The sequence below is a fragment of the Sphingomonas sp. 22R3R2A-7 genome (assembly GCF_036856055.1).
Classification (GTDB): domain Bacteria; phylum Pseudomonadota; class Alphaproteobacteria; order Sphingomonadales; family Sphingomonadaceae; genus Sphingomonas.
Genome location: NZ_JASPFR010000003.1, coordinates 1 through 45,653, shown reverse-complemented (window position 1 = coordinate 45,653; position 45,653 = coordinate 1). Strand labels below are relative to the sequence as shown.

Annotated in this window: 32 protein-coding genes and 2 pseudogenes; 22 read left to right on the top strand and 12 right to left on the bottom strand. The window is 58.4% G+C overall.

The features are described 5' to 3' along the window. The first annotated feature begins 540 nt into the window (after positions 1 to 540). The gene (locus QP165_RS19860) at positions 541 to 1,422 is read left to right on the top strand and encodes a replication initiator protein A (protein WP_056025556.1); all 882 of its coding nucleotides are present in this window, start codon (positions 541 to 543) and stop codon (positions 1,420 to 1,422) included. A 712-nt stretch (positions 1,423 to 2,134) separates the two neighbouring features. Beyond that, the gene (locus QP165_RS19855; protein WP_333997110.1) at positions 2,135 to 2,860 is read left to right on the top strand and encodes a helix-turn-helix domain-containing protein; all 726 of its coding nucleotides are present in this window, start codon (positions 2,135 to 2,137) and stop codon (positions 2,858 to 2,860) included. 343 nt (positions 2,861 to 3,203) lie between these two features. Here the strand turns inward: QP165_RS19855 and QP165_RS19850 are convergent, their stop codons facing one another. Next, positions 3,204 to 3,518 carry a ribbon-helix-helix domain-containing protein gene (locus QP165_RS19850; RefSeq protein WP_056025550.1) on the bottom strand — a complete coding sequence of 105 codons (315 nt, stop codon included), beginning with the start codon at positions 3,516 to 3,518 and terminating at the stop codon, positions 3,204 to 3,206. Next, positions 3,515 to 4,199: pseudogene (gene parA / locus QP165_RS19845) on the bottom strand (ParA family partition ATPase). The gene QP165_RS19850 and the pseudogene parA overlap by 4 nt, the downstream one beginning before the upstream one ends. A gap of 620 nt (positions 4,200 to 4,819) precedes the next feature. Here parA and QP165_RS19840 point away from each other — a divergent pair. Then, positions 4,820 to 5,386: a hypothetical protein gene (locus tag QP165_RS19840; protein WP_333997109.1), complete on the top strand. Its 567-nt coding sequence runs from the start codon at positions 4,820 to 4,822 to the stop codon at positions 5,384 to 5,386. 240 nt (positions 5,387 to 5,626) lie between these two features. Here QP165_RS19840 and QP165_RS19835 read toward each other — a convergent pair whose 3' ends face one another. Beyond that, positions 5,627 to 6,709, bottom strand: a complete 1,083-nt coding sequence (locus QP165_RS19835) for an HAD family hydrolase (protein WP_333997108.1) — start codon at positions 6,707 to 6,709, stop codon at positions 5,627 to 5,629. A gap of 119 nt (positions 6,710 to 6,828) precedes the next feature. Here QP165_RS19835 and QP165_RS19830 point away from each other — a divergent pair, with 119 nt between their 5' ends. From QP165_RS19830 to QP165_RS19820, 3 genes are all read left to right on the top strand, one after another. Next, positions 6,829 to 7,287: a hypothetical protein gene (locus QP165_RS19830; protein WP_333997107.1), complete on the top strand. Its 459-nt coding sequence runs from the start codon at positions 6,829 to 6,831 to the stop codon at positions 7,285 to 7,287. Between the two features lie 517 nt (positions 7,288 to 7,804). Next, positions 7,805 to 8,188: a hypothetical protein gene (locus tag QP165_RS19825; protein ID WP_333997106.1), complete on the top strand. Its 384-nt coding sequence runs from the start codon at positions 7,805 to 7,807 to the stop codon at positions 8,186 to 8,188. Positions 8,189 to 8,323: 135 nt separating this feature from the next. After that, positions 8,324 to 8,794 (top strand): hypothetical protein, encoded by a 471-nt coding sequence (locus QP165_RS19820; protein WP_333997105.1) that lies wholly within the window; start codon positions 8,324 to 8,326, stop codon positions 8,792 to 8,794. A 228-nt stretch (positions 8,795 to 9,022) separates the two neighbouring features. Here QP165_RS19820 and QP165_RS19815 read toward each other — a convergent pair whose 3' ends face one another. Continuing rightward, on the bottom strand, positions 9,023 to 10,141 hold the full coding sequence (locus QP165_RS19815; RefSeq protein ID WP_333997104.1) for a Fic family protein: 1,119 nt from the start codon (positions 10,139 to 10,141) through the stop codon (positions 9,023 to 9,025). A 355-nt stretch (positions 10,142 to 10,496) separates the two neighbouring features. Between QP165_RS19815 and QP165_RS19810 the strand changes: the two genes are divergently transcribed. Then, positions 10,497 to 10,694, top strand: coding sequence for a hypothetical protein (locus QP165_RS19810; protein ID WP_333997103.1), 198 nt, complete (start codon positions 10,497 to 10,499; stop codon positions 10,692 to 10,694). A gap of 405 nt (positions 10,695 to 11,099) precedes the next feature. Here the strand turns inward: QP165_RS19810 and QP165_RS19805 are convergent, their stop codons facing one another. Beyond that, the gene (locus tag QP165_RS19805; protein WP_333997102.1) at positions 11,100 to 17,975 is read right to left on the bottom strand and encodes an autotransporter outer membrane beta-barrel domain-containing protein; all 6,876 of its coding nucleotides are present in this window, start codon (positions 17,973 to 17,975) and stop codon (positions 11,100 to 11,102) included. Positions 17,976 to 18,571: 596 nt separating this feature from the next. Here QP165_RS19805 and QP165_RS19800 point away from each other — a divergent pair. Next, a complete protein-coding gene (locus QP165_RS19800; protein WP_333997101.1) occupies positions 18,572 to 18,928 on the top strand; it encodes a hypothetical protein in 357 nt (118 codons plus the stop codon). A gap of 193 nt (positions 18,929 to 19,121) precedes the next feature. Here QP165_RS19800 and QP165_RS19795 read toward each other — a convergent pair whose 3' ends face one another. From QP165_RS19795 to rfbB, 6 genes and pseudogenes are all read right to left on the bottom strand, one after another. Then, positions 19,122 to 19,958: a 2OG-Fe(II) oxygenase gene (locus tag QP165_RS19795; RefSeq protein WP_333997100.1), complete on the bottom strand. Its 837-nt coding sequence runs from the start codon at positions 19,956 to 19,958 to the stop codon at positions 19,122 to 19,124. 172 nt (positions 19,959 to 20,130) lie between these two features. Continuing rightward, positions 20,131 to 21,381 carry a glycosyltransferase family 4 protein gene (locus tag QP165_RS19790; protein ID WP_333997099.1) on the bottom strand — a complete coding sequence of 417 codons (1,251 nt, stop codon included), beginning with the start codon at positions 21,379 to 21,381 and terminating at the stop codon, positions 20,131 to 20,133. Further along, positions 21,378 to 22,664: an O-antigen translocase gene (locus QP165_RS19785; protein WP_333997111.1), complete on the bottom strand. Its 1,287-nt coding sequence runs from the start codon at positions 22,662 to 22,664 to the stop codon at positions 21,378 to 21,380. Before QP165_RS19785 ends, QP165_RS19790 begins: the two co-directional genes overlap by 4 nt. Next, positions 22,664 to 23,794 carry a dTDP-4-amino-4,6-dideoxygalactose transaminase gene (gene rffA / locus QP165_RS19780; RefSeq protein WP_333997098.1) on the bottom strand — a complete coding sequence of 377 codons (1,131 nt, stop codon included), beginning with the start codon at positions 23,792 to 23,794 and terminating at the stop codon, positions 22,664 to 22,666. The genes QP165_RS19785 and rffA overlap by 1 nt, the downstream gene beginning before the upstream one ends. A 74-nt stretch (positions 23,795 to 23,868) precedes the next feature. After that, a pseudogene (rfbA, locus tag QP165_RS19775) lies at positions 23,869 to 24,734 on the bottom strand (glucose-1-phosphate thymidylyltransferase RfbA). Further along, entirely contained in the window at positions 24,727 to 25,851 is a 1,125-nt protein-coding gene (gene rfbB / locus QP165_RS19770; RefSeq protein ID WP_333997097.1) for a dTDP-glucose 4,6-dehydratase, read from the bottom strand. The pseudogene rfbA and the gene rfbB overlap by 8 nt, the downstream one beginning before the upstream one ends. Between rfbB and QP165_RS19765 the strand changes: the two genes are divergently transcribed. Beyond that, the gene (locus QP165_RS19765) at positions 25,850 to 26,668 is read left to right on the top strand and encodes a GNAT family N-acetyltransferase (RefSeq protein ID WP_333997096.1); all 819 of its coding nucleotides are present in this window, start codon (positions 25,850 to 25,852) and stop codon (positions 26,666 to 26,668) included. The two genes, rfbB and QP165_RS19765, sit on opposite strands and share 2 nt — an antisense overlap. Positions 26,669 to 26,736: 68 nt before the next feature. Here QP165_RS19765 and QP165_RS19760 read toward each other — a convergent pair whose 3' ends face one another. Next, a complete protein-coding gene (locus QP165_RS19760; RefSeq protein ID WP_333997095.1) occupies positions 26,737 to 28,455 on the bottom strand; it encodes a glycosyl hydrolase family 28-related protein in 1,719 nt (572 codons plus the stop codon). A 502-nt stretch (positions 28,456 to 28,957) separates the two neighbouring features. Here QP165_RS19760 and QP165_RS19755 point away from each other — a divergent pair. The 13 genes from QP165_RS19755 to QP165_RS19695 form a co-directional block, all read left to right on the top strand. Then, positions 28,958 to 29,821, top strand: a complete 864-nt coding sequence (locus QP165_RS19755; protein ID WP_333997094.1) for a dTDP-4-dehydrorhamnose reductase family protein — start codon at positions 28,958 to 28,960, stop codon at positions 29,819 to 29,821. Between the two features lie 19 nt (positions 29,822 to 29,840). Continuing rightward, entirely contained in the window at positions 29,841 to 30,869 is a 1,029-nt protein-coding gene (locus tag QP165_RS19750; protein ID WP_333997093.1) for a polysaccharide biosynthesis protein, read from the top strand. Further along, a complete protein-coding gene (wecB, locus tag QP165_RS19745; protein ID WP_333997092.1) occupies positions 30,866 to 32,038 on the top strand; it encodes a non-hydrolyzing UDP-N-acetylglucosamine 2-epimerase in 1,173 nt (390 codons plus the stop codon). The genes QP165_RS19750 and wecB overlap by 4 nt, the downstream gene beginning before the upstream one ends. Beyond that, positions 32,035 to 33,249, top strand: a complete 1,215-nt coding sequence (locus QP165_RS19740) for a hybrid nucleoside-diphosphate sugar epimerase/sugar transferase (protein WP_333997091.1) — start codon at positions 32,035 to 32,037, stop codon at positions 33,247 to 33,249. Before wecB ends, QP165_RS19740 begins: the two co-directional genes overlap by 4 nt. A 61-nt stretch (positions 33,250 to 33,310) precedes the next feature. Next, on the top strand, positions 33,311 to 34,555 hold the full coding sequence (locus QP165_RS19735) for a glycosyltransferase family 4 protein (protein WP_333997090.1): 1,245 nt from the start codon (positions 33,311 to 33,313) through the stop codon (positions 34,553 to 34,555). A gap of 192 nt (positions 34,556 to 34,747) precedes the next feature. Further along, positions 34,748 to 35,662 (top strand): hypothetical protein, encoded by a 915-nt coding sequence (locus tag QP165_RS19730; RefSeq protein ID WP_333997089.1) that lies wholly within the window; start codon positions 34,748 to 34,750, stop codon positions 35,660 to 35,662. Positions 35,663 to 35,939: 277 nt separating this feature from the next. After that, a complete protein-coding gene (locus QP165_RS19725) occupies positions 35,940 to 37,904 on the top strand; it encodes a polysaccharide biosynthesis protein (RefSeq protein WP_333997088.1) in 1,965 nt (654 codons plus the stop codon). Positions 37,905 to 37,947: 43 nt separating this feature from the next. After that, entirely contained in the window at positions 37,948 to 39,195 is a 1,248-nt protein-coding gene (locus tag QP165_RS19720; RefSeq protein ID WP_333997087.1) for an O-antigen ligase family protein, read from the top strand. A gap of 173 nt (positions 39,196 to 39,368) precedes the next feature. Continuing rightward, positions 39,369 to 40,079: a polysaccharide biosynthesis/export family protein gene (locus QP165_RS19715; RefSeq protein WP_333997086.1), complete on the top strand. Its 711-nt coding sequence runs from the start codon at positions 39,369 to 39,371 to the stop codon at positions 40,077 to 40,079. Positions 40,080 to 40,093: 14 nt separating this feature from the next. Then, positions 40,094 to 42,307, top strand: a complete 2,214-nt coding sequence (locus tag QP165_RS19710; RefSeq protein WP_333997085.1) for a GumC family protein — start codon at positions 40,094 to 40,096, stop codon at positions 42,305 to 42,307. 36 nt (positions 42,308 to 42,343) lie between these two features. Continuing rightward, entirely contained in the window at positions 42,344 to 43,540 is a 1,197-nt protein-coding gene (locus QP165_RS19705; RefSeq protein ID WP_333997084.1) for a hypothetical protein, read from the top strand. Between the two features lie 634 nt (positions 43,541 to 44,174). After that, positions 44,175 to 44,552, top strand: a complete 378-nt coding sequence (locus QP165_RS19700; RefSeq protein ID WP_333997083.1) for a hypothetical protein — start codon at positions 44,175 to 44,177, stop codon at positions 44,550 to 44,552. Positions 44,553 to 44,646: 94 nt separating this feature from the next. Continuing rightward, positions 44,647 to 45,653 (top strand): site-specific integrase (locus QP165_RS19695; RefSeq protein ID WP_333997082.1); only part of this gene is annotated, 1,007 nt, incomplete at its 3' end.

Below are 45,653 nucleotides of genomic sequence, written 5' to 3'. Positions count from 1 at the left end.
GGATCATGCGGGCCAACGCTTTCTATAGCCTGCTGAATATACAGGATAAAACGCCGTGGGACGATCATCGGACTTCAACGCACAAACAGGCGTCCTCGACACCTCGACACCTCGACACTTTGCAATGTTGGAATGTTGGCGTGCTAGATTCCATTTTTGACCAAAAACGTCTGCAGTAGACCGTAATATCGTTCATCGGTGGACGCAGGTAGCGCTGACATTGTCAGCTCGAACGATCACAAACGGCTGGCGGATTGGAGGCTGACGGGGTTTTCCGTGTAATAGCACGAAGTCTCCTGTCCCGGTCGTACGGCACATGCCACAGCCTAGCGTTTTCCTCGTGAAAGCACGCAGCGCCACACGGACTTCTGAGGTATTGCACAGAAATTGCTGTGCTTTTCGAGGGCCGGCCGTCCGAACGCGTCTAGCCGGAGAATAGCCCAGCTAATGTTCGTGCTATCACACGGAAAACCCCCTTTCCGTTGGACAAGCATGAGGCACCGACACAGGTTGATCGCTGATAAAGGCGAGTTTGGGATCATGAGCGACGTTTCGGTTTTTCAGGGTGACCTGTTTTCAGTGCATAGCCCGCTGTACGGCGATGTGCAGGGCGAGCGGACCGTGGCTGAATTTCCGTTTTTCGCCCTGTCGAAAAAGGCTCATATGACGCCGATGGTCTTTGAATCGGGCGAAGCCCGGATCGAGATCAATCCGAGCAAGACTGGCGTCGCGACGATCTACGACAAGGAAATCCTGCTCTATATCGCCAGTCTGATGGCGGAGCGGGCGGAAAATGGCGAAAAAGCCGACCGGATCATGACGTTTACCGCCAATGATCTTTTCCGCGTTACGGGTACGAACTCGTCGGCACGATCCTATACGTCGCTCAAGGCCTCATTGAACAGGCTGCAAGGTACACAGATTGTCACCAATATTGAAACCGGTGGCGAAGGGTCGGACAGCTCATTCTCCTGGCTGCTCAAGGCTGACATAAAGTACATCAAGACATCGACAGGCGAGCGCCGGGTAAAATGGGTCGAAGTCATGGTGTGCGATTGGCTGTATCGTGCGATCCTGACGGATCAGCGGATCGCTGCATATCATCACGACTTCTTTAAGCTTGGTCCGATTGAACGGCGTCTGTACGAACTTGCCAAGTTCAACTGCAAGGACGACGGGTTCACACTCGATATTGGCGAGCTCGCGGCACGCGTAGGCTGCGCATCGGACCGACGTGGCCTTGAATATTTCAAGAAGCAGCTTCGCGACGTGTCCGAACAGGATAGTCTACCGGAATATACTCTCGACGTGGTCGAAACGAAAATTCCGTCGGGACGCGGTGGTCGGCCGCGGTTGCACACGACGATCGGCTTTCGACCCAAAAGAGAGCCCGAAATCCTTGAAGACGGCACGGACGCGTAATCCGTCTGCCGGCTGGCACCAGGTTTTCCGTGTAATAGCACGAACGCAAACTCGATGCTCGTCGAGCTACCCGGCCAAGCTATCGGACCTCGGCAAGAGTTTTCCGTGTAATAGCACGAACATTTCCCGGGTTTTCCGTGTGAAAGCACGAACCTTGGCGCTTTGCCCTGCCCCCATAAACCGCAAGGATGACTGAATGGCAGTCATCGTTTGTCGAATCCGGTTTGTTGCGGATCCGATGAGCGAGGATGTGGCCGTAACGATCATCGGCAAGGGAGGACAAGTGCCGGCGTTTCTGAGCCGCATCGCGCGCAGCGTCTACGCTGGCGCAGGATGCATATGCCGCTCAGATCGGCACCCTGCCCTATCTTGCCCATGGCATTGGTGACGAAGGAATGGCTGTGAGCGGATAAAAGGAAACCCGGCACAAAGGCCAGGCATCCCAAAAGCACATACTAGGTTCGTGCCGGCAAGCACAAACGATCGCTTCAACAACGATCCCTAAATATGCGCTTTTCAGATTGAATTCAAGGATGCGCGTTTCGTGCCACGGCTGACTTTTGCCTGTTTCCGCCACCCTCAAAAGGGAACGGACGATGGGGACTATAACGATAGGCGATGCCGCGCTTAAGGCGTTCGGCCGGCTGACGCACGAGCGGTCGCCAGGGCGGTCCGGGGGCGATCGGGTGCGCCGCACCGGACGGGCGCGCCTGTGCTGCGCGACAGCCTGGAGGCGGGCAGCTTCGAGGAGGCGTTCTGGATGGTGCCGGCCAAGGGTGAAACCGACCGTTTGCTGCATGTCGCGCGTAAGACCCTCGATGCTGCGCGACGTTTGCGCCGTGATGCGCGATCGGGGGAACGGACGTTGACGGCCGTCGAGCGGGGCATTGCCAAACTGACCGGCAGCGCCGTCCGGGTCTTTGAGGAAATCCTTACGCTGGCGCGGTTGAATCGCGGCCGCGTCTATCCTTCCTACGATTATCTTGCCGAGGCGACGGGGCTTGGTCGTGCAACGGTCGGCCGCGCGCTCGTGATCCTCGAAGCGATCGGTTTTCTGGTGCGTCAGCGACGTTTTAACCGCGTGAAGAGTGAAGGGCCCGGACCGCGCTACGTTCAGACATCAAACGCCTATCGGCCTTTGTTGCCTGGCAGCGTCCGATCCTACCTGCCCCGCTGGATGCGTCCTGCACCGCTGCCGGATGACGTCGTTCAGCATCGCATGGATCATGAGCTGGAAACCGCGGCGATGCTGGATACGCTGTCGTGCCGTGAGCTTGCGCAGATAACCGTGGATGGTCCTTTGGGTAAAATCCTTGCCAAGCTGGGCGCGGCAATCGATCGCACGGAGCGTGAAACTCAAAACGATCCAGAACCGCTTATGGATTCTATAGATACAGGTGACAAAAGTGTTGCCCTAGCCGGGCAACGCTATGCCTGACGACAAACACCGCAACCATACCTGACAATCGCCACGGTATAACACGCGGAAAACCCTGAACGCGCCGACTTTGTCGGCACGAATGCTCCCTGAGGGATCATGCGGATTATGCATCTGAACTCTCGGGCCGCGCCGGTGGCTGAACCGTCGTGATATTTGCAGGATGATCGAGGGATCAACGCATTTTCGAGCGTTGATTGGTGAGCCCGAACAGTAGTCGGGTCGGGAAAAAAGGCTGTCTTATGGCAACCCCCGGATGTGGCTGCGTGTGATTTTCGCGCAATAAGCGCCCATCCCACACCAGCTTGCCGACCGAAATCAAGGTGACGAAAGCGGCCTTCCATCAATCCCCGATAGGGCTTTCCCCGTGCTTGCGTAACACGTCGTTAAAGGCCTCCGCCATCAGCGACTGGAGGCTCCTGCCCTGCCGTCGCGCCAGCGTATGCATGGCGAACGACATTTCGGGTGTGAAGAACCCGGCGATCTGCTTGCGACCCTGGCGGCTGGCGGGACCTGATGCCCCACCCTGCCCCGCCAGCGCTGGGGTCGACGGCTGATTTGTCGTTTGTCCGGCAACCTGTTGTGTCGATTGGAGTGCCACGACCGGCTCGGGCGCAGTGCGATCACGCAGATTTGCAAAAGACGGCTTGCGGCTCATGCTAGTGTTTTTCCTTTCTTCATCATGGCTTTGGAGCCAGATTTCTTCGCTGCGTGTGTCGACAGGTTGAGCTGTCGACACGTCCACTCGTAGATCTGTCGAACATCGTCCGCCGCTTTGCCGTCGGGCTCGAATTCCATGACGGTGCGACCTTCCGCACTGGCGTGGCGAAAGGCGGCACGGTCGGGGATCTGGATCGGGCAGGCCGGCGTACCGAAGCCCTCGACCAGTTCGCCGGCTTCCTGGTACATGCGCGGCGCATTGGGCGAGCCGGCCGTGAACACGACGAAGGCAGGCTTGCGGAGCAACTGCACGAGCTTCGCCGTCGTCTGGATTGCCGACAGATCGAAAGCGCTGGGACGACAGGGGATCAGGACCAGGTCGGCGATCTCGACGGCTGCGCGCGCGGCACTGTCGGCATGAGGCGGCGTATCGATGACGATGAACTCCGCCCCCTGCCCTATTGCCTGCTCGATCTTGGCAGCAAGCCGCGGCGGTGGGCTGTCGATGACTTCCGGGGGCGCATCCTGGCGCCAGCTGGCCCATTGGCTGGCCGTCGCTTGGGGATCGGTGTCGATGACGAGCGCGACACGCCCTGCGTCATGAGCGGCAGCGGCGAGATGGAGCGCCAGCGTCGTCTTGCCGGCCCCCCTTCTGGCTGATGATTGCGATAGTCGGCATGTCGGCTCTCCTACATGTCTACATGGCGACAGTGCAACACCGCTGACGAAGACGATCGCTTTTGTCTTCCTGTATGTCGAGACTTACACACGTGGACGATCATACATGTCGACATTCTAGGTATAGCCTGTCGGACACCATGGTGTTCTCTACATCCGATCGTTTGGGCGCCGCATATGGTGTTGTGCAGGATGCCGATCGTACCCAGTGCGGCAGCCAGGCAAATACGCACCGGGCAGGGTGGTGGCATTAGACGATGGGTTGTGGCGTGGTTCGCTGCTTTACCTGAACGCATCTGCCCGAGCAGACCGAGTGGCCGTCTGCGTGTGCTTTCCGTTGGGCGGTTCGAAGATGGCTGACCCAAAGATCGCCCATGTCGACATGTTGGCCGGCTGTACGTGAGTGGCGATACGACACGAGGTTTGGAGGTTTCGATAGTATGTCCTCAAGCCCGATGCCCTCGACAAATCGTGTCGTCGACACCTCGACACTCCTACGAGGCAGCGTCTCGGAGTGAAACCAGATCAGCGCGTCGACGAACTGACATGTAAACACGTCGACATGACGACATGTTGCACATTCCGCTTTTGTTCGTGTCTGCACTGACTCATATAGTCGCGATGCCGATCCGCCCCCAGAACCGCTGGCTTTACCCGATCGATTGGCAGCAGCTGTCGGCCACGATCCGTTTCGATCGTGCCGGTGCGCGCTGCGAGCGATGTGCGCGGCCGCATCTGCGCTTCGTCGCGCATCTTGGCGACGGGCGATGGTGGGATGCTGATACCGGCTATTGGCGTTCGGACCGTGGTCGACGGATCGCGGTTCGCGAACGGTTGGACATGCTCAGCGTCCGTACGACCTATGTCGTGCTCGCCTGCGCGCATCTCGATCATGATCCGGGCCACAACCTGCCGGGCAATCTCGCCGCATTGTGCCAGCGCTGCCATATGCTCCACGATGCGGCTGAACATCGCTGGCAGCGCTGGTGGAACGTCTTTCGCCTGTGCGCACTGCGTGACCTGTACGAAGATCCTCACCTCACGCGGGAGCGCCTCGCGCATCATCCAGCAGGGAGCAAGGGGCAGGGCGGGCCGTCAAAGTCCGCGATTGCCGGATACGTTACCCCTCGTAACCGGGCGCGGAGGCCATCCACGGTGTACGGTGGGGCAGGTTCGTCCGACGCCTGAACTTAGACGGAGGATAGGCCCAGCGACGGATACGGGTAGTGTGGTAACCAACCCGCCGATGAGAGCCTGATCATCGTCGTCGATCAGGCGCCCGCGGCACACCTGCCAAGGTCGACGCAACCGCTGGCCTCTTCGCCAGCGAAGGAGTCATGAGAGCGTACGTTTTGGAACATCCTCTTACCAGCCTCCTGGGTTGGGCGAGATGTTTGGGCTTCATCAACGGTCGGTACCGCGCGGTCATCACGCATGCTTGCGTGCCGCGATAGTCGCAATCGCGTCCCGCATCAGGGCAGCACGGCTGGTCTCAGGTTGATCTCGCGTGTCGTAATGATCGTCCAGCGCTCGCGTCGCAGCTGCCTTTTCGGCATCCGGAGCATCCGTAAGGATCTGCCGCAACAGACCCGCCCGAACCGCCCACCGCTGGGCATGAAGGTGGTCAAGGTTCGCATCGATACTGCTGCGGACAAGTTCCAGCTCAGTCATTTGCGCGGCTCTCCAGCGATCGGGATAGGCGTCACCCAATTCACGAACGGCGATAAACCGGCGGGCAGGGGACGCACGGCCCTCGCGATCGACCCACCGCGCACGTGATCCGGCCTCGACGGCGCCGACGATATCGTCGCGCCAGGTGTCGCCCACCATCAGCAGTTCACTGGCCTCGCAGCCGAGCTTGGCCGTCATGCCTGCGTAGAACGCCCCGTCAGGTTTGATAGCACCTGCATCGAAGGAGAAGTGCCAGACATCCACCAGGTCGCCCAGGAGGGCCTTTAGCGGGGCCGCGTAGGGCAGGGCGAGGTTGGAGGCGACAGCGACCCTCACTCCCGTCTCACGAACCCGACGCAGGGCATCCAGCGTATCGGGGTAGGGCGCGATCGTCACCAATTCCTCGTCCAGCATCGCCAGCTCGGCGTCTGGGTGCGGTAACCCCAGCGCAGCGGCATAGTCCGCGAGCCCGATCGGCTGGACCATCGGCGAGGGCAGCGCTTGCGTCCGATCACGGGCCTGCCGGATCAGCCGCTCGAACGGATGCCGCTTGCGGCCGATATGCACCAGCGTGCCGAACGCATCGAATGCGACGGCACGGGTGACCGGCGGTGGAGCATAGAGCCGATCGGCAGCAACGAGCAGGCGGGCGTACAGCGCGTCGCTGACGCTGCCGGCGCGGATCATGGCATCGGCGACCACGGCCGCATCCGGATCGGTCGGCTCGCGGAAGATCATGACCGCCTCGTTTCCCCGATCGCGGCCGGCGAGGTCAGCCAGGACGGCAGCGTAGGCGGTTTGCTCGGCCAGTGTGCGGAAACTCGGAAGGGGATCACTCATGGCAGGATCGTCCTGGCTCGATGGGGGAATGATCGTCGAAACGTCCGTCTCTGCTGCAGCCGCTTGTCCGAAGCGTCCCCTTCTGCGACCATAGACCTGCGGTTCGGTCAATCCCGGTCGTGGGGCGTCGTAACCCCGATGATCACAAGTCCGGTCGAGAGCTTCTCGGCCGGGTGGCTGTCACGCATGTCCAAGGCTTGCCCAAAGGTGGCAGCGCCTTGTGCTTGTGCAGGGTTTCCAACGCGCGGCTCTTCAGCCGGGTCGCGCCTCCATTCCAGGCGAGGAGGCATCGCGGTGAGCGATCTGAAACAGAAAATGCGGGAATTACTGGGCGGCTGGGTGAATGCCGACAGCCTGGATCGGCTCCGGGCGACCTTGAGAAGCTGCTGTGTCTGCGCATGACAGAGATCACGCTGAACAGGCCAATTGGCATGAGCTGTTCCAAGGATGTTTATGTCGAATGGATGGCCGAGGAGGCTGAGCAGTTCGTGTTATTGGCGAGAATGTTGATGCTGGAAATGCGTGACGGGTTTTCGGGCCATCAGCGATTGCTGTTGGGGGGATCATTTACGACCTGAACCAGAATCTAGAGAAGTTTATCAACGATACCCTTTTGATAATGGGGGACAGGCAGGAGATAGGCCGGCGTCTCGAAGCCAGCTAGAGCGATGACACTGGGTGCTGTAAGACGGATCGACATTTTGCGTTCGTGTGGCGTCCGACTGGCGTTCGACTGGCGTCCGTTTGGCGTCCAGTGCGTCCGATGTGCGTCCGATGTGCGTCCCTTTTGCGTCCGTCATTCCATTTCGGCACCGTGGACCTGCTGAGCTGCGCTCATCAGGGTAGTTTGAACCCCTTAAAGCTCGGCCAGTCCGTTCTGGGCCTGTCAGAGCTTAATTCACGACCCTTAAATCCGTGATTTCGGGTCGTACACCATACGCACCTTCCGGTGCCGGTAAGTTGTTGATAAACAACGACAGTTAGTCAACGTTTGCGTTTGGGCTGGACCCTGCGCGGACCCTATCAGGGTACAACCGCTTATAAACGTTGTCGTTTATCATGCATGATAGGGTCCGTCCTGTGGTTGGAGGCAATATGGCGCTGTCAGATTCCATCAAGGTCCGGTTGAGGGAGGGGCAGGCGCTTGTTTATGCCGCCCAGGCCGAACAACGGGGGGTCGGTATCGCGGCCTTCATACGTGACCGCCTTGATCAGATCGATCGGGTCGAGGAAGAGCTGGCGAGTATCCGTGCGGCCATGATCGATATGGGCGAGACGCTGGACGAGCTGCGCGATCGGCTCGCTGATTTCGGTAATAGCGCAAGCGCTCAGGTGCAGCCGGAGCCGCCAATACCGAACGCCGTTCAGATCGAAACGCTGATGCTGTTGCGGGCAAGTGCATCGTCTCAGGATATGCGAATTGTCTGGGGCGAGCTTGACCGGCAGGAGATAAAGCCGTGGCGCGGAAAAGTGCGATAACGCCGGCGATTAGCGGATAATCACAAGGCATATAAGCCGGCCACGGCAATGCAGAAACGCAGATTGAAAGGGAGCGGCCAAATGCACCTTGATCGGAAGCGCCATATCTCGCCGGGCCGGCTGATAGGAATGGGTATGGGCATGATCGCCCTGGCTGGACTTTCGGCTCAGGCCGATGCCGCTGTTGCGACCTTGTTGGCCCAGCCCAACCCTACCCAGTCCGCCGCTGTCGATAAGGCGCTCGGTTCCGCGCCGACATCGTTGAAGGCCGACGTGACGGCCGCTCTGCCGACACTGCGCCCGTATATCGTCACGCTGATGTGCGTGCAGGACGACATGGCGACACGTGCCCTGGTCGAAAAATTCGTCGGATCGCGAGGAACTGTCATGTTCAATGGATGGTCGGGTGCCATGTCGCCGGCAAAGCGGATCCAACATCACGACATGGTCGGATGCCTTACCGTCACCCGTATCCAGAACTGGCGGCGGATTGCTGCGAACGAGTTCGCCTTCGACATCCTGTTTACCGCCGACGACAGCGGCGAGAGCTACCTGTGGCAGAACAAGGTCCACAAGGAGCCCGACGGGACGTGGCTGATCGCCTGAGCAGCTAACGGCTTTCCGGGTCCAGGGCGGCCTGGCATTCATGGCGGATGTACCGCTGGGGCCATCACCGTGTCACGCTTGATGACCTGATCGGGTTTGCCTGGTCGGCGCCCATGCGGGAATTGGCCGCGCAAGTGGGCCTATCTAATGTAACCGGACTTGGCGTCGCGTGCACGCAAACAATTTATGCGATGCCAGCCTGCTTGAGCGTGAGCAAGGGCCACTCCATCACGCCGCCCCATCCACAAACAGCGCAACCAGACGCTGGTTGATATAATAGTTGTTCCGCCCGATCCGGTGCTTGGTCAGCAAGCCGCCCTCCGCCAGTTCGTCGAGATATTTCGTCGCGGTCGGGCGCGACACGGTCAGTTCGGTCTGCACGTAATCGATCCGTGTATAAGGGTGGCGGAACAGGTTGTTGAGCAGGTCCTGCGAATAGATCCGGGCGTGGTCGGCGCGCAGGCGCTGCTTGAAATCGGCCATCAGACCGTGGATCGCCTCGATCAGGCGCAGCGTCTCCTGCGCGGTCTCGGCGACGCCGCGCAGCATGTAGAGCAGCCACGGTTCCCAGTCGCCGGTATCGCGCACCGATTGCAGCAGCCGGTAATAGTCCGCCTTGCGGCTGGTGATGAACCGGCTGAGGTACAGGATCGGAATGTCGAGCAGCCCGGTCCGCGTCAGGTACAGCACGTTGATGATCCGCCCGAGCCTTCCGTTGCCGTCGGGGAAGGGGTGGATGCTTTCGAACTGGTGATGGATGATCGCCATCTTGACCAGCGGGTCGAGATCGCTGCGCCCGCGCCCGCCGATCCCGTCCTCCCCAATGGCATCGTCGTTGATGAAGATCTCCAGCGCGTTCATGTGCGCGACGATCGCGTTGGCGTCCTGCGGCGGGATATAGACCATCGCGCCGGTCTGGTCGTTCTTGAGCGCAGTGCCCGGCGTCGCGCGAAACCCGCTGTCGGTGCGCTTGAGCATCTGGAACATGGTAATGATCATCGTGTTGGTCAGTAGCCCGCCCAGCCGCTGCTGTTCGCTAAAGCCGTGGCGCAGCGCATCGGCATAGAGCGCGACTTCCTTTGCCGCCGGGGACGATGGGTTTTCGGGAAAGGCGCGCGCCTGGAACAGTTCGTCCTGCGTGGTGACGATATTCTCGATCTCGGAGCTCGCCTTGGCTTCCTGCATCGCGAGCGTGTCGATCAGGATGCCCTGGTTGGGGATCGACGCGGCGCGGCCCTTCAGCTCGGCGAGGTGCCGGTGCGCCTGCGTGAGCGCGCGGAGCACCGCGGGCGTTTCCTCCAGCCCCGGCGGGGGCAGGGCGGGGATGGTGTAGCTGGGCGTCAGCATGGGGCAGGGGCGTCGATCAACATTCTGCCGAAAAGTTTGCACATAGGGTGCGACGTGTAAAGAAAACCGCGTTTTCTTGGCACGTCGCGCGAACGTGTAAAAGGCGGGCGTCATTGTGCGGCTACCCAGAAGCCGCCAATCCGCTTTCCTCTCCAACCCGGACATTCGTGCTTACTACGCGGCGAGGCACCGACGACGAATAGCGCGACCAGAACACCGCCGGAAAGCGTGAGCGTCTACACACGAGTGAGGAAGGACTTTCGGTGCTCCGTCGCGGAACTTAGAATCTTTGCGACAGGGGGGCGGCGGGCTTTGGGGCCTGCCCCTTGCAGGTCATTGGTGGTACGAGGATCGCATGCTGAAAATACGGATGAAGCGGGATGCGGAGCAGAACGCTGGCGCGATGAAGCGTCTCACGCAGATCGAGACATCAATTATAGAGCTTGGGAACGAGGATCTGCTCGATCTTGCTGACATTTTCAGGGAGAAGTCCGAGGCGGCGATTACGCAGTATGCCTTCGCTGAGATGGCCCGACGCAAAATCAGCTTTTAAGCCATCTTGCGATACGGCCAGCATGACGGCTTGGCCTACTTTCATACATTAAAGCATCATGAGTAAACAGCGCAGATGGAGAATGTCTGTAACTGTATTGGCCAGTTTTCGAACAGCTAATATCGGACGTTGCCGTCCCGCCCCGTGGCCGCTACTTTGGTATTACGCCTCCCACCGGCCATCGCGATGTTGTTCGCTGACGAGGCGATCATCTTATCTTGTTTAGAAGTCCACTCGAGCACCCAACCGCAAGGTGTAGCTTGACCGCGCAGCTTCGCCGGCTATCATTCTATCTCCGGGCATTCGCCTGGGGAAATGTAGCTATGCAGTTGTAGCTAGATTCCGACAGGCAGCGGCACATAAATGGCTACATGTCGACACATCGACATGTAGCCATCCTCTATTTCAGAATCGCAGCCGTACGCCCGTAGCGACGCTCTCGCGGTGGTCGTCCTGGCCGGTCTGCGCTTCGACCGTCGAGAACAGTTCGACGCCGCTCGGCAGGCGGTATGCGACGCCGGCCGATGCCGTACCGGTCACCTTCGCGCGCGGGGCGCCCAGCGCGGTCAGCGTCAGCGGTGCACCGGCATAGCCTGCGATCGCATCGGCGCGCTTGCCTTCGATCCGGGTGCGGGCGCCGAACCCGACATAGGGACGGAACGTGGCGTCGGACGCCTCGCTGCGCGCGAACGTCACGCCGGCATCGGCAAAGCCGGTGACATGGCGATCGCGCGCCACGGTCAGGGCGAACGGTCCGCCGGCCTCGCCCACCCGGTCGCGGGTGGTGCGCAGATAGGTCACGCCGACCTTGGGGGTCAGCGTCCAGTCGTCCGCCATCGCCAGCGCATAGCCGACCGACACGTCGCTCGCCCAGCTGTGCAGGCCGTAGCGCCCGGTTGCACTGCTCGCCCCCGGTAGCGCGCGCGTGGTGCGCGCATCGCCGCCATCATACAGGATCGATGCGCCGATCCGGATATTGCCCGCGGTATAGCGGCCGTGAACGCCTGCGACGACACCATCGGTGCTGGTCGCAGCGCCGAGCGCACTGATCCGCTGGCGGCTGTCGAGATAGCCCGCAAACGCGCCGACCGACCAGTCACGGTTGCCGATGCCGATCCCGCCGAGGAAGCCGTAGCCGCTGCTGCGGGCCTTGGCGGTGCCCGCGTCGCGATCGGCACCGAGCGTGTGCCACTGCGCGATCCCTTGCGCGAAGGTGAAGAGGCCGACATCCTCGCGGTCGGTAGTCGCAAAGCCGGGTCCGCGTGCGACGTCGGTCAGGCTCAGCGTCTGGTCGACGCCCATCTGCGTCGCCGATGCATAGGCTTCGGGCGTCAATTGCGCGAACGCCTGGCTGTTTGACGTGCCGCTCGCGGTCAGCAGCGCGGGCAGGGCGGCGAACAGCGTACTGGTCGCCGGCTGCACTTGGATCGCGGCATTGGCATAGTCGATGCTGCGCGTGACCTGCGGGTTGAACGCGGGATCGCCCAGGAACTGGCCGAGCAGCTGGATCCGGTCGGCACGCTGCACGACAAAACCGAACAGCGACGCCGACTTGTCGATCGTCGTATAGCTACCGTTGATCCCGCCGCTTGCGACGATCAGGTCGTAGGACGTACCCGGCCGTACCGCACCGTCCGCGACGATGCGGAGTGTCGACCCCGACGCGATCGAAAGCCCACCGTTGATCACGAGCTTGTCGGCGACGGTCGGCGTGATCTCGAACAGCGACACCGATCCGCTCGCAAGCGAGACGTTGCCCGTCACGCTCATCGTGCCCGGCGAAGCCCCGGGGCTGAGCGTGCCGGCGACGGCGATGTTGCCGATCACCGACCCGGCCGACCCGAAGGTCGCGCCGGAGCGTACCGCGATCTGCGCCGCACGGATCGTCGATCCCGCCAGGCCGACAAGTCGACCACCCGACATGTCGACACTGCTCAGCGATGCATTACCGGCGATCGTCGCATAGCCTGCGGTCATGCCGTACGCCTCGACATTCGCGATCGACCCGAATGCGACCGGTGCCGCGGCGCTGCCGCCCGATACCAGGATAGTGTCGCTGCCGGCCCCGCCATCGACCGACCCTGCAAACCTGCCTGCGATGGTGAAGCGGTTATCGGCTGCCCCGAACACGACAGGCGCCGTGAGCGACGCCCCCGCTCCAATCGTCAGGTTGGTCGCGGCATTGACGCGCTCATAGGTCTGAGCACCCGTCAGCGTCAGCGTGCCACTGCCTTCGCCGTTCAGGATCTCGAAGTCGCGCAGCATGTCCGCGCCGAGCGTGCGGTCGCCCGCCAGCTCGAGCGTCGCGGTGTCGGTCCCGGCTCCACCCGAGACGGTGCCGAGCAGCGTACCGCCTGCCGTCAGGCGGAAGCCGTCATTGCCCGCACCGAGATCGATCGTGCCGGCAAGCGTGCCGCCCGCCGCGACGACGACGCTCTGCGCACCATCGCCGAAGGTCAGCGCGGTGCCGGCGGTGCCGAGCGTTCCCGTCACGGTCAGCGCGCCGCCTGCAAGCGCGATGCGCTCGAAGCCTGTTGCCGTGCCGGCCAGCGTGACCGGTGCGTTTGCGGTGAAGCGCAACAGGTCGGAGCCCGCGCCGCCCATATAGAGGCCGGTCGCACGCGTCGTGCCGAGCGCCAGTTCGTCGTTGCCGGCGGCGAGCGAGACCATCGCGACATCGCCGTCCACCGACAGCATTTCGGCCGCGTCCGAGCCCGTCACGGTGCCGACGACGAAGCCACCCAGCGAGAGGTTGAGGCCGGTGCCGGCGAGCGCGATCGACTGGAAATTCTGGTCGAGCGTCAGGCCCAGCGTGCCGCTGCCCTCGACGCTCAGACGCTCGAAGTTGCTGCGCTGGCCGATGCCGCTGCGGTTGCCGGCGAGCATGACGGTGTACAGGTCATCGCCGGCGCCGCCATCGACATCGCCTGCCACGCTGCTTCCAGCGCCCTCAACGAAGCGGTCGTTGCCGGCCCCCAGCAGCACGGCGCCGCGGATCGTGCCGGTGTTGACGACGCGGTCGTCGCCAGCGGCCAGGTCGACGCTGCCGGCGATCGTACCCGCATTGGTCAGGGTCTCGTTACCCGCCCCGCCGGTGATCGTCACTGCGCCGGTGCTGGCGAGGACCTGACCGGTGGCGACCGTCACATCGCCGCCCGAGACGCCGATCGTGTCGAAGCGGAAAGTCCCCGAATAGGCGACATTGCCGCTGCCGACCTGCATGAAGCGCTCGAAATTGACGAACTGGTCGCCATTGACCGCGCCACCCGCGGTCGCATCGACGATCAGGCCGTCATTGCCCTCGCCGGCGTCGACGGTGCCGACCAGCACCGCATCCGCGCGCTGGAGGAAGCTGTCGTCGCCCGCGCCGAGCAGGACATTGCCCTCGATCCGGCCGCGGTTCTCGATGCTGTCGTTGCCGTCGCCGAGATCGACCGACCCGAAGATCGCGCCGGTATTGACGATGCGGTCGTCGGCGCGGCCCGAGCTCTGGATCGCACCCGCCAAGCTGGTGCCGGCAAGCGGGTTGCCGTTCGCCAGCACGCTGCCGGTGCCGCCCCGGATCGTGCCGCTATTGGTCAGGTCGAGCGCGGTGCCCGATGTCAGCAGCGCGACCGCGGACGTGCCGGTCGCCTGGATCGTCCCGCTGTTGGCGATCGTCCCGGTTACATTGGTCCCGGTATTGACCAGCAGTCCGACCGCCGGACTGGTGTAGGTGTAGGTCGTGCCGTCCCAATCCTGATAGGTCTGCGTCAGGCCGTTGCCGGTCGCCTCAATCGTCCCGCTATTGGCGATCGCGTAGGTCGAGCTGACGGTCGCGCCGAACCTGTCCTGGATGTACAGCTCCGCAGCAACGCCGCCTTCGCCGCTCGCGGTGACGGTACCGCCATTGGTCAGCGAGACCGCGCTTGCGCCGCTCGAATAGTAATCGCTGCCGGTTGAGATCACTAGCGCGGTCCCAGTGGTGGACGTGATCCTACCGCTATTGGCGACCGCGATTGCGGCCGGGGCCGTCTGGTCGAGAAGTGTGGTGGCCGATACCGCGAGTCCGCCGGTGATCGTCCCGCTGTTCGTGGCGGTGAGAGCGTCGAGGCCATAGCCATCGAGGCTCGCGGCGAAATAGCCGCTGGACGAGGCGATCGCGCCGCTGTTGTCGAAGGACAACGTCCCCGACGAAACGCCTTGGTATACGGCGTTCGACAGAAGCGATTCCGCGCCGATCGTACCGCTGTTGGTGAAGGCGTAGACCAGGCCGTTCACGCCGCCCGAGATCGTCCCCCGGTTTACGAACGCGGCCAGCCCGTTGGTCTGGGCCAATCCGGCCGTGTTGAAGAACGGAAGATAGGTCTGTGCGGCGCCATCGATGGTCGCCTCGTTGACGATCGTGCCGTCGCCCCGAAGGTACAGGTCGCCTGCAACACGGTTCGTCGCGGTCAACGTTACGCGCGTGTCGGTGCCGAGCGCCTCGACGTAATCGGCTTCGAAATTGATCGCCGTCCGCTGGTCGAGCGCGATGCTGTCGCTGGTTTTGCGCGACCAGCCGAAGATATCGGAGCCCTCGCCGCCATCGATAATCCCGCTCACCCCGGTCGTAGCGCCGGTCTGAAGGAACATGTCGGTGCTCGACCCGAAGGTCACGTTCCCGGCAACCGTGCCGCCATCCGCGACGTAGACGGCGCTCGAATAGGCGTAGGGCGACGTCGCCGCGACATCGCCGATGATCGAGCCGCGGTTGACGATCGTCCCGCCGTTCGAGAGGTCGATCGCGGTCAGCCCGCTGATCGTCCCGGTCGTTTCGTTGGTCAGTACGCTGCCATAGCCCAGCGTGACGGCGGTCGCCCTGCGGCTCTCGATCGTGCCGCTGTTGGTGATCTGCATGGGGTTATAATAATAGCTGCCCTGCACGGCGGTACCATCGACCCGGATCGTGCCGCTGTTGGCCAGCGTGGTGAAGCCCGTCACCCCGATTGCGCCGGCACCGGTGCCGGAAACATCCGTGATCGTGCCCGAATTGACGATGTCGCGCGCACCGATGATCGCCGTGCCGCCCCCGGTCAGGGTGATCGTGCCGCTATTGGTGACCGTGTTCCCGCCGCTGATCGCGACTGCCGGATAATAGAGGCCGGCCGCATTGGCGACGGTGATCATGCCGCTATTGGTGACGTCGGCGGTCCCTGCGGCGATCGCCGCCAGCGTCGAATAGAAATTGTTCTGCGTGGTCGTGGTCAGCGCCAGCGTGCCGGCGTTGGTGATCGTCAGCGCCTGTGCCGGCCCCGCGGTGCCCATGGTCAGCTGGTCGACCGTCCGGATCCCGGTATCGATCAGCGTGCGATCGGTCGCCGAGATCGTCCCGTTCAGCGTCACCGACCCGTTGCCGGTCAGCCCGATCGTGGTGGCAAACGGCGTCGCGGCGGTCAGCGTCAGCGCGGCGGCGTTGGTCAGCTCATAGGCGAGACCCTCGAACCCGTTGGTCAGCGCCAGCGCCGCGCTGGCATCGGCATTGACCCGGTAGCGCAGCGTATCATAGCCGGCGCCCGCATCGACCCCGCCGATCGCCCCCGCGAGCGGTCGCGTGCCCGTGCTTGCCAGGTCGACGACGAGCATATCGTCACCGCCACCCAGCCGGATCGCGCCGCTCACCGTGCCACCCGCATCGACGAACACATCGTTGCTGGAATCGAAGCTGAAGGGCGAAACCAGGTTCACGGTACCGGCGATCTGCCCGGCGTTGACGATCGCGACGGACGATCCGGTGCCGCTGACTGCCGCAGTACCGCCCGTGATCGAGCCCGATGCGGCGTTGATCAGCGTGCTGCCGTAGCCAAGCGAAACGCCCGTGATGCCGCCCGTTATGGTGCCCGTGTTGACCAGTCGCCCGCTCGACTGCGAGAGCCCCGTGGTCGCGCCGATGATCGTCCCGTCATTGGTCGATCCGCTGAAACCCCCGCCCGAAATCGTCGCGCCGATACCCCCGGTCGAGCGGATCGTCCCGCTGTTGGCCAGCGTGCCATAGACGACCGCAGCCCCGGTCCCCGTCGCGGTGATCGTGCCGCTGTTGGTCAGCGTCGTATAGGCCTGCACGCCCGACCCGCCATTGGCGGTGATCGTGCCCGAGTTGGTCACCGTCGCGGGCGTGCCCACGGCAAACAGGCCGGTGCCGCTGAGCGATGCGGTGATCGACCCCTGGTTGGTGAAGTCGGGACCGTAAGGCGAGAATGCAGCGACGACGGCCTGCCCGTTCGTCACGAGCGCGGCCTGGTTGACGAGCGCGCCCGTGCCACTGATCGATATACCGGTGCCGGACGTAAAGCCCGCGGCCAGCGTCGCCACCGCATTGTTGCTCAGGTCGAAGCCCAGCAGCTCGAAATTGGTCGGCAGCACCGCGCGGGTGAACACCGCATTGGCATCGACGCCGATCGCCAGCGTATCGCTCCCCGCTCCGCCGTCGATCGTTCCGGTGACCGAAGCGATCCGGCCCGTCGCGGCATCATAGCGCGCGCGGACCGTGTCGTTGCCCGCGCCCAGCAGCAGATCGCCGTTGATCACGCCCCCGCGCGTGTCGATCGTGCTGTTCAGTCCCGACCCGGCGGTCGAGACGACCGACCCGTTGATCGTGCCTGCATTGGTCAGCGACAGCGCACCGCTGGTGCGGATCGCGGTCGTGCTGCCCCCGATCACCGCGTCTGTCGCGTTGCTGACGTAGAGATAGCTGCCGGTACCGCTCAGCGTCGCGGCCGAGCCGCTCGACACGATCCGGCCCGTGTTGACGACGTTCATCCCCGAGAGGGTCGAGGCGAGGGCAGCATTGCCGCCTCCGTCGATCGTCCCGGCGTTGGTGACGTAGGAGATCACGCCGGCGATACCGCCGATCGTCCCGGTCGCGCGGTTGGTGACCGATAGCGAGCCAAAGCCGATCTGGTCCGTGACCACGGCGGGCCCCGCGGTGCCGGTGATCGTGCCGGCATTGTCGATCGAAGCGGAGATATAGCCATTGGTGTTGCTGGCATCGCGCCGGATCAGGATCCCTTGCGCGCCCGTCATCGTACCGCCCGCCGCGACCATCACCGTCGCGCTGGCCGACGGATAGCTGGTCTGGGTGGAACCGGGGACGCAATAGCCGACGGAGGCCCCTGAATATGGATCGCACGGTACTGTGGTGGGGGCAGCGGTAGTGATGAACAGCCCGGCCTTGCCCGTCCCGCCATCAATCAGGCCATTGACCTGGAAAGATGCATTATTAGCCCGACTGATGATCGCAGCAGTACCACTGCCGGGGCGCACGATCGCTCCGCTTGCAATGACGATGCGAGTATTGTCGATTGCGACCGAAAGCCCATCGGCATCAGTACCTGTGCAGGTCGTTGTGCCATTGGTGACCGTGGGATCCGGCGCGCATTGCGCAAATGCCGGGCCCGCTACGAAAAACGTCGCCACGATTGCGCTCGTCTGCAACGCGCACATGCGCACACGCCGCTTCCGCGACGTCATTTCCCCAACCTGCACGAATTCCCCCAATGTTGCGTTAAACTAGGCTTTTGTCAATCATGTGCTGGCATACATGTTTTTAGCAACATAAAATACTTAGGCCTTAAAGAATTTATACGCAACATATAGTATCAGCTATTGCTTAATGACTGCAATATAATGCTACGGAATTGTAAGAGTTGGTTTTCACTTAATTGAAAGACGATTGGGGTGGTGCTCAATGGTAGGAGTTCCGGCTCAGGACTAGCCAACCCTATCAATCTTTATTATATTTGGTCTAAAAATCTTCTCTATAAATTCGTCTTATAATCGCTAATGAATTGCCAGATCGCCTATTTTTACGTCAGCATGCTTTCGTCGATGACAATCATAGGTCAAATAATATATCGTTTATGCGTGATGCCGAATGGCTGGGCATCGGCAAAAATATTGGAACTGCAATGAAGCTGGCAACAATGACGGTCATGATAGCGTTGACCGCATCGGCGGGCTCGGCGCAAACAACTTCAACGCGGGATACTGCTACAGCCTATGGTGCGCGTCTGACGGCTAAAGGGCTTCCTGCGGGGGGAGATCAGCGTCGAACGAGCAACCGAATTACAAACCGGATCGATAACAGGTTGAGCCTGCGCATCGAGCGCTATCGCCCGGACAGCACTGACAATCCCACCGCCGCCTTCCAGGCGACGCAAAATGACAAATCACGCATAGCGTCCATTCCAGTCACGCCACAGCAAGGGGATGAGTAGGTCGTTGCTGTGGCGGTGTTCCGGACAGGAAGCTAAGTTGTCTAGGACAAGATGATGGCGTGTAGTGCGGGCAGACGCAGCGCACGATGATATCTTGAAATCATCGTGCGCTGAGAGGGCATGCGCTGACCCCATCGGCATTGCCAAGTAAAGTTAGGCTACCGCTGACAAAAAATCCGGTTTGCAATCAAAATCAGTCCTCTTGACCGAGCGATCCTTCGTAACCTTTGTCAGTGGACCTTTTAGCGCCAACGGACCGCGCTAATCGTCGGGCGGCGTTATCCACCAAACCTAAAGCACGGCGCACTTTTTGTTCAGGCCGCCCCGTGAAAGAGGTTACATGGTAGTAATCTTTGCCGCTGGGGGAAGCTTCTGAAAAATAATAGTTAGAAACGCAACAGCGAGGCCCGTCAACATTCAATGGGCTAACTGAATGCCAGCTTTCATTGTTTGTTTCCATCAGAACTAATCTATTGAAATCTGAAACTATTGTTACCGGTTTGGTTACGTTATCATCCCACAGTTCAAGATTGCCCCCGTTTTCTTCGGCCCAATCGGGGGCAACGTAATAAAGCAGGTTGATACGACGATATTTTGCCTTCGTCGCTTCATGGCTGTTGTCGATATGCGGGTTTAGAAATTCGCCAAGGAACATCATCGACAAGCCGCCCGCGTAAAGATGGGGATCGGGTTCAAGGTTAGGCATACCAGTCAGATCGGCAATCTTGTCGACGACTGCTGGACTTTGCATCGCGAAGGTAATGTCGGCTAAAATTCGCGGAAGCTCGTCAAAATTTCCAGACGTCCGCTTGTGTTCACGAAAACTGGCCCTTGTGCTAAAGCCATCCGCATCCTTGGGAAAGGCTTGCCGAATTTCAGTGGCTACAGTTTCCGGGAGCAAATTATCGACGGTACAGTAGCGGGTCTTTGTTCCAGGGGAGACTTTGTTCCAATCTTTACGGATCAGCTCGGCGTCGGCGTCCAACCGCGCTAGAATGGTAGCTGTCATCTCCGCTCGGTTCATCAACATTACTTACATCCCTGCCACGGTTACATATCTTTGCACAGCGCCCGGCCGAACCGGTATGCCCGGCCATGTCACATTTCAGCCGGCACGGCTATCCGCCTTGGTAAATAGCATCCCATGCCATCGATCGGGATACATCGAAGCGGATCTTCGGCCAACCTGTTGTCATCACCCGTCAATAAGACTGATTATGGCGTTTTCCAAAGGGTTCCGACCTGCCGCGCCATTCTGAAATCCGCATCGCAACGATTGATAGAACCATCGCCGTTAGACTACGGGCCGACAGCCGTGACGCGATCGGTCGTGCCACCGCGCAGGCAGCGTCTAAGCCGTCGGCAGTCACGGCCATAGAAAAACTCTGTGCCTTGATAGCGCAATCTTCAGCGACCTGCGCCCAATGAATGGGATCAGAGAATAAGCGCTCGACCATAGTGGCGATCGACGCCTTGGGGACGTCGGGCATGTTCTCATTATAAGAATAGCCTCGCGCATCTGACAGATAGCCGTACGTTACCGGGTGTTCTATCGATTCGATTCCGATCAGCGCCGGGCGCTTCGCCGCGGCAGCTTCGATAAGCGAGGTGCCGCTACCCACAAATAAGTCACATGCTGCTACAACTTCACGAAACCGTGAATATTCGAGAGGTCCGTGGAGTGTGACGCGGTCATCGACCTCAAGTGTTTTGGCCAAACTCCTAAGCTTCTCATCCATCGCCCCAACGCCATAGATATCGTACCGGATATCAGGAAATCGGTCCTTCAATGCAGCAACCACACCGATGATATGACGATTGTATGTTTTGTAAGGAAACAGATTTCCGATCGATACGATATGCTGTCCTGGTTGGACCGGCAATGGCGCGGGTTCCTGATCCAGTGTGACGCCGATCGGGAGAAGATGAGAACGCTGGTAGTCGGCACCAGAAAAATGTGTTGAGTAATTGTGCCGCGAAGACTCGTTGAAGAAAACAATATTTTCCGGAGGTATCGCAGCAAATAAATTCTGAACCTCTCGAGGAAAATGGAAGGGGGACGGTCTATATAAATATTCGTTCTGATGATAAATGCCCACCGTCAGCTGCTTCTGCGGATCTCCGCCGGCAAGCCGCAATCCCAGTATCGAGCCGAACAGGCCCATCGAATGGATATGAGTGCCAAAAGGCGCGAGAGCCTTAGCCAATCGGCGGTGCGCCAACGGCGCAAACACGCCGAGCAAGCCGCGTGCTGCTACGCCTCGATCGACCAAGAAGTCGGACAAACGTAAAATTTCCGCATCATGGCCCAACGTCTCGACCAATGCCGGATCCACACGATCGCTCAGCAATAGTACCGCGCTGCGCTGGCCGCGACGGGCACGCTCTTTGATAAGCCGGATGAGAAATGTCGTGCCACCGTTCATCACCAGCACATTGGCAAGAAAGATCATCGCATTTGCTTTCCGCGCAGTAGCAGCCAGCTCAGCGCAATTGTAAAATAAAGGCCATTGCTGAGCACATAGCCGCGAACCACATCTGCCAAATCGCCGCCCGCGTGGACGATCGCGATGCTGATACAGGCGTAAAGCAGATATTGCACCAGTTCCGCACCGATATGCAGCGCGAGCTTGGCACGCGCGATGACGAAGAAGCCAATCACATAGGCGCATACCCGGAACAGATCGCCGGTCAACTGCCATCCCATGAGCGGTTCGAGCGGCGCGAAGGTGCGTGAAAATAATAGCGGCACCACCAGCCCGCGAGCAGCATAGACCGCGAAGGCTATCACCATGAAGATCAGGCCGATGCGTATGATCGTTCGCAGAACGAAATGGAACGCCGTATCTGGTTCGGTCATCGCCGAGAGGCGGGGCATATAGCTTGTGGCCAGATAGACAGTGCAGAAGCCCATGATAGCGCTTGAGAGGCGGATCGACGCTTGCCAGATGCCGGCTTGTTCTATGCCCAGCGAACCCGTGACCGCAGTGCGCACAAGAATCTCGGCAATCGGAAACGTCAGAGCGGAAATGAACGTCATCGCGCCGAAGCGGATTAACTGTTTTGTCTCGGGATGATGAAAGCGGAGCCGTAGAACGCGGCGGACGGGCGCGCGCAACAACAGCCAGAGCGAGGGCAGGGCCGTACAGCCTGCCATGAACATTAGCGCCAAGGCCGCACCAGCAAAGCCGAAGACGTGGATCAGCACAAATGCTGCCGGAAGGCAGACTAGATAGGCAGAGATCGAAATTGCTGCGAACAGATCGGAACGTTGCTGTCCATTAGCGATTGCGATCGTGGCCGTGCCCAGGAAACAGGCGAAATGGGCAACGCCAAGCAATGGAGATAGCCACCACAGCGACGCAGTATTGAACAAGGCGATGGCAATGGGCCGGGCGGCCAGAATGCTGATCCCCATGATCACCCCCGACATCGCGAAACCGATGGCGAAAGCGGTTTCCAACAGCCGCACCATGTGACGCGGGCGTTGTCGATACTGTGCGACATACTTTGCTATGCCGTTGGCAATGCCGCCACCGGCGAACACCATGACGACACTGAGGACGCTGAGAAGGTTGCCGATCGCACCAAGCCCCGCCGGGCCTAGTACCACCGCGATCATCTTGATGATAACCAGATTGACGAGCATCCGCAGACCGTGAGCGCTGGCCGCTGCTGGCGCAGCCAGCGGTAGTCGACGGAACCAACTCGGTGTGGCTGCCGAGGCAAAACGCATCAACGGCGCAGGCCGTCGATCACCGCTTCCGCAACATAGGCCACATCATCGTCGCTAAGCCCGAGATGCAGGGGCAACCGCATCAGGCATTCGGTATAGCGATCGCTGTTCGGGATCGCCCGCTGGTCGTGACGATCCTTGAAATAGGGGCTGGCATGCAGCGAGAGATAATGGAACGGTGCCAATATGCCGCGCTCGCGCAAATGCGCGATCAATTGTGTGCGCTGATCAAGATTATCGCACACCATATAGAACATGTGGGCGTTGTTAGTTGCATAATCGGGAATATGCGGCAGTGTGACGCCGTATTCTGCGACGGAATCAAGCCGGTTGCGATAACCCTGCCAGATTGCCTTTCGCCGAGACTGGATGGTGTCCAGTCGTTCGAGTTGTCCAGTTAGATAGGCTGCGAGAATGTCGGACGGCAAGAATGACGAACCTACATCAACCCAGCCGTATTTATCGACCTCACCGCGGAAAAACGAGGAGCGATTAGTACCCTTCTCGCGCAGAATTTCAGCGCGTTCGAAAAAACGCGGATCGTTAGCGACGAACAGGCCGCCTTCGCCGCTACTGACGTTTTTTGTTTCATGGAACGAGAAAGCGCTCATGGCACCGATGCCGCCCAGCGGCTGGCCCTTGTAAAAGGAGTCAACCGCTTGAGCCGCATCTTCGACGACGGCGATGTCGTGGCGTGAGGCCAAGGCCATGATCGGGTCCATGTCACATGCCACCCCGGCATAATGCACGACCACGATGGCGCGGGTTTGTGGTGTGATCAGCGCCTCGATCGCATCAACCGATATATTAGGCGTATGGGGCTCGCTGTCGGCGAAAACGAGCGTCGCGCCGCGTAAAGCGAAGGCATTAGCGCTGGAGACAAACGTGAACGATGGCAAGATCACTTCGTCACCGGGTACGATGTCAAGCAATAGCGCGCTCAATTCCAGCGCGTCCGTGCACGAGGTGGTGAGCAATGCTTTGGGGAAGCCGTAGCGCGTTTCAAAAAACTGCTGGCACCGCTTGGTGAAGGGGCCATCGCCAGCATGTTTCGGCGACGCCAGCGCGTCGCGCACATAGTCCTGCTCGAGCTGAGTCACGATGGGGGTGTTGAATGCGATCTGACGCATCAGTTATTCCTTTAGGACAGCAACGCGGGCTGTCGTAGTATGCTGGGTACGGACGGATATGCGTGGCGAGTGCGCTATTCGTCTAGGGTGAGCAGGTGGCGGCCATAGGCTGTTTTAGCCATTACCTCACCGGCGGCGCGAATATCGGCCATGCTCAACCAGCCGTTGCGCCAGCCGATTTCTTCCAGACAGGCGATCTTGAAACCTTGACGGCTTTCAACAGCTTCGACAAAATGTGATGCCTGAAGCAGATTTTCGTGCGTACCGGTGTCAAGCCAGGCAAAACCACGCCCCAACAGTTCGACGCGTAGCTCCCCCGATCGAGATACGCCTGGTTGATGCTCGTTATTTCAAGCTCGCCGCGTTCACTCGGGCGCACTGCGCGCGCGATGTCGATCACCTGATTGTCGTAAAAATACAGCCCGGTCACGGCGAAGCGACTTTTGGGTTCACGGGGCTTCTCTTCGAGCGACAGCACGCGCTTGTTCTCGTCGAACGCCACAACGCCAAAATTCTCCGGGTCCTTCACTGGATAGGCAAACACCGTCGCACCATCAGCCTGTGCGCTAACGGCCTGAAGCATCGGATGGAAGCCTTGGCCAAAAAAGATGTTGTCGCCAAGAACGAGGCAAACTGGGTCATTCTCGATGAACGGTTCCCCAATCAGAAATGCTTGCGCCAGCCCTTCGGGACGTGGTTGCACGCTATATTGAAGGCGTATGCCGAACCGTTCGCCGTTGCCCAGTACGCGCTGATAGTTTTCTTGATCCTGCGGTGTGGTAATAACCAGAATATCGCGAATGCCGGCGAGCATTAGCACCGACAATGGATAATAGATCATAGGCTTGTCATAGATCGGCAGCAGCTGCTTGCTGATACCGATCGTTGCTGGGTAGAGCCGGGTGCCGGAACCACCAGCCAGCACGATACCTTTACGCATGATCCGTGCGCTCCGTGTAATTATGTTCGATCCAGTCGCGATAAGCACCGCTCCGGACGTCCGCAACCCACTGTGGATTGTCCAGATACCATTGGATTGTCTTGCGAATGCCCGTGGCGAAGCTTTCCTGTGGGCGCCAGCCTAGTTCGCGCTCAATCTTGCGGGCATCGATGGCATAGCGCCGATCATGGCCCGGGCGATCGGTAACGAAAGTGATCTGTTGGGTGTAGCTGCGACCATCGGAGCGCGGACGTTTCTCGTCGAGGATTGAGCAGATGGCGTGCACGACGTCGAGATTGGACATCTCGTTTCGGCCGCCGATATTGTAGACTTCACCGGGCGTCCCTCCTTCCAAAGCAGCTGCGATGCCGCGGCAGTGATCCTCGACGTACAGCCAGTCGCGGACCTGTTGGCCGTCGCCGTAGATAGGCAGCGCTTTACCATCCAGTGCATTCAGGATCACGAGCGGGATCAACTTTTCGGGAAAATGGAAGGGGCCGTAATTATTGCTGCAATTGGTAGTCAGGACAGGCAGGCCGTACGTATGGTACCAGGCACGCACGAGATGGTCGCTGGCCGCCTTGGACGCCGAATAGGGGCTATTAGGCGCGTATACGCTGCCTTCGTGGAACGGCGGGTCGTTCGGCTCGAGGCTGCCATACACCTCATCGGTGCTGACATGCAAAAAACGAAAGGCGGTCTGTCTTGCGGTGTCGAGCGTGCTCCAATAGCTGCGCGCGGCTTCCAGCAATCGGAAGGTCCCGATGATGTTCGTCTGGATGAATTCGCCGGGACCGCCAATCGACCTATCTACATGTGATTCGGCAGCAAAATTGATGATCGCGCGTGGCTGATGCTTCCCGAGTAGCTCGGACACCATCGCTTCGTCGGCGATATCACCCTGCACGAAATGATAGCGGTTATCGCCGCGAAGGTCGGCCAGATTATTCGTATTTCCGGCATAGGTCAGCTTGTCGAGATTGATGATCGTCTCGCCGTCGTTCGCTAGCCAGGATCGCACAAAATTGCTGCCGATGAAGCCGGCGCAACCGGTAGCAAGTATCGCCATAAAGTCCTCACAAATCTGGGGCGCGCTCTGGCTGAAGGAGCCGGTCATGTCCATCCCGGTCGGCTGGTGCGAAGGGGATCGCTTTCCAAGTTTGTTGGCGGCGCCTATCGGCGGAGTATCGACAGGAGAGATAACGATGGCCGCGGTAACGCTGCTCGAGTGGGATAGTGAATTCTTTGGATTCCCAATTGCTAAGACGAGCTTACAAAACGAGATTTCGGACGTATCGCTGCTGCGGGACGCGATCGTCGCAACCGGGTGCAGGTTATGCTACATCTATGCAGAGGATCTAGCCGGTAATGCAACAGCGATTGCCATGGGCGCAAAATTGGTTGATCGGCGCACCTTGCTACGACGCGCTTTGTCTCCGAAAGACGGTCGCAAAACAGGCGTTTGTGATGGTGATATCGCGATCCCTTCCGATTTGCCCAGGCTGCGCGAATTGGCGTTGCAAAGTGCGCAATTCTCACGGTTCCGGACAGATCCAGCCATGCCTACCGACGCATGGGTGCGGTTGTACGAGCGTTGGGCCGACAACAGCCTAGCGGGTACGATGGCCGATGCAGTCCTGGTCGTCAGGGTGGCAGGAGAGGTTGTCGGTATGCTGACCGTAGGATGCCGCGATGGCGCAGGAACTATTGGTTTGTTCGCCGTCGACCAAACAGCGCGGGGACGCGGGTTTGGTACGGCATTGCTCGATCGCGGTTCGGCGTGGTTTTCGGAGCAAGGGTGCACCACTGCTTCGGTCGTAACGCAGGGCGATAATTTAGCCGCGCAACGTCTGTATGAACGCGCAGGCTATGCTATCGCCGAGGTAACAGATGTGTACCACCTGTGGTTGGCATCAAAAGGAGATCTCGAATAGCGCTTCAGGCCGATTCTGTAATGAGATACGGAAGGGCAGGTGGACGTGACGACAAACTGCTCATTCTGTTACGCATAAGCCCATCGATCTGCAGATCCGGCCAGCTTCACATAATGGGCCTGGCCCGCCGCAGCGACAGCACCATTCATAACGATGTCACCTGGCTGAAAGCCTTCTGTTTTGGGTGGCGTCAGGACGGATCGAGCGGTGTAATCGTCAACGTAGGGAATGATCGCTGCCGGGGTATCGGTTACGTAGACCACGGGGTTCAAATATCGCGTTCTGCCTCCCTGCGTGGGGTTAATACCAAATGGGTAAAGATTGATCGACAGTTGGGTCATCGCCGTTCCCAGTTTGATTGCAGCAGTCAGCAGGCACCATTCACCCGGATGCCAATATTCATCAAAATCATGGGCGGCATAATCTCGAGAACCCGATGCTCCGTTTCCATTTACGGAAAGGCTTACGTAGGGATCTCCAGGTTTTACAATGCCCGGCTCACGGTTAAACAGCCATGACATCACGACCCAGTTTCCCGCGACACCGGAGATGGCGACGTCAATCGGCAAACCGGCGGAATCAGCGGTGCTGTGATATGCTACGGGCATGGGTTGGCCGTTCCATGGCGCGAGATCCCGTCCGGCGATTGTCACCCGCCGCCTAGCCAATGCAGAACAACGAGGTGCGCGAGTATAGACGTTACCGTTATCAAATCCGTCCATTCGCAACATGCCGTATGTCTTGCTGTCGGTTCGGGTATTTAAAACGTTATCACCCGCCACGCCGTTGCCAAGAACTGGAAGTGCCATCTTGGTGACGCCATTTGCCCAATATGATCCCAGTACTCGGCCGTGGCCACAGTTGCTCAATAATGTGAGGTTATCGAGTTGAGCCGGATCGCAGTCAATAAAGCTGTTGGCGCCAATGTCGAACGGGCCACGAGTATTCTGCAAATGAATGGCTGCGCTCCCGACATTCATCTCGAAGTAATTGTCAAATACCGACACGCCATTCATAGATCCGAATAGCCTGATCGGGTCGCGCTGTCCTTCAAGGCAGTTGCCGGCAATAGTCACGTTGTGAGCGGTGATCGCGATGCCACCGTCGCCCGGCAGATAGCCGTTCTGGCCCGCTTCGTTGTCGCGGAACGAAAAGCCGTTCCACTGCGTCGCATCGAGTGTCCGGGCAATCCAGCGGTTCCGGTTAATCGTACAACGCTGCGCCTTGAACATACCCATCTGGGTGTTGCTGCCGCGTGTCTTGAACAGGTCGAAAGCAGATGTGAAGCCATGGATGGAGCAATTGATGAACGCGAAATCGCGCAAAAATTGCTCAGCGCTGTCCCAGCCCAGCGCAGCGACCGGGCAGGGGCCGATCTCAAGCGTTGCAAGCGCGATGTCGCGTAGTTCGATCGACCCGTCACCCACTCGTGACCCGATGAACTGTATTGCCGCGCGTCCGCCGTGTATCGGCAGGATAACCGCCAACGCACTCGGTTGAGCGGGATCGTATCGCCCTGGATAGACCGCCCGTTTGCCACGGCCGCGAACACGTTGGGTTTTCGTACAGTTCCAGACCAAGGGGGTCGTCGTTTTGAACACCCCCGGCGGGAAGTACCATTCGCCACCAACGCGTGCGAAATAGTCGATAATTTCCTGAATGGCATTTGTGTCGTCGGTTTGCCCGTCGCCGGTCGCGCCGGTATCCCGGACGCTAGAACCAGTCTCGCGTAACTTTTCCAGGGCGCTACGCGTCTGGATGAACGGCGCGCCTGCGGGCTTGATCAATTCCCGGTGTGAGTCTTGCAGAAGCGGTGTTGTCGCGCCCCCGCGAGAGCCGCGAGCGTGCTCCGTCTGGTTATGCCATCAGTCATGGCGCGCGATGTCGCACGCTCGTTCCGCCGTGACAATGCGGGCGGGGGGGGGGGGGGGGGCGTCACGGGCATGCCCTGCCTACGGGTAAGCTTGCAGTGAGCTCTTGTCCTGTGCTGAGACTTTACGCTGTGGTCGTTAGTGCCTATGCGACCCTGCCCTTGCGCGCCAGGATCCTGAAGGGGTAATGGCGCAACGCATCCGGCGGATGTACTGAAAATGGTGTCGAAAATTGTGTCGGGCGCCCAATCTATCGCTTTAATATATGCTTAGGGATACCGATGGTTCTTGCAAATTCCTTATACAATATGCCCGAACTTTGATCAAACGACGAAGCCGGTGATTGTATAAAGCTCACAGCATCATAGCAATCTATGATGCAATGGGTCGGTTTGGAATGGTTAGTGGATCTTGAAGTATGCAACCTCAGAAAGTCTTAGTGCTTGGTGCCAGTGGAATGCTGGGCAACGCTGTGTATCGCTATTTTGGCAATCACACGTCACATGACGTAGTTGGCGTTGTTCGTTCGGCTCGTTCGGTGAGTAGCATATTTGGCGAAGTTCGCGGCCAGATTGTCGAGGGCGGCGATGTCGAGAACTTAGATGCGCTGGTGCGTATATTTGATATTCATCGCCCAACGATCGTCATCAATTGTGTTGGTCTCGTCAAACAACTTGACGATGCCAAAAACCCACTTGCAGCGATTCCAATCAACTCGGTGCTACCACACCGGCTCGCGCGACTTTGCTCACTCAGCAATGCACGCTTGATCCATCTGAGCACCGACTGCGTATTTTCGGGAGGCAAGGGTCTGTATACCGAGAGCGATCTACCTGACGCACGCGACGTATACGGGCTCACGAAGCTCTTGGGTGAAGTCGATTACCCCAATGCGCTGACGCTGCGAACATCGATCATTGGCCATGAGCTGTCAGGCGCCCACAGCCTCATATCCTGGTTTCTCGCCCAGGAAAGCAAAGTCCGCGGCTTTTCCAAGGCGATTTTCTCAGGTTTTCCAACCGTTGAGATTGCGCGGATCATCGACACTTACGTGATTCCGCAACCGGAGCTGTCGGGGCTTTACCATTTGTCGGCCGAACCGATTGACAAGTTCAGCCTGCTCGAATTGGTCGCCAAAACTTACAAGAAGGCCATTCGGATCGACGAGGATCGTAGTCTCGTGATCGATCGGTCGCTTGATTCCAGTCGTTTTCGCGTAGCTACGGGATTTCAACCTGACGATTGGCCAACGTTGGTCAAGCGCATGCACGATTTTGGCTGATTCGGTTTGAGGAAGATAGATGTTTAAAGGCAAAACCCTACTTATCACGGGCGGAACCGGATCGTTCGGGAACGCCGTCCTGCGCCGTTTTCTTGACTCTGACGTCGGCGAGATCCGCATCTTCAGCCGTGACGAGAAAAAGCAAGACGATATGCGCAAAGCATATGCGAGCGACAAGCTTAAGTTCTACATAGGAGATGTCCGCGACCGGCAGTCAGTGGCCGATGCGATGCACAGCGTAAATTATGTGTATCATGCAGCGGCGCTTAAGCAGGTCCCTTCCTGCGAGTTCCATCCGATGGAAGCGGTAAAGACTAACGTTCTGGGCACCGAAAACGTTCTTGAGGCGGCTATCACCGCTGGCGTCGAGCGTGTGGTGTGCTTGAGCACGGACAAGGCGGTCTATCCGATCAACGCAATGGGCATATCCAAGGCGATGATGGAGAAGGTTGCGGTCGCCAAGGCGCGAAAAGCCACGAAGACGGTGATCTGTGTGACACGGTACGGCAATGTTATGGCGTCGCGTGGATCGGTCATTCCGCTGTTCGTCGATCAGATCAGGGCGAAGAAGCCGCTAACCGTGACCGATGCGAACATGACGCGGTTCATGATGACGCTCGACGACGCCGTGGACCTCGTCCTGTACGCGTTCGTCAACGGCCGTCCCGGTGAAGTGTTCGTGCAGAAGGCGCCAGCGGCGACGATCGCTACGTTGACCGAAGCGCTCAAGAATTTGCTGTCGGCGCAGGAGGTTCCAGTGCTGACGATCGGTACCCGACACGGCGAGAAACTCTACGAGGCGCTGCTCAGTCGTGAAGAGATGGCATCGGCGGAGGATCTGGGCGACTATTACCGCGTGCCTCCGGATATGCGCGATCTCAATTACGCCGCCTATTTCGAACAGGGCGACGTCGACATAACCGAGGCTGTTGAGTATCACTCGCACAACACCCAGCGCCTCGACATTCAAGGAATGGAAGCGCTATTGCTCAAGCTGCCCTTCATCCGCGCGATCATCGCTGGCGAGCCGGCAGTACTGGACGCATGACCCGCACTGTAGGATCGCAACCTGAAGCATTGCTTAAGGTCTTGACGTTTGTCGGTACCAGGCCGGAAATCATCCGGCTGTCCCGCGTTATCCCGTTACTTGACGCGCATTGCGATCATGTTCTAGCTCATACGGGTCAGAATTATGATTACGAGTTGAACGAAATATTCTTTGCGGATTTATCAATTCGCCGACCAGATCACTTTCTCAACGCCGCTGGCGGATCGAGTGCGGAAACGATTGGCAACGTAATCGCACGCGCTGACGCTTTGCTGCGTCAAGAAATGCCGGACGCAGTACTAATCTTAGGCGATACGAATAGCTGTTTAGCAGCGATCGCTGCCAAACGGTTGAAGATACCGATTTTCCATATGGAAGCGGGTAATCGCTGCTTCGACCAGCGCGTACCCGAAGAGATCAACCGCAAGATCGTTGATCACATATCGGACATCAACCTGACTTACAGCACGATCGCGCGTGAAAATCTGCTGCGCGAAGGGCTGTCGCCTGACATGGTGATCAAGACGGGCAGTCCGATGATGGAGGTGCTTCATCACCACCGAGCGGGAATCGAGCAGAGCGGTATATTAGATAAGCTCAAGCTGACTCCGGGCGAATATTTCGTCGTCAGTTCACACCGCGAGGAGAATGTCGACCAAAAGGAAAATCTTCTCAAAATCGTTGGTATCCTTGACCAGGTAGCGAATACCTACGGTTTCCCGATCATCCTGTCGACGCATCCGCGAATGCAGAAGCGGATCGATGAATGGCAGGTGCAGTTTCATCCTCTCGTTCAGCTCGCCAAGCCATTCGGGTTTACGGACTACATATCCTTGCAGCGCTCGGCACTTGCCGTCCTGTCAGACAGCGGAACGATTACCGAAGAGGCTTCCATCCTTAATTTTCCAGCGCTCAACTTGCGTGAAACGCACGAGCGGCATGAAGGAATGGAAGAGGCGGCGGTCATGATGGTCGGGCTGAACGCAGCGCGCGTGCGGCAGGCACTGGATGTGCTGGCAAGGCAAGAGCGGGGCGAAAACCGGACTATGCGGCTGCCGGTCGACTATGACGTACCCAATGTATCGCAGAAAGTTCTGCGGATTATCATTAGCTACGTTGATTACGTGAAGAACGTCACGTGGCGTGAAAACGTGAAGCCGGCACCATGATCGTTCTGACCGGGGCTACTGGGTTCGTCGGGTCGCAGCTCGTACGGCAGTTGGGCGCGCAGGCAGAACTTCTGCTCGTGTCGCGCGATCCTGAAGCGGCGCGACGCCGGTTCGCTGAGGCTGCGGTATGTGATTATGCGACGCTTTCCGGGCATGATCTGACCGGTGCCGTGATTATCCATTTGGCCGCGCGCAATAATGACCGTGTGGGCACTATCGAAGAGTTTCGGGCAGGCAATGTGGATGGTCTGCTGGAAGTCGCTGCCATCGCCAAGGCCGGCGGTGCTGCTCGCTTCATTAATCTCTGCTCGACCCACGCGCTGGATACGGAGCACACCGATCCGTACGGCCTGAGCAAGCGGGAGGGCGCTCGCGCCTTGACGGCGTTATGGCCTGACGGAGCGATCAACCTTTATGTCCCGGCGATCTACGGTAATGACTTCCGAGGCCGTCTGGCAGTCCTGAATCGGCTACCTGCGGTTCTCAAGCCCCTAGCGATAGGTCTGCTGCGCCAGGTCAAGCCGATGATCTCGATCAATCGCTTGTTGGCGGTTCTGCTCGAACTTGCCGCAGAGCCTGACCTGTCCGACGATCCGTGGAAGAGCGAACGCTATGCTGCCGATCCGGTCAAGGATATCGGGATTTCGTCGGTTGTGAAGCGGACGGTCGACCTGCTGGCGGTTCTCGCCGTTGTCGTGCTGCTGGGATGGTTGATGATAATCGTCGCGCTTTACATTCGCTTCGATAGCAAGGGGCCGGCGATCTTCGCTCAACAACGCGTCGGCCGCGATGGTCGTATCTTCACCTGCTACAAATTTCGAACGATGACGTTAGGAACTGCGCATGCCGCGACCCACGATGTGTCTGCGGCCTCGGTGACGGTCGCCGGGCGTTTCCTGCGCCGCACCAAGATCGATGAGTTGCCGCAGGTCGTCAACGTCTTGATGAACGACATGAGCCTGGTGGGACCTAGGCCCTGCCTGCCAATGCAAACCGAACTTATTGCGCGCAGGCGTGCGCGCGGGATTTTGCGGCTGAAGCCGGGAATCACGGGACTGGCGCAGATAAACGAGATCGATATGAGCGATCCCGCGCGGCTTGCCGCATGGGATGATCGTTATGGCGCGTTTCAAACCTTGTCGGGATACATCGTAATTCTGATCCGGACCGTGTTGGGCGGTGGATCTGGCGACCGAGTCTCGTCCTACTAACAATCTATAGCGTTGTTACACGAGTGTAGTTGCTGAATCTAGTTCGGTCGAGGAGACCGTGTTGAACATCTTGTACCTATCTCAGTATTTCTATCCCGAACAATTTCTCAATAACCATGTCGCCAAGTCATTGGTTGTTGAGGGGCATAGTGTGGATGTGGTTTGCTGTGTTCCCAATTACCCTGCTGGAAAGTTCTTTCCGAATTATTCCAACTCGCGGGGCAAAGAAGAATTATGGAACGGTATACGCGTTCACCGTGTATTTACGGTTCCGCGTGGAAAATCCGCTATCCAGCTTGTTTTAAACTTTCTAGTTTATCCTGTTGCCGCGAGTTGGCGGCTAATTCGTCTCCGACCACAACTCGGTGCCATCAGTTTCGTATCCATGCCGTCACCTTTGTTCCAGGCACTGGCGGGTATATTCGCGAAGCGAGTCTGGAAAATTCCTACTGTCTACTGGGTACAGGACATCTGGCCCGATAGCGCGGTCATTACCTTGGGGATACGTAACCGGCTTGCCATTCGCATGCTGAATGGGCTCTGCGGATGGATTTACCGGCAGGCTGATCTGGTGATGGTTCAAAGTGACGGGTTTCACGGCAGGATCAGTGCTTTTGGTGTGCCTGCCGAAAAGATCGTGACGCTGCCCAATTGTGCGCCGGACACATTTTTCCCGCTTGAAAACAGCGCGATTCCGACACGGATACGGATGTTGATCCCTCATGATCGGCGAACGATTATGTTCGCTGGAAATATTGGCCAAAGCCAGGATTTCGATACGCTTATCGCAGCTGCCGCCATGCTACCCGACACTACAGACGTGCTGATCGTCGTTGTTGGCAGCGGTCGGGATGAGGACCGGGTCAAGGAAAGTGTCAGGCAGGCCGGTCTGGACAGCCGGTTCCTGTTCCTGGGACGCCATCCCGAGGCGGATATGCCGGCATTTTTTGCGTGCGCTGACGCTATGCTGGTCACCTTGCGGGACGAGCCAATTTTTGCGCTGACCGTTCCCAGCAAGGTTCAAGCCTATATGGCCTGTGGCAAGCCGATTCTGGCCAGCCTAAAAGGGGAGGGTGCTGTTGTCGTCGCCGATGCACATGCTGGCATCGTCGTTCCACCTTCGACGCCAGGGGCGCTTGCAAAGGCAATAGATCAAGTTGGGTCAATGCAGGACGATGAACTACGCGCGATGGGCCAGCAGGCTAGGCGATCGTATGAGCAACATTTTTCCCTAGCTGCGGTGACGAAGAAGTTGGTCGCACATCTCCAAGTCGTGCTCGCGGCTTCGAGTTCGGCTAAGGCGTGAAAATTGTGCGTCCTCTCGTCGATGTCGGATGGACAGTGGAAGCCGGCAGAAACCGACCCGCCGCGCTGGCGACGATGAATAGGATTTGCCGAGACCATGACACCAAACCAAATTGACAGTGACCCCGATGGTCCCGCCGCGCTGCCCGTTGTGAGCAAGCCAGTTGCCGTATTATTATGTCTTACGATATTCGTGATCGGCTATTCCTTCTCCATCTGGCTACTTGGCGAGTATACAGGCGGAGACCAGAAGTTTTATTCAAACTTCTGGTATGCAATGATGTGGGCCCATCCGTCGCAATGGCCTCGCCTTCAGTTGCAATATCTCGGTTCAGCAGAGCCTCTTTACAGGCTTGTAATTGGTGCTGGAACATATTTCGAATTTGATAGAATCCGGTACTTGTCATTCTGGAATGGCATTATGCTCGCCGCTATAGGGTATATATTGCTAAGATACAGGGCATCTATACTATTCTCAATCTTGATACTGACGAACTATTACCTAGTGGTATTGCTTAGTTCCGCCGAGAGGCTAAAGTTCGCATATTTGGTACTCGTTCTTGCATTCTGTGGTGGAGGAATAAGAACGAAAACTACTCTGTCTTTCATGTCCGTATTTTTTCATACTCAGGCGATAGTTCAATTTATTTCGGCGGGACTGTATTATCTTATAGAAATAAGAAGGTCTATATTTTCGAGTAGATGGAAAACTGTTGCATTCTTTGTCTTTATTCCACTGCTAATCGGTATTGTGGCATATGCCGTAATCAATAGCGCAGGTGACGTAATTTCTCAAAAAGCCGAATTTTACAGCGGTGAGTCAGAAGGCGCTGCGGAAATTATTCAATGGATGCTGATATTAATCTGCGGTTATATCGTCTTTGATAAGCGAACTCAGTTCTTTATTGGTATGCTTCCAATGGGGGTATTGACGGCACTGTATGGAAATCGAATTAATGTGGCAACACTCGCTTTTTTCTGCGCTCTGTCTCTCGCGCAAAGCAAGACTAGGCACCCACTTGTACTCGCAATCATGGGTTATATGTCTTTCAAGACAATTGGCTTTATTATGAACGTGATCAGTAGTGGAGATGGATTTTTGGCATAGCGTTTGCCGTCAGAAGGTAACAGCGGTTGCGAGAACCGTGAATAGGATGCAGATGTGTCGTCTGCTCGTCCTTCGGCAGGCGTTGCGCTTATGTGATCGTCCTCGTGGCATCCCAATACAACCACGCTTTACCATTCAAAGGACCGATCCTAGACCTGTCTGTCTATGGCCATGGTGGGAGGCGTCCGGTTGGAAAAATGGGCAATACCGCTATAGCCGATCCACGACCGCGCCCTTTTTCGCGGGTCGTTGATAAGAGCCTTAGGTCAGAGAATATATGAACGATTTCTGGAGCCGGGTGGAAGCGTGGTTGATTACCCTGCTTCAGGGTGTGGTCGGTTTGAAACGATCAACCAAATTTGGCCTTATCTTGATGATGGACGCGGTGCTGTGCATCGTGGCCGTGTGGATCGCTTTCTCGCTACGGTTGGGCGAGTGGGAGTTATGGTCGCCAGCGGTAGCCGTCGTAATGTCCGCCAGCCTCGCGCTGTGGCTACCGCTGTTTCTCCTACGCGGTATCTATCGATCAATCATACGATTCATGGGCGTACGAACGATGGCCAACATCGCCTCGTCATGCGCGATGATGGCAATCATCCTGTTGCTGGTTTTTACCGTCAGCCCAGTTCAAGGCGTACCCCGAACGATAGGCATCATTCAGGCAATGATCTTCGCGGCCTTGCTAGTCATCAGCAGGCTTGTGACGGGATACGTGCTGTTCGATCTACTCAATCAACGCCGGTTTGAAGGTCGACTGAGCAGGGTACTCATCTATGGGGCAGGATCTGCGGGGCGTCAGCTGGCCGTGTCGCTCCGACACGAACCCGGCATGGCGTTACGAGGCTATATCGACGACGATGACCGGCTGTCCGGTCAACGTCTCGACGGCGTAGTGATCTATGGCGGTGGGAATCTGTCCGAACTGATCGCGCGATTGGAAGTCGATACCATCCTGCTCGCCATACCCCGGCTGTCCCGGCAGCGCCGGAAGGCGATCGTTCGCAAGTTCGAAAACGCCAACGTCCATGTTCTGACGCTGCCGGCGATGAGCGATGTAGTCGACGGATCGGTGTCGATCGCCGATCTGCGCGAAGTCGAGATCGGCGATCTGTTGGGCCGCGATGCGGTACCGCCGAACGACCTGCTCCTGCATAAAACAATCAACGGACGAACGGTCATGGTGACCGGGGCAGGCGGCTCGATCGGAAGCGAGCTATGCCGTCAGATCAGCATTCTGGGACCGACGAGTATCGTCTTGGTTGAGATGACCGAGCACGCGCTTTATTCAATCGAAGGGGAATTGCGGGAGGCGCAAAAGCTCGGGAAGGTTGACGAGCGGATCGCCATCCATACCGAGCTGGGCAGCGTTGTCGATTTAGGGACGGTACGTCGGATGTTCGAGCGTTGGCGGCCCGATACCGTCTTTCATGCTGCCGCCTACAAGCATGTCCCCCTTGTCGAGGAGAACGTAATCGCCGGGATGCGTAACAACATCTTTGGCACGCTGTACTGCGCATCGGAGGCGGAGCGGTGCGGCGTCCAGCACTTCATCCTGATCAGTACCGACAAAGCGGTCCGTCCTACCAACGTCATGGGCGCGACGAAGCGGGCGTGCGAGCTGGTGCTTCAAGCACTCTGTGCGCGCGGCAGCGAGACAAAATTCGCAATGGTCCGCTTCGGCAATGTTCTCGGATCTAGCGGCTCTGTCGTACCGCGCTTCCAGCGCCAGATCCGTGATGGTGGTCCGGTGACGTTGACTCACCGAGACGTCACGCGATATTTCATGACCATCCCGGAGGCTGCGCAGTTGGTCATTCAGGCCGGTGCCATGGCTGAAGGAGGAGAAGTCTATGTCCTCGACATGGGCGATCCGATCCGGATCTACGACTTGGCACGCACGATGATCAACCTATCTGGGTTGTTGGTTCGCGAGGCCGCTACTCCAGATGGTGACATCGAGATCCGAGAGATCGGGCTGCGTCGAGGTGAGAAACTCTATGAGGAGTTGCTGATCGGTAACTCGCCGCAAAAAACCAGTCATCCACGCATTATGCGCGCTCATGAGGCGTTCTTGGACTGGGCGACGTTGTCGTCTGCGCTCGATCAGATGGACTCCGTCCTGAAAAGCGGCAAACGCGAAGACGCACTAGCGATGCTGTCGAAACTCATTCCCGAGTTTCAAGGCGAACAATCGGTTCGGGCCGCCTCGGCGGTTAATGCCGAGGCGGCGCGAGCCGGTTGATCACTTTTCGTTCTGCAACGCGACGGCATAGGCATTGAATGACATGCAGACACACCGTTCCATTCGAGGGTTTTCGATAAGCTTGTCCTTCGGCCTGCTTCTAGCACTTTTAGGTATTCTGTGGCTGGCAGGTGGCGCATCGCGCGCGGATGTCTTGGGGCAGGTGATAGTGCGGAGCGTTGCGTGGGGCTTGCTCGTAGCGGCAATCCTGTTCGGCGAACGACCGTCGTTTGGTCAAGCGCGCCCGGTCTGGATCATCGCACTGGCCGCGCTTGCGCTCGCTCTGATCCAATTGCTACCGTTGCCACCCGAGATCTGGACGGCATTACCAGGGCGCGGTCCTTTGTTTGAGGCGAGCGCTGCTAGTGGACAGATGCAGACCTGGCGTCCCTGGTCGATCGTACCCAGCGCTACCGTGAATAGCGCATCTTCGCTTGTCGTCCCCCTGACTGCGCTGATGTTGATGGCTAGCTTGCGGGAAACCGAGGGGCCAATGGTGCCAGGTGCACTGCTGACAGTCGTGGCCGCATCAGCGATGGTGGGTTTGGTCCAATTCTCAGGGTCGACGCTGAACAACCCGTTTATTAACGACACGACAGGACAGGTTAGTGGCAGCTTTGCGAACCGCAATCACTTTGCGTTGTTCATAGCGCTGGGCTGTTTGCTGGCACCGGTGTGGGTCTTTACTGGCGCTCGCCGGCCTGGGTGGCGCGGTCCGATCGGGCTGGGCCTGACGATCCTGTTCTTCCTGACCATTCTTGCAAGCGGATCCCGCGCAGGTTTGGGGTTGGGCGTGTTGGCGTTACTGCTCGGTCTGCTGTTGGTGCGTCAGCCGATAAGTCGGATATTGTCGCGTTATCCCCGCTGGGTCTTTCCCGCGCTAGTTGCAGGCTTGGTAGCAGGAGTCGTATTGTTCGTGCTGCTAAGCGTAGCTGCAGACCGGGCAGTGTCGATCAACCGCCTGTTCGAGCTCGAGCAGGGTCAAGATATGCGCAGTCGCGGGTTACCTACTGTGCTTGAAATGATCCAAGTGTATTTTCCGATGGGCAGCGGAATTGGCGGCTTTGATCCGATCTTTCGGATGCACGAGCCATACGGCCTTCTGAAGCCAACCTATTTTAACCATGCGCACAACGATATCTTGGAAGTGGTTTTGGACGCAGGTTTACCGGGTCTAGTCCTGCTTGCGGCTGCGATTGGGTGGTGGGGCTGGGCCAGCATCACCGCATGGCGTACAGGGGAAACCGAAACACGCTTCCCAAGCTCGGTTCGGGGGTGTTGTTTCTGGTGATCGTCGCAAGCGTTTTCGATTATCCGGCACGGACGCCAATGCTGATGGCCGTGACGATCATTGCAGGGGTCTGGCTGAGTGCGGCCCAGAAGGATGCTCACGGCTCGCCTTTACCCCACGAGAACCAGCATCTATAGCCACCTGATATTCCCAGCCTGGACACGACCAAGTGCATGCGTAGCATCTGTAATACCATTGTCCTGGCACTTCTTTTGTCTGCGTGCGCGGGGCGAGAGCCGCTGCAATCGACGACGCGGCTTACCGTCGTTCAAAACGAAACGGGGTTACCCGCGCCGGATCGCAAGGATTTGACCGCTGCCGATCGGCCATCGCTGATAGGGCCACTCGACACACTCCAGATTGATGTTTTTAACGTGCCAGAACTGTCACGAGAGATGCAGGTCGACGCTAGTGGTCGAATCTCGATGCCATTGGTCGGGACGATCGAGGCGCGCGGTAAAACAGCGGGTGAACTGGCCGATGCGATCGAGGGCACGCTGCGTGGCCGCTATGTTCGTCAGCCGGAAGTGACAGTCAACATCAAGAGTTCTGTCAGCCAGGTCGTTACCATCGACGGTCAGGTGATCGAACCCGGGCTATACCCGGTTACAGATCAAATGACGTTGTTACGCGCTATCGCGTCCGCGAAGGGACTATCGGAATTCGCGAGACAGGAAGACGTCGTTATCTTGCGCACCGTCGACGGCCGCAAGATGGCGGGGCTGTACAACATCGACGCCATCCGGCGCGGCGCATACGATGATCCCGCTATTTATGCCAACGATGTCGTAGTCGTCGGTGATTCTCCGCAGCGTCGCAGGTTCCGTGATCTCGTTTCCCTGGCGCCTCTTCTCGCGGCGCCACTCATCGCTGTCGTGAACTAAGGCCCATTGTCGACATGAATATGATTTCTTCCCATCTGCGTGACGGTGCGGCGCTCGGTGGGTCCGGGTTCAAGGAAGTTGCAGGGAATAATAGCGACGCGATGTCTGTTATTCGGCAGTATCTGCGGATTGCTCAACGCTGGCGCTACGTCATACTTGGCGTGACTGCCGCTTGCGTCATACTTGGGCTTATCGTGACACTGCTCATGACGCCTAAATTTACCGCGACCACATCGATCGAAATTCTGCGCGAAGCAAATCAGGTTACGAACTTCCAAGGCGTTGAGCGGGAAACCGGCATTGCCGATCAAGAGTTCTACCAAACCCAGTACAGCTTGCTTGCCTCAAAATCACTCGCTGAACGTGTTGCGACTCAGTTGCGCTTAGTCGACAATCCAGAGTTTTTTAAGCAATTCGGTGATGGAGACGACAAGAAGGCGTTTCAATTGGTCGATGGGCGTTATCCAGCCTCAGGGCGCGCTGAGCGTCTGCGGGTTGCCGGGACGATCCTCAGTAAGAACCTGACCGTAACGCCAACGCGGTTCTCGCGCTTGGTCACTATTGGCTTCACAAGCCCCAATGCCGCTCTCTCGGCCAAAGTAGCGAACGCATGGGCGGAAAACTTTATCCAGACCAATTTGGAGCGTAAGGTCCAAGCCACGTCCTATGGGCGTAATCTTCTTCAAAGTCAGCTTGGCCAGTTTAAAGAGCGGCTTGATGCGTCTCAACGTCAGCTAGTGACTTATGCGTCGGAGCAGCAGATCATAAATCTGCCGCAAGCGGCGGGTAACGGCGGTCAAACCACGGAGCGATCGATCGTTGCCGACGACCTTGCCGCGCTTAATACCGTGCTAGGTCAGGCAACGGCCGAACGAATTCAGGCTGAAGCGCGCTATCAGAATGCCGGTCGTGCGGGCGCTTCGACTGAAGCGCTGCGAAACCAGGCAATCAACAGTATGCGCCAGCGTCGAGCAGAGTTTGCTGCCGATTATCAGCGGCTGATGGTGCAGTTCGAGCCAGGCTATCCAGCCGCGCAGGCGATTCAGACGCAGATCAAACAGCTCGATCGCTCGATCGCTGGTGAAGAAAGCCGTGTCTCTGGATCTATTCAAGCTGATTACCGTGAAGCGGTTGATCGCGAGCGGACGCTGCAAGCCAAGGTCAACCAGCTCAAAGCGAGCTATCTCGATCTGCGCCGGCGCAGTATCCAGTACAATATCTACCAGCAGGAAGTGGATACCAACCGAGCACTTTACGATGGCCTGCTTCAGCGCTTCAAAGAAATCGGGGTTGCCGGTGGCGTGGGCGTGAACAACATCTCCATTGTTGACCAGGCAGATATTCCGCAAAAGCCGTCGAGCCCGCGACTGCTGCTCAATCTTGTTATCGCACTGATGGCTGGGTTGCTTCTGGGAGCTGGGCTTGCCTTTGCACTTGAGCAGATTGACGAAGCGATCGCCGATCCCGGCGAAGTCGAGCGTCGCCTTGGCCTGCCTCTACTCGGTTCGGTACCGAAGGTAGATGGACAGACTCCCAAGGAAGCGCTCATGGATCGTAAATCGGACATGGTGGACGCATATCTCGCGGTTCAGACAAACTTGTCGTTTACGACCGAGCGCGGCGTACCGCGGTCCTTCGCGGTTACGTCCACCCGCCCGGCAGAAGGCAAATCTACGACGGCGCTGGCGCTAGCAACGACCCTTGCACGCGCCCGTCGCCGCGTGATCCTCATCGATGGTGATATGCGCTCGCCTTCGGTTCATCACCTGGGAGGGGTCGATCACGATCGGGGTCTCAGCAACTTCTTGTCGGGCGAAGAAAATATCGAGATGCTGACGTTCGAAATGAACGATCTCGGTCTCACTGCAATGACAGCCGGACCGATCCCCCCGAACGCGGCTGAGTTGCTTACCAGTACTCGTCTGTCGCTGCTGATCGAGCGCCTCCTAGAAACGTACGACCACGTCGTAATCGATTCGCCACCGGTAATGGGCTTGGCCGATGCCCCGCTCATCGCAGCGCAAGTGGAAGGGGTCGTGTATGTCGTGGAATCGCATGGCATCCGCTCCAGCATGGTCAAGACAGCGCTCGCGCGCATGGCCAGCGCGAACGCGCGTGTAATCGGTGGCGTACTGACTAAGTTCGAAGCTCGTAAGGCACATTATGGTTACGGCTATGAATATGGCTATGGCTATGGCCGCGATCGTGCCGCAGCAAAGTCTGCCTAAAGTAGTGCGGCGACGCAGCTCCTTTCGAAGCGATCGGTGAAAGAATGGGGTGTTCGTGGAGCACTAGCCGTGCTTGCCATAGGCTTGGGTGGCATCAGCATTGCGAATAGCTTGGCTGAAGTTGTTAAAGGGGACGACCCGGCGCAAGCGCACGTTTTGGCGCCAGGCAACGGAAAGATCACGGCGCTTCTGGCTGCAAAACAGTTGGGTGACGCTTCGGTGGAGAGGGCTTCATCGGAAACGGCTCAGCTAGCAAGACTGGCGGTACGCCAGGATCCCACTGCGGTTCAAGCCGTAGCCACGTTGGGCTTTCAGGCTATGATGCAGCATAATCCAACCATGGCGCGACGGTTATTTGCCTATTCCCAGCACCTGTCGCGGCGTGATCTCCAGACCCAGATCTGGGCCATAGAGGATGCGGTGACCCGGGGAGACGTTGCTGACGCGCTACGTCACTATGATATCGCGTTACGGACTTCGAACCGCGCGCCGGACCTCCTCTTCCCTGTTCTATCAAAGGCGATTGTGGATACCGACGTTCGTACGGGTCTTGTCGCTATTCTGGCCAAACAACCTAGCTGGAGCCTGCAATTTATAAACTACCTCGCTAACAGCAGTGGCAGTCTCGAAGTAAGCGCCAAATTTCTGGCTCAGCTACAACATACGGGTGTTCGAGCACCAGAGGATGCGGTTGCTGCCACGGTCAACGGCTTGCTGGCCAACCAAGCCTTTGAAACCGCATGGCAATTCTATGCCTCAGTCTGGCCTGCGGTTGATCGACGTCGGTCCCGTAATCCGCAGTTTTCCTCAAATCTTTCAACGCCTTCACAATTCGATTGGACGCCGGTCAACGACGCAGCGATCAATACTTCAATCCAGCGTGACGGACGTCACGGCCTTTTCGACTTCTCAGTCCCGCCGAGTGTTGGTGGGACATTGCTAACCCAAATGCAGATGTTGCCACCGGGACGATATAAGTTAGAAGGGCATACCACCGGAATTGACCAAAGTGCGCAAACGGCCCCTTATTGGGTACTAACCTGTCACGGTGGAGGTGAACTTGGCCGGATTGAAATACCCAATTCAACGCAATCAGATGGTGCATTTTCCGGACAGTTACAGGTTGATAGAAATTGCCCGGTTCAAATGCTAGCTCTTATCGCTAGGGCTTCGGATGGCATCGCAGGTAATTCTGGACAGATTAACCGCGTTCAATTGTCTCCGGTGATTTAATGGCGGGTATTCTACGGTTTTGTGAACGCTCACTACCAATAAAAACTGTGGCAAGTGTATAATGGGCGAATCAGCCAAGCAGTTGGTCAATATGCTCTGCGCATTCGGCGTGGGGTTCACCCGGACATAATCGCGCTCGAGGGTACTAACGAACGCCTCAGTCATATCATTCGATTGAGGACTGCTGACTGGGGTCGAGCGTGAGACCAGCCAAATGCCCCGGGCGAACGCACGTATGTTGCGAGCTGTATCGCAGTTGCCGTTATTAGTAAGCCACTCGATTGGTTCGGGCACCCAGCTAGAGGTGCCTCGGCAAATCTGGACAGGCTACAAAATGGGGTCTCTGCCTGAAGGCGGCTAGCATGGCTGCCAAACAGGAGATGAGCTGACGAAGCCAACACGCCGAAACCATAGTCTAATCTGCAAGGCGAAGGTAGCGTCGCCTGTGGTGAAAGGGAGAAGACGCCCGCAGAGTTGGCGGAATTCGACGTTCACCCGAACCCGATCACAATTTGGCGTGGCCAGTTGGTGGACGGGGCGGCAGGAGCTTTCGGGTCGGACGGCCATAGTAACCTGGCCGAGCCTGCGATCGACGTAATGACGTTGCACGCCAAGATCGGCGAACGGAAAGCTGGTGAACGAATTTTCGCCCGGTGCGCTCGAAGGCGGGACTGTCGCGGAGCTCAAAACGATGATCGACCGTTCGCATGCGTTGCCGGTCACACGGCAAGCGCGGGAATTAGGGATCCACGGCTGCGTCTATTATCCGCGCAGGCCGACCCCGCTGCCGATTTTGCGATCATGGGGCGGAACGACCCGCTGCACACGAATTTCCGCTTTCGCGGGCAGACAGATGCTGCGCGATGTGCTTGCCGCCGAAGGTATCAAAGCAGGCCGCCTGCGCGTCTTGACGTTGATGGAGAAGGTGGCGATCAAAGCGGTCCGTTGGGCTATAGCCGAACACAAGATCTATTACGCGCCAGCATCAGAGCCGCCAACATTACCACGCTAATTTTTATTAGAAGTGCAACATTCCCGTGTCCGATAAGTGTCATTCCCGGACATGAGAGTAGCGTGTTGGAATCGAGCGTGGCACACGCTTTTATATGGCCGCTTCCCATACTTTTGGGCCGATCCCGTTCGATCCGGACCTCGCACCGTCGCGAACGGCGCTCGTCTCCGTGTACTCGGATGAACCGATGTTGCCCGCAGTCCTTCACGAAAAGATTGAGCGAGCGGCCGCGTACGCCAAAGCGGCGCGTTCCGGTGCGACGCGGCGCGCTTATGATTCCGATTGGGCAATCTTTACCGCCTGGTGCACGCAGCACGGCCTGGCATCACTGCCGGCAACGCCGGACATCGTTGCGGTCTTTGCCAGCGACCAAGCAACTGCGGGGCTCAACCCGTCGACGATCAACCGGCGGGTGGCGGCGATCGGGCATCATCATCGCGCTGGCGGGTATCCGGCACCGACCGCAATGCCGACCGCGGGGCGTCTGGTTGAAGTGCTCGCCGGCATTCGCGCAGAACATGGCGGTGCCAAACGGCAGAAGCGTCCGGCAGACGCGGCCGCGCTGCGCAACATGCTGGCCGCTATCGACGGCGAAGGTTTGCGGGCGCTGCGCGATCGCGCGATCCTGGCGATCGGCATGGCCGCGGCGTTACGGCGTTCCGAGATCGTCGCACTGCAGGTCGAGCATATCCAAATCGTACCCGAAGGGCTCAGGCTGACGGTTGCCCATTCGAAAACCGATCAGGGCCGGCACGGCATCGGCATCGCTATTCCTGAGGGCTCGCGCATTCGGCCCAAGGCGTTGCTTCTCGCGTGGATGACTGCGGCCGGACACGCTGAAGGACCGCTGTTTCGACGTCTGTCGCGCCGCGATGCGTTGACCCCTGCTGCGATGTCAGACCGTGCGATCGCGCGCTTGGTCCAGCATTATGCGGCGGCCGCAGGCTATGACCCGACCGAGTTCGCAGGGCATTCTTTACGCGCGGGGTTCCTTACGGAGGGCGCATCGCAAGGCGCGACGATCTTCAAACTTCAGGAAGTCAGTCGGCATAAATCGGTGCAGGTGCTCGCCGACTATGTTCGCAATGCGGATCTATTCAA

Coding starts and splice junctions, on each gene's coding strand:
- QP165_RS19860 (WP_056025556.1), top strand. CDS start 541: ATGAGCGACGTTTCGGTTTTTCAGGGTGACCTGTTTTCAGTGCATAGC.
- QP165_RS19850 (WP_056025550.1), bottom strand. CDS start 3,518: ATGAGCCGCAAGCCGTCTTTTGCAAATCTGCGTGATCGCACTGCGCCC.
- QP165_RS19840 (WP_333997109.1), top strand. CDS start 4,820: ATGCCGATCCGCCCCCAGAACCGCTGGCTTTACCCGATCGATTGGCAG.
- QP165_RS19835 (WP_333997108.1), bottom strand. CDS start 6,709: ATGAGTGATCCCCTTCCGAGTTTCCGCACACTGGCCGAGCAAACCGCC.
- QP165_RS19825 (WP_333997106.1), top strand. CDS start 7,805: ATGGCGCTGTCAGATTCCATCAAGGTCCGGTTGAGGGAGGGGCAGGCG.
- QP165_RS19820 (WP_333997105.1), top strand. CDS start 8,324: ATGGGCATGATCGCCCTGGCTGGACTTTCGGCTCAGGCCGATGCCGCT.
- QP165_RS19815 (WP_333997104.1), bottom strand. CDS start 10,141: ATGCTGACGCCCAGCTACACCATCCCCGCCCTGCCCCCGCCGGGGCTG.
- QP165_RS19810 (WP_333997103.1), top strand. CDS start 10,497: ATGCTGAAAATACGGATGAAGCGGGATGCGGAGCAGAACGCTGGCGCG.
- QP165_RS19800 (WP_333997101.1), top strand. CDS start 18,572: ATGCGTGATGCCGAATGGCTGGGCATCGGCAAAAATATTGGAACTGCA.
- QP165_RS19795 (WP_333997100.1), bottom strand. CDS start 19,958: ATGTTGATGAACCGAGCGGAGATGACAGCTACCATTCTAGCGCGGTTG.
- QP165_RS19790 (WP_333997099.1), bottom strand. CDS start 21,381: ATGATCTTTCTTGCCAATGTGCTGGTGATGAACGGTGGCACGACATTT.
- QP165_RS19785 (WP_333997111.1), bottom strand. CDS start 22,664: ATGCGTTTTGCCTCGGCAGCCACACCGAGTTGGTTCCGTCGACTACCG.
- rffA (WP_333997098.1), bottom strand. CDS start 23,794: ATGCGTCAGATCGCATTCAACACCCCCATCGTGACTCAGCTCGAGCAG.
- QP165_RS19765 (WP_333997096.1), top strand. CDS start 25,850: ATGTCCATCCCGGTCGGCTGGTGCGAAGGGGATCGCTTTCCAAGTTTG.
- rfbB (WP_333997097.1), bottom strand. CDS start 25,851: ATGACCGGCTCCTTCAGCCAGAGCGCGCCCCAGATTTGTGAGGACTTT.
- QP165_RS19755 (WP_333997094.1), top strand. CDS start 28,958: ATGCAACCTCAGAAAGTCTTAGTGCTTGGTGCCAGTGGAATGCTGGGC.
- QP165_RS19750 (WP_333997093.1), top strand. CDS start 29,841: ATGTTTAAAGGCAAAACCCTACTTATCACGGGCGGAACCGGATCGTTC.
- wecB (WP_333997092.1), top strand. CDS start 30,866: ATGACCCGCACTGTAGGATCGCAACCTGAAGCATTGCTTAAGGTCTTG.
- QP165_RS19740 (WP_333997091.1), top strand. CDS start 32,035: ATGATCGTTCTGACCGGGGCTACTGGGTTCGTCGGGTCGCAGCTCGTA.
- QP165_RS19725 (WP_333997088.1), top strand. CDS start 35,940: ATGAACGATTTCTGGAGCCGGGTGGAAGCGTGGTTGATTACCCTGCTT.
- QP165_RS19720 (WP_333997087.1), top strand. CDS start 37,948: ATGCAGACACACCGTTCCATTCGAGGGTTTTCGATAAGCTTGTCCTTC.
- QP165_RS19715 (WP_333997086.1), top strand. CDS start 39,369: ATGCGTAGCATCTGTAATACCATTGTCCTGGCACTTCTTTTGTCTGCG.
- QP165_RS19710 (WP_333997085.1), top strand. CDS start 40,094: ATGAATATGATTTCTTCCCATCTGCGTGACGGTGCGGCGCTCGGTGGG.